At 43.8% G+C, this 57,671-nt stretch carries 48 protein-coding genes and 1 pseudogene (1 of these 49 running past the window's edge); 16 read left to right on the forward strand and 33 right to left on the reverse strand.

The genetic code is table 11. The features are described from left to right. Nucleotides 1–854 (reverse strand): sodium:solute symporter family transporter (locus I6E86_RS09055; protein WP_197177186.1); only part of this gene is annotated, 854 nt, incomplete at its 3' end. Between the two features lie 465 nt (nt 855–1,319). Here I6E86_RS09055 and I6E86_RS09060 point away from each other — a divergent pair. Continuing rightward, nucleotides 1,320–1,550: a hypothetical protein gene (locus I6E86_RS09060; RefSeq protein ID WP_197177187.1), complete on the forward strand. Its 231-nt coding sequence runs from the start codon at nt 1,320–1,322 to the stop codon at nt 1,548–1,550. 179 nt (nt 1,551–1,729) lie between these two features. Beyond that, complete coding sequence (locus tag I6E86_RS09065; protein ID WP_197177188.1) at nt 1,730–2,041, forward strand: DUF1244 domain-containing protein; 312 nt, start codon at nt 1,730–1,732, stop codon at nt 2,039–2,041. Between the two features lie 87 nt (nt 2,042–2,128). On the opposite strand, the gene I6E86_RS09070 is transcribed toward I6E86_RS09065, so the two are convergent. From I6E86_RS09070 to I6E86_RS09095, 6 genes are all read right to left on the reverse strand, one after another. Next, nucleotides 2,129–2,572 carry an SRPBCC family protein gene (locus I6E86_RS09070; protein ID WP_194364082.1) on the reverse strand — a complete coding sequence of 148 codons (444 nt, stop codon included), beginning with the start codon at nt 2,570–2,572 and terminating at the stop codon, nt 2,129–2,131. Nucleotides 2,573–2,675: 103 nt separating this feature from the next. After that, a complete protein-coding gene (locus tag I6E86_RS09075) occupies nt 2,676–3,377 on the reverse strand; it encodes a hypothetical protein (RefSeq protein ID WP_197177189.1) in 702 nt (233 codons plus the stop codon). Between the two features lie 280 nt (nt 3,378–3,657). Next, a complete protein-coding gene (locus tag I6E86_RS09080) occupies nt 3,658–4,803 on the reverse strand; it encodes a CaiB/BaiF CoA transferase family protein (protein WP_197177190.1) in 1,146 nt (381 codons plus the stop codon). Beyond that, a complete protein-coding gene (locus tag I6E86_RS09085) occupies nt 4,796–6,982 on the reverse strand; it encodes a 3-hydroxyacyl-CoA dehydrogenase NAD-binding domain-containing protein (protein ID WP_197177191.1) in 2,187 nt (728 codons plus the stop codon). Before I6E86_RS09085 ends, I6E86_RS09080 begins: the two co-directional genes overlap by 8 nt. A gap of 72 nt (nt 6,983–7,054) precedes the next feature. Continuing rightward, nucleotides 7,055–8,263: an acetyl-CoA C-acetyltransferase gene (locus tag I6E86_RS09090; protein ID WP_197177192.1), complete on the reverse strand. Its 1,209-nt coding sequence runs from the start codon at nt 8,261–8,263 to the stop codon at nt 7,055–7,057. A gap of 105 nt (nt 8,264–8,368) precedes the next feature. Further along, on the reverse strand, nt 8,369–9,520 hold the full coding sequence (locus tag I6E86_RS09095; protein WP_197177193.1) for an acyl-CoA dehydrogenase family protein: 1,152 nt from the start codon (nt 9,518–9,520) through the stop codon (nt 8,369–8,371). A 379-nt stretch (nt 9,521–9,899) separates the two neighbouring features. On the opposite strand from I6E86_RS09095, the gene I6E86_RS09100 reads away from it, so the two are divergent. Then, entirely contained in the window at nt 9,900–10,538 is a 639-nt protein-coding gene (locus I6E86_RS09100) for a TetR/AcrR family transcriptional regulator (RefSeq protein WP_197177194.1), read from the forward strand. 237 nt (nt 10,539–10,775) lie between these two features. On the opposite strand, the gene I6E86_RS09105 is transcribed toward I6E86_RS09100, so the two are convergent. From I6E86_RS09105 to I6E86_RS09130, 6 genes are all read right to left on the reverse strand, one after another. After that, on the reverse strand, nt 10,776–11,411 hold the full coding sequence (locus tag I6E86_RS09105; protein ID WP_197177195.1) for a hypothetical protein: 636 nt from the start codon (nt 11,409–11,411) through the stop codon (nt 10,776–10,778). 394 nt (nt 11,412–11,805) lie between these two features. Continuing rightward, nucleotides 11,806–12,789 (reverse strand): MDR family oxidoreductase, encoded by a 984-nt coding sequence (locus I6E86_RS09110; RefSeq protein WP_197177196.1) that lies wholly within the window; start codon nt 12,787–12,789, stop codon nt 11,806–11,808. 77 nt (nt 12,790–12,866) lie between these two features. Beyond that, a complete protein-coding gene (locus tag I6E86_RS09115) occupies nt 12,867–13,493 on the reverse strand; it encodes a TetR/AcrR family transcriptional regulator (protein WP_265090684.1) in 627 nt (208 codons plus the stop codon). Nucleotides 13,494–13,596: 103 nt separating this feature from the next. Next, nucleotides 13,597–14,181 carry a YqiA/YcfP family alpha/beta fold hydrolase gene (locus I6E86_RS09120; RefSeq protein ID WP_197177198.1) on the reverse strand — a complete coding sequence of 195 codons (585 nt, stop codon included), beginning with the start codon at nt 14,179–14,181 and terminating at the stop codon, nt 13,597–13,599. A 57-nt stretch (nt 14,182–14,238) separates the two neighbouring features. Next, complete coding sequence (locus I6E86_RS09125) at nt 14,239–15,153, reverse strand: hypothetical protein (protein ID WP_197177199.1); 915 nt, start codon at nt 15,151–15,153, stop codon at nt 14,239–14,241. Nucleotides 15,154–15,684: 531 nt separating this feature from the next. Beyond that, nucleotides 15,685–16,131 (reverse strand): hypothetical protein, encoded by a 447-nt coding sequence (locus I6E86_RS09130; protein WP_197177200.1) that lies wholly within the window; start codon nt 16,129–16,131, stop codon nt 15,685–15,687. Between the two features lie 599 nt (nt 16,132–16,730). Between I6E86_RS09130 and I6E86_RS09135 the strand changes: the two genes are divergently transcribed. The 3 genes from I6E86_RS09135 (at nt 16,731) to I6E86_RS09145 (ending at nt 21,768) form a co-directional block, all read left to right on the forward strand. Then, the gene (locus I6E86_RS09135; protein WP_227680611.1) at nt 16,731–17,930 is read left to right on the forward strand and encodes a sugar transporter; all 1,200 of its coding nucleotides are present in this window, start codon (nt 16,731–16,733) and stop codon (nt 17,928–17,930) included. 356 nt (nt 17,931–18,286) lie between these two features. Continuing rightward, nucleotides 18,287–19,564, forward strand: coding sequence for an MFS transporter (locus I6E86_RS09140; protein ID WP_197177201.1), 1,278 nt, complete (start codon nt 18,287–18,289; stop codon nt 19,562–19,564). 338 nt (nt 19,565–19,902) lie between these two features. Continuing rightward, entirely contained in the window at nt 19,903–21,768 is a 1,866-nt protein-coding gene (locus I6E86_RS09145) for an autotransporter domain-containing protein (protein WP_197177202.1), read from the forward strand. A 251-nt stretch (nt 21,769–22,019) separates the two neighbouring features. On the opposite strand, the gene arfB is transcribed toward I6E86_RS09145, so the two are convergent. From arfB to I6E86_RS09190, 9 genes are all read right to left on the reverse strand, one after another. After that, nucleotides 22,020–22,433, reverse strand: coding sequence for an alternative ribosome rescue aminoacyl-tRNA hydrolase ArfB (arfB, locus tag I6E86_RS09150; protein WP_197177203.1), 414 nt, complete (start codon nt 22,431–22,433; stop codon nt 22,020–22,022). Nucleotides 22,434–22,712: 279 nt separating this feature from the next. Next, entirely contained in the window at nt 22,713–23,438 is a 726-nt protein-coding gene (locus I6E86_RS09155; protein ID WP_197177204.1) for an ABC transporter ATP-binding protein, read from the reverse strand. Next, the gene (locus I6E86_RS09160; RefSeq protein ID WP_197177205.1) at nt 23,431–24,654 is read right to left on the reverse strand and encodes an ABC transporter permease; all 1,224 of its coding nucleotides are present in this window, start codon (nt 24,652–24,654) and stop codon (nt 23,431–23,433) included. The genes I6E86_RS09155 and I6E86_RS09160 overlap by 8 nt, the downstream gene beginning before the upstream one ends. Beyond that, nucleotides 24,651–25,847: an efflux RND transporter periplasmic adaptor subunit gene (locus I6E86_RS09165; protein WP_197177206.1), complete on the reverse strand. Its 1,197-nt coding sequence runs from the start codon at nt 25,845–25,847 to the stop codon at nt 24,651–24,653. The genes I6E86_RS09160 and I6E86_RS09165 overlap by 4 nt, the downstream gene beginning before the upstream one ends. 243 nt (nt 25,848–26,090) lie before the next feature. Beyond that, complete coding sequence (locus tag I6E86_RS09170) at nt 26,091–26,936, reverse strand: HpcH/HpaI aldolase/citrate lyase family protein (protein WP_197177207.1); 846 nt, start codon at nt 26,934–26,936, stop codon at nt 26,091–26,093. A gap of 218 nt (nt 26,937–27,154) precedes the next feature. Next, the gene (locus I6E86_RS09175; RefSeq protein ID WP_265090116.1) at nt 27,155–27,919 is read right to left on the reverse strand and encodes an SDR family oxidoreductase; all 765 of its coding nucleotides are present in this window, start codon (nt 27,917–27,919) and stop codon (nt 27,155–27,157) included. Nucleotides 27,920–28,081: 162 nt separating this feature from the next. Next, a complete protein-coding gene (locus tag I6E86_RS09180; protein WP_197177208.1) occupies nt 28,082–28,864 on the reverse strand; it encodes an SDR family NAD(P)-dependent oxidoreductase in 783 nt (260 codons plus the stop codon). A gap of 3 nt (nt 28,865–28,867) precedes the next feature. Continuing rightward, on the reverse strand, nt 28,868–29,875 hold the full coding sequence (locus I6E86_RS09185) for an NADP-dependent oxidoreductase (protein ID WP_197177209.1): 1,008 nt from the start codon (nt 29,873–29,875) through the stop codon (nt 28,868–28,870). 22 nt (nt 29,876–29,897) lie between these two features. After that, nucleotides 29,898–31,703: an acyl-CoA dehydrogenase gene (locus tag I6E86_RS09190; protein WP_197177210.1), complete on the reverse strand. Its 1,806-nt coding sequence runs from the start codon at nt 31,701–31,703 to the stop codon at nt 29,898–29,900. Nucleotides 31,704–31,885: 182 nt separating this feature from the next. Between I6E86_RS09190 and I6E86_RS13850 the strand changes: the two genes are divergently transcribed. After that, nucleotides 31,886–32,920: a GlxA family transcriptional regulator gene (locus I6E86_RS13850; RefSeq protein WP_197177211.1), complete on the forward strand. Its 1,035-nt coding sequence runs from the start codon at nt 31,886–31,888 to the stop codon at nt 32,918–32,920. Between the two features lie 14 nt (nt 32,921–32,934). Here the strand turns inward: I6E86_RS13850 and I6E86_RS09200 are convergent, their stop codons facing one another. Continuing rightward, nucleotides 32,935–34,212, reverse strand: a complete 1,278-nt coding sequence (locus I6E86_RS09200; protein ID WP_197177212.1) for an LD-carboxypeptidase — start codon at nt 34,210–34,212, stop codon at nt 32,935–32,937. 358 nt (nt 34,213–34,570) lie between these two features. On the opposite strand from I6E86_RS09200, the gene I6E86_RS09205 reads away from it, so the two are divergent. Next, complete coding sequence (locus I6E86_RS09205; protein ID WP_197177213.1) at nt 34,571–34,981, forward strand: YkvA family protein; 411 nt, start codon at nt 34,571–34,573, stop codon at nt 34,979–34,981. 95 nt (nt 34,982–35,076) lie between these two features. Here the strand turns inward: I6E86_RS09205 and I6E86_RS09210 are convergent, their stop codons facing one another. Further along, nucleotides 35,077–35,382: a hypothetical protein gene (locus I6E86_RS09210; RefSeq protein ID WP_110922770.1), complete on the reverse strand. Its 306-nt coding sequence runs from the start codon at nt 35,380–35,382 to the stop codon at nt 35,077–35,079. A 108-nt stretch (nt 35,383–35,490) separates the two neighbouring features. Continuing rightward, entirely contained in the window at nt 35,491–36,036 is a 546-nt protein-coding gene (locus I6E86_RS09215) for a hypothetical protein (protein ID WP_227680612.1), read from the reverse strand. Nucleotides 36,037–36,318: 282 nt separating this feature from the next. Between I6E86_RS09215 and dnaQ the strand changes: the two genes are divergently transcribed. From dnaQ to I6E86_RS09255, 8 genes are all read left to right on the forward strand, one after another. Continuing rightward, nucleotides 36,319–37,965: a DNA polymerase III subunit epsilon gene (gene dnaQ, locus I6E86_RS09220; RefSeq protein ID WP_197177214.1), complete on the forward strand. Its 1,647-nt coding sequence runs from the start codon at nt 36,319–36,321 to the stop codon at nt 37,963–37,965. A 149-nt stretch (nt 37,966–38,114) separates the two neighbouring features. Continuing rightward, a complete protein-coding gene (locus tag I6E86_RS09225) occupies nt 38,115–39,797 on the forward strand; it encodes a hypothetical protein (protein WP_197177215.1) in 1,683 nt (560 codons plus the stop codon). Nucleotides 39,798–39,879: 82 nt separating this feature from the next. Next, complete coding sequence (gene nudC / locus I6E86_RS09230; RefSeq protein ID WP_197177216.1) at nt 39,880–40,851, forward strand: NAD(+) diphosphatase; 972 nt, start codon at nt 39,880–39,882, stop codon at nt 40,849–40,851. 361 nt (nt 40,852–41,212) lie between these two features. After that, a complete protein-coding gene (locus tag I6E86_RS09235; protein WP_197177217.1) occupies nt 41,213–42,055 on the forward strand; it encodes an RnfABCDGE type electron transport complex subunit B in 843 nt (280 codons plus the stop codon). Nucleotides 42,056–42,164: 109 nt separating this feature from the next. Then, nucleotides 42,165–42,860, forward strand: a complete 696-nt coding sequence (nth, locus tag I6E86_RS09240; protein WP_194364050.1) for an endonuclease III — start codon at nt 42,165–42,167, stop codon at nt 42,858–42,860. 450 nt (nt 42,861–43,310) lie between these two features. Beyond that, nucleotides 43,311–44,477: a methionine adenosyltransferase gene (gene metK, locus I6E86_RS09245; RefSeq protein WP_197177218.1), complete on the forward strand. Its 1,167-nt coding sequence runs from the start codon at nt 43,311–43,313 to the stop codon at nt 44,475–44,477. A 77-nt stretch (nt 44,478–44,554) separates the two neighbouring features. Then, nucleotides 44,555–44,914: a DUF3144 domain-containing protein gene (locus I6E86_RS09250; protein WP_197177219.1), complete on the forward strand. Its 360-nt coding sequence runs from the start codon at nt 44,555–44,557 to the stop codon at nt 44,912–44,914. Between the two features lie 344 nt (nt 44,915–45,258). Then, a complete protein-coding gene (locus I6E86_RS09255; RefSeq protein WP_197177220.1) occupies nt 45,259–45,507 on the forward strand; it encodes a hypothetical protein in 249 nt (82 codons plus the stop codon). A gap of 103 nt (nt 45,508–45,610) precedes the next feature. On the opposite strand, the gene I6E86_RS09260 is transcribed toward I6E86_RS09255, so the two are convergent. From I6E86_RS09260 to I6E86_RS09295, 8 genes and pseudogenes are all read right to left on the reverse strand, one after another. Next, a complete protein-coding gene (locus I6E86_RS09260; protein ID WP_197177221.1) occupies nt 45,611–47,263 on the reverse strand; it encodes a BCCT family transporter in 1,653 nt (550 codons plus the stop codon). A gap of 243 nt (nt 47,264–47,506) precedes the next feature. After that, nucleotides 47,507–49,159 (reverse strand): BCCT family transporter, encoded by a 1,653-nt coding sequence (locus I6E86_RS09265; RefSeq protein WP_197177222.1) that lies wholly within the window; start codon nt 49,157–49,159, stop codon nt 47,507–47,509. A 244-nt stretch (nt 49,160–49,403) separates the two neighbouring features. Next, entirely contained in the window at nt 49,404–51,047 is a 1,644-nt protein-coding gene (locus I6E86_RS09270) for a BCCT family transporter (RefSeq protein ID WP_197177223.1), read from the reverse strand. 178 nt (nt 51,048–51,225) lie between these two features. Then, nucleotides 51,226–52,491, reverse strand: coding sequence for a PQQ-dependent sugar dehydrogenase (locus tag I6E86_RS09275; protein WP_227680613.1), 1,266 nt, complete (start codon nt 52,489–52,491; stop codon nt 51,226–51,228). A 51-nt stretch (nt 52,492–52,542) separates the two neighbouring features. After that, nucleotides 52,543–53,726: pseudogene (locus tag I6E86_RS09280) on the reverse strand (RNA-guided endonuclease InsQ/TnpB family protein). A gap of 203 nt (nt 53,727–53,929) precedes the next feature. After that, nucleotides 53,930–56,527 carry an ATP-dependent chaperone ClpB gene (gene clpB, locus I6E86_RS09285; RefSeq protein ID WP_197177225.1) on the reverse strand — a complete coding sequence of 866 codons (2,598 nt, stop codon included), beginning with the start codon at nt 56,525–56,527 and terminating at the stop codon, nt 53,930–53,932. A gap of 296 nt (nt 56,528–56,823) precedes the next feature. Then, entirely contained in the window at nt 56,824–57,405 is a 582-nt protein-coding gene (locus I6E86_RS09290) for a L,D-transpeptidase family protein (protein ID WP_197177226.1), read from the reverse strand. 111 nt (nt 57,406–57,516) lie between these two features. Beyond that, nucleotides 57,517–57,671 carry the 3' portion of an SDR family NAD(P)-dependent oxidoreductase gene (locus I6E86_RS09295; protein ID WP_197177227.1) on the reverse strand. It continues 625 nt past the right edge of the window, so the window shows 155 of its 780 coding nt (coding positions 626–780); its start codon lies beyond the right edge, outside the window; its stop codon occupies nt 57,517–57,519.

Raw genomic sequence — 57,671 nt, forward strand, 5'->3', positions numbered from 1 at the left:
AATAAAAAGTAGATAAAAAATGCAGCAAAGCCCATTAGTAGATATGATTTTTTGGCATCTCCCATACTCTTTGCACCTAGAGTACGTTGCACCATCATTTGGTTACCACCGTATACGGTGACATGAAACAATGTCATCGCAACCACCCCTGCCCAAACTGTTGGGGCCACTGAAAAGTCTAAGTTCCAGTTCAGCGGGTTTAGTTTATCGTTTTCTGCAAGCATGGTAAGCGCGCCTGACATCGGCGAGACTTCTCCAATCAATATATAAAAGATAATTCCAGCACCTAGAAACAAAATAAACCCTTGCAAAACATCCGTCCAAATGACGGCGTTCATACCACCCATTAACGTATAGCCCACTACGATAACAGACATAATGATGATGGCTGTTTTTGGATCTATGCCGGTTGCAAAAGTGATAACAAAAGCCGTAGCAGTTAGGATAGAGGCGGTAGTAATCGTTTGGGTAACCAAAAACAATCCACTCATGATGATTCTAGATTTTTTACCAAACCGACGTTCTAAATAATCATAAATAGAGGCGACGCCACTGCTATAAAAGAAAGGTAGGAAAAATACGACGACGATGAATATGACTATGGGATAGTTAATATGAATGGCAAGAGCTGCCATTCCATCTCCATAAGCCCAAGCAGGCCCACCTAAAAATGACAAGGCACTGACATAGGTGGCAATGACGGAAATACCAATGGCCCACCAAGGAGATGAGCGGTCACCGATATAGTAGTCTTCCGCCGTAGAGATTTTTCGGCTCATAAACCAGCCAAGTAAAAGATTGCCCAACAAATAAACAATCACAATACCCCAGTTAAGCGCGCCAAAACTTTCCATAATCAAAATCCTTTTGTTAATGGCCCTCCCAAGTGCGTAAAGTAAAACTTTATGATCTTGATTAGGATTGCTGATACATTAATATGACTCGAGTATATTTAATATTGAATTCGAATGCAATAAATTTGTACAGTGTGTTTTGATGTGCTCTAATTATTAGAATAGAATCAAAATATTTTTTTTAAAGTAAGAGAGATTGAAGTGGTAGTAAAATTAGAGTTTGAACTGCTCTAGGATTATCGCAGACTCAACATGATGTATCTGGTAAGACAGCCGATGTCATTATGGTACTCGTAAAGTATGGCAGCAGATGAAAGTAATTGGCGGTCCTTTGGTTAGCCGCACAGTAGAGCTATTCATAAAGAATGATAAGCTAAAAGTGATCTAGCGTGGCAAGAGTGAGATGACCACCAAAACCCGAGATGATCGAAAGTACGCTGGCGACTTGGGGCATTGCAACGCTATATGGCTGACTCTAGCGTGATTGCTTCTATTGATACGATTGTGGATTCATACGACAATGTATTATCTGAAACGGTCAATGGTTTTTATAAATCTGAGTTAATTCAGTATTTAAAGCAGAACTGGAATGGGATTGATGATGTTAAACTGGTAATGCTTGCACAGGCAGCACTTCGAACACAGCCCTCATCTTGCAAAGCTAAATCAGTTTTTAACATTTCTCATATTCAATAAAACCCTTTTACATAGCACAATTGATTACGTATCACCTTTTGAGTTTAAAAAACATTATTATGATAGTTTAACTCTGTGAGGCATTGCTGCCTGACTCAAGTAGATTCACCTTCGATAAAGTCAGGGCAGTTCAACAAACAAATACCAAAAAATATGTGTCAACCATTAGGAAAAATATTATGGCAAAATTAGAATCAAACATCGAATTAGAAGCCGCAGCATTTCGTCGCTTATTGGCTCATTTAGATGAGCGTAAAGATGTACAAAATATTGAGCTAATGAACCTTGCCGACTTTTGCCGTAACTGTTTATCCAAATGGTATAAAGCGGCTGGTGAAGAGCGTGGTATTGAAATCGAATACGAGGATGCGCGTGAGCTTATTTATGGTATGCCTTATGCTGAGTGGAAAGAGAAGCATCAACAAAAAGCCACACCAGAACAGTTAGCACGTTTTAACGAGATTGAAGCAGCTAAGAACAAAACAAATTAAAACTGACCGTGATGGCTCAAATAAAATAAGCCATCACTAGGGCATGTCCTAAATAATTATATCGAACAACCAAACATTGCCGCTAGATTAGCGGCTTTCTATGGATTTGAGTATGCTACTAAACCCTATGGTTCCTTGTTTCTGCATTTGACGATCAAATAGACGACCGATTAATGGCAATGGTATAGTTATTCGACCCTCAGATACCCAAGTCACATGTGTGGTGCCATCGCCCAAATCTTTTAAATCAATGACGCCTTTATCATGTTGCATTTTCACAGGTTTAGATTTTTCGATTTTGTATTGCATATGAGTGGGACGCTCAAACGCCGTAATTCGCTCCCAAAATTTAACAGGTCCCGTTTGAATGGTACGTAAAGCTCCAACGCCATTGCGCTCCTCGTCACCTTCATTCACCAACTTAGCAACCCCTACCGCCTTAAATGAGCCATAACTGGCATGGTCACTCAGTGCCTCAAACACCTCATCAATCGGTTTTTTGACAATTCGTTCTACTTTTATTTTAAACATGATATTGTCCTGTTAAGGTTATTTAGATTAGGATCTGTTGAATGTTTGTTCTCAGCATCTGAGCAAAATCTGCATTAATCAACTTACAAACTCATCTTTCACATTACTTAGCATCTAATAACTTGTTGAGCTCATCTATCATAGCATCGTCTATGATACTGTCCTCTACATAGCTTATTATCTCATCTACAGTCGTTAAATCCATTGTACGTATATCTAAACTGGCCAATTGCTCATTGATAGACTCCAACGTATCGTTATCTTCAGAAGCGTCCAATAAGTCCTCTTCGAACCTTCCTCTGACGAACCAATACATTTTTTCTAGCACGGTGTCTTTTTTGGTCAAAGTAGAGTAACCATCACCATAGATAAATAGATTGAAATGATAAGGTATCTCTACATCGTTAATGAAAAAAGTGCGTTGGCATTCTAGTGTATATGCTTTAATATCTTTATCTTCAACGCCTTCCTCACTGTTATTATCTTCATCATATTCAATCGACTCCTCTACCAACCCACCTAGCAGTTGATAGCCGCCTACTTTGACTTTGTGATTGTAAATAATAGCAGCATCTGCGATTGCATCAAAAATAATAGCACTGACATCTAAGGTATTGTTATCAATGTCGTAGAATGCTTTTAGCGCTGGCAGAAACTCGGTCAGCTTTTCTTCAGGTACTTGAATAAGAAACTGCTGCTCATATATTTTAATCATGTCTTCGGGATGATAGGTATTGGCAGTATCAGTCTCGTTTCTACCAGTGGGCTGCAAAGGTAAAAAATTATATGGGTTATTATCGGTCATTCGGAACGGCCTTGTTATCTGGTGAGCTTGATTAAACATCATATTGTCTCTTATTCAGACAATTTTAGATAGACGATTATAAACATACAAGTTCAATCAATCCAGTCGATAGACAGTCGATAGACAGTCGCTTTTAGCTAATCACCTATGCAATGACAATACTATTTAGACATAAAACCGTTTGACTCATTTCAGACCAAAGCGCTGATGCCAGATATAATAGTTTAATACTATCTTCAGACACTAATCATATTCTCGCCTATATCTGAGGCTATGTCAGTTATTCCTTCACCTGTTGCCATCCTGACGTCGCATGATGCTCATCTTGATGTATAAATAAAGGATGCGCTTGGGCTTCACTCAGGCTCAGCACAGGCGTCACGCAAACATCTGTTGCCGCAAACACATGCTGCCAATGCTCAAGTGTCTGAGTAGAAAATATCTCTGTAAGTGTCTCTATCGCTGATAGGCTATCAACCATATTAGGCAAGATACCTAGCTGCCAATGTATTTTTGTGAGTGCGGGTAACTCAAGTACCTCACACAGACCTTGCCAAAATTTCAACTCCAAAGCACCAACGGCCATATAACGATGGTCTGCGGTTTGATACAGTCGATAGCAAGGCAGTGCACCGCCTAAAAAATCATGCTGCGGCAGTAGCGTGTCGTTTAGGCCATGTCCTGAGAGGCGATTAATCAGTTTGCCTGTGACCTTTGGCATGACCATGTGATTATATAGGCTATGCGTCATACTAATAACAACATGGCGGCCTCGACCTGTGCGCTGCGCGGCAAATACAGCAGCCAGTAGCGCAATCACTGCGGTGTCGCTCCCACCTGCCAAATCCGCAAACTGAATATTGGGCATGGCCTGCTCGCCCTGCGCTGTTTTTAGCTGGTCGAGTACACCACTCATCGCCATAAAATTGATATCATGACCGGCCTTATTGGCCCAATGATGACTGACTTCAGCACCACCTTCTAAGCAAGTACCGTCTTCTGAGTAAGTAGCCTTTTCTGAATAGCTAACTGCTACGCCATAGCCAGTAATAGATACCATTACTAGCTTTGGGTTAATATCATGGAGTGTCTTAGCATCTAGCCCCATATCGGCTAAGACACCCGGTCGAAAGCTATCTAGCATCACATCTGCATGGGTAAGATGTGCCTTAATAGCCTCAATCGCTTTGGGATCATTGAAATCATGTTTTTCGGTCGTCTTGCCGTGATTGAGAGCCGCGAATAATTCACCAAACACTCTGGCAGGGTCGCCCTGTTTGGGTTCAATTTTAAGGATATCGGCACCCAAGTCTGCAAGCAAGCGCGTGGCAAAAGGCCCGGGTAGATTACGAGTCAGATCGACCACTCGTAATCCTTGTAGACAGTCCTCCATTTGATCATGATTTGATACATGCCTATCAATCATCAGAGAACGCCTCGCCTTTGGCTGCCATGTCTAACAATATCTGAGCAGGCTCAAAACGCTCACCATAACTTGCAGCCAGCTCACGACTACGTTCAACAAACGCACTCACGCCCATCGAATTAATGAACTGTAGGGTACCGCCTTGATTCGGTGCAAAACCCCAGCCAAAGATAGACCCTATGTTGGTATCGGCAACCGAGCGCACCACGTTTTCCTCATAACACTTGGCAGATTCATTGGCTTGAATAAACATCAGGCGATCAACTAAGTCTTGCTGCGAGGGTTGCTCTGATTTTGGTGGGTATAAAGTCATTAGCTCAGGCCATAAGTACTTATCACTTCCTGCAGGATACTCATAAAAGCCTTTGCCATTTTTTTTGCCTTCACGCCCATGCTCATTGACTAGCGCTTTTAGTATCTCGTATGAAGGACGCACCGCCATCGGCTTGCCTTCGGCTGCCATATCAAGCTGTTGCTGTTCGCTGACATGCAGTGCCAAACTCAACGAAACTTCATCTTGTAATGCTAATGGCGGCATCGGCATGCCTGTTTTTAGTCCAGCGACTTCAATGCTGCGAGGATGCACGCCCTCTCCTAGCATCGCAATACCCTCTGATACATAGGTGCCAAACACACGCGACGTATAAAAACCGCGACTGTCATTGACGACGATAGGCGTTTTGCCGATTTGTAGTACATAATCAAACGCTTTTGCCAATGTCGCATCATCGGTTTGCTCACCCATGATAATCTCAACCAGCGGCATCTTGTCTACTGGTGAGAAAAAGTGCAGACCGATGAATTGATTTGGGCGTGTACTGGCTTTTGCCAGTCCTGTGATCGGCAGTGTTGAAGTATTAGATGCATAAACGGCAGTATCTGAAATCACCGCTTCACTTTGCTGGGTACACTTGGCTTTAACCTCTCGGTTTTCAAACACCGCTTCGATGATAAGATCACAATCAGCCAAATCCTCATAAGAAACCGTTGGCTTGATACGTTGTAGGAGGGCTTGTTTTTTCTCTTCTGTTGAGCGTTTACGGCTGATCGCTTTGTCCAATATATTGGCAGAGTATGCTTTGCCTTTTTCGGCGCCTGCCATGTCAGTGTCTAGTAGAACGACATCGATACCAGCTTTGGCAGTGACATACGCGATGCCAGCACCCATCATGCCAGCACCCAAGATACCGACTTTTTTGGTGGTTGTGCGTTCAAACCCTTGGGGGCGAGACTGACCTTTTTTGATGCTATTGAGCTGAGTCCACAAGGTATTGATCATGTTTCTAGATTCAGCAGACAGCACACAAGCTGCGAAATAACGTGACTCAATCTCAAGCCCTGTATCGATGTCTACTAAACAACCTTCAAACACACAAGACATAATATGGGTAATCGCAGGATAATTGCCATGTGATTTTTGATTGGCCATAGCGGGTGCGATAGAGAACATCGGTACGACGCTGGGATGCTTACTATCACCGCCAGGGATTTTAAAGCCTTTTTTATCCCATGGCTGCTGTGCGCTTGGATTATCCTGAATCCAGTTTTTAGCCTGCAACATCATGTCTGTTCGGTCAGTGGCAGTGGCATCGATGAGACCGATACCTTTTGCCGCTATTGGGCTCAGATCACGACCTTGGGTCATCAGCTCCAGTGCTGCTTGAATCCCCACCAATCGAGGCAAGCGCTGCGTACCACCGCCACCGGGCAACAAGCCCAACTTAACCTCAGGCAGACCCAGCTTAGTCTTAGGCGAATCAATAGCAATACGATAATGACACGCCAGCGCAAGCTCTAAACCACCACCCAGTGCGGTGCCTGTCATGGCAGCGACCACAGGTTTCCCTGAAGTTTCAAGCTGACGCATACTGCCTTTGAGACCTTCAGTCAGTGTAAATGCTTGCTCGGCTGTCTTAATGGCAGACAACTGATTAAGGTCTGCCCCGACCACGAAGGTGTCTTTGGACGATGTGAGAATTAAGCCTGTGGCGGTCTCATCATTGATGAAAGCATTGGCCATCGCGGCAAACGCCTCTGCAAAACCATCACCGATGACATTCATTTTGCGGTTACTTTGATCTATCATCACAGTGACGATGCCTGCATCGTCACGCTGGGCTGAAAAACCTTCTTGTTCGTTAATTGTTTTTGCGCTATCTGCTGTCTGATTGTTTGTCATCATTCTTATCCCTTAAATGATTCTGTATATATTATTTTTTAGTCTATTTTTTTGGTCTAGTTGAGACAGAGGTTAAACGCGCTCGATAATGGTCGCAATACCCATACCACCGCCCACGCATAGCGTAATCATGGCCGTTTTTAAGTCGCGGCGCTCTAGCTCATCGAGGACGGTCGTCATCAGCATCGCGCCCGTTGCACCCAGCGGATGACCCATGGAGATTGCACCGCCATTGACATTGACGATATCGAGCGAGAGTCCAAAATCATCAGCAGTATTGAGTGGTACGGCAGCGAATGCTTCATTAATCTCCCACAGATCTATGTCAGAGGCATGCATGCCCGCTTTGGCGAGGGCTTTTTGGCAGGCAGGCGTTGGGCCGGTCAGCATGATGGCAGGCTCTGAACCAACAACTGAGGCCATCGTGATTTTGGCGCGTGGTTTGAGACCTGCTTTTTTGCCAGCGGCCGCGCTACCAATCAAGCAAATTGCTGCCCCATCGACGATGCCAGAGGAGTTACCCGCATGGTGGACATGATTGACCGTTTCAATTGTGGTATATCTGTCCAAGATAACGCTATCAAAGCCCATCTTGCCCGGCATGGTAAAGGAAGGCTTTAGGCCAGCTAAGGTCTCGACATTGGTATTGGGCCGGATGGTTTCATCTTTGTCCAATAGCATCATGCCATTGATATCGGTGACAGGGACGACAGACTTATCATAATATCCGTTCTCCCAAGCCTGTGCTGCGCGGCGATGCGACTCAGTGGCAAAGGCATCGACATCCGTACGACTAAAGCCTTTGAGCGTCGCGATGGTATCCGCGCCTACCCCTTGTGGCACAAAGTGCGTGGCTTCATTGACACGAGGATCCATGTACCAAGCACCGCCATCAGAGCCCATCGGCACACGGCTCATTGATTCCACGCCGCCTGCCACTACCATGTCTTCCATACCTGACATGATCTTGGCCGCTGCTAGGTTGATAGACTCCAGACCAGAGGCACAAAAGCGCGACAAGGTAAGCCCTGCCACACTTTGCGCCCAGCCAGCATCAATAGCGGCAATGCGGGCAATATCAGAGCCTTGCTCGCCCACTGGCGTCACGCAGCCAAGCACCACATCATCGACCAAACTGGTGTCCAAATGGTGGCGCTGCTGCATCTCTTTTAACAAAGTTCGCGTCAGCCAAATCGGTGATGCCTGATACAACGAGCCATCCTTTTTACCTTTGCCACGTGGCGTGCGGATGGCGTCATAAACATAAGCAGTCTCAGTCATAAAAAATCCTTTTTTTATTTTGCAAATTTTGTAAATAATGCGCTGACGTCCTATTTAGCTTGCTAGATAGGACATGGGCTTGTAACCAATCAATAAGCTACGCGGCTACATAAAGCGTGATGCCAACTCTTTCATAATCTCATTGGTACCGCCATAGATTTTTTGCACGCGCGCATCGGCATACAAACGCGCAATAGGATACTCTGTCATGTAACCATAGCCACCAAACAGCTGCACACATTCGTCAATCACTTCACACTGCTTTTCGGTGACCCAGTATTTGATCAATGACGCATGCGGTACAGACAGTTTTCCATCTAACATCGCATCGACTGCCGCATCACACATGGTGCTGGCAGCCAGATAATCGGCATAGCATTCTGCCATCTTAAAGCGCGTGTTTTGAAACTTCCAAATAGGTTTGCCAAAGGCTTCACGGCCTTTTACATAATCTAAGGTTAGATTGATCGCCAGCTTCATCGAGCCAACCCCAGATAACGCAATGATTAAGCGCTCACGTGGTAGCTCCTGCATCATCTGGATAAAACCCATGCCTTCTACCGTACCCAATAGGTTGGTTTGTGGCACACGGACATTGCTAAAGAACAGCTCTGAGGTATCCTGAGAGGTCAGACCAATCTTGTCAAGATTGCGTCCACGTTCGAACCCTTCTACTTTGTCCGTTTCTACGATGATAAGCGAGACGCCTTGCGCGCCTTGTTCACGGTCTGTTTTGCAAGCGAGTAAGATAAGATTGGCGTGCTGACCATTGGTGATAAAAGTCTTTGAACCATTGATAATATAATCGTCACCATCTTTTATGGCATAAGTTTTGATGTTTTGTAGGTCAGAGCCAGTGCCAGGCTCAGTCATGGCGATAGCGCCGATATATTCGCCTGTTGCCATTTTTGGTAGCCACGCTTGTTTTTGTTCCTCAGTACCATGGTCTAAAATATACGGCGCGACAATGCCTGAATGCACCATACCGCCAAATCCTGATTGATTGGCCTCAGTCTGTGCGTAAATAAGCGCCGCTTCATGACCAAAATCACCGCCGCCGCCGCCATACTCGCTTGGTATCGCCGCACACAAGAACCCCATCTCGCCTGCCTCCTCCCATGCATCGCGATCAATCATACCGTTTTTGCGCCACTGCTCGTCTTTGGGATCCCAAGATTGAAACATTTTCAGGGCGCTATCATGCACCATTTGATGTTCTTCGGTCATCCAATTGGGTGTGAACTTTTCAATACTCATGGTGTCTATCCTTGACAAGGTGAAGTGAATAACAACTATATAATCAAGTCTATATAAATCCGCTGCATCGTCATCCTCGCTAAGCATACTAATGTATAACTTGCACTCGGTTTCTTTGTATCGAAATTATATTGAACTGACTATAGCTAAGTCGTTTTAAAAATTTATGGTAATTTATATTACCGTTATGGATATACTAGAAAATCTTTGTATTCTTTAATATAGAAGTCTTATACTAGGACAGGAAAAACCACTTCGCAATCAATTAAATAAAAATGGTAATTCATATTACTTATTGATTTAATGATGATGGATTAACAAATAAGCCATTAAACTGGTAAGCCGCATCGAATAACCAATACTCTAAGAATGAATAGATATGAAAAACTTCAGTCAGTCAGATAGCATCACGCAAACTCGATCTTTAGCCCCTCTATCCGATATGCGGCCTGCAACTTTAGAAAAAATAGAAAAGGCCGTTCGTAAGGTATTTGCCGGTTTTGACTCTAATGAGGTCACCATGGCGCAGATTGCAAAATCTGCAAACGTCTCCCTGCAAACGCTCTACAAGTATTTTGGAGACAAGCAAACCCTGTTTTATACCATTATGGATATCGTGCTGGGCAGATTGGCCGCTCGTATCATGGATCATCTGCAGGGGATTGATAGCGTACAAGATCGTCTACGTAAGACACTGTGGGTCTGTTTCGACTTTGTCGATGCGCATCCAGATGCGGTGATGGTGCTCTCTTCTGTGTCGGCATCACGGATACGTAATATCGCAATCTATGAAAACAAAGAGTTAATTGGCGCGTTTTTGGCGGTATTAGAAGATGGACAAAATCGTGGGGTGCTAAATGATACTGTACCGCTACATATACTGTTTGATGTGTTTATGGGCTTTATCAGCCGACTCGGTTTAATGCATACCATTCGCCAAACAGAGACGCCATTAAACGCAGAGTTTGATGCGCTATTTGTGATTTTATGGCGCGCTATTTCAAAGCCTGATGTCTGATCTTTAACAAACTATATTCAGAGAACTACTAAACGGCTACGGCGTTATTCTCCTTAGAGGTACTATTTGTACAATCTGCAGTCGGCTGCCTTGTATCCGTTTTTGACTTCTTTGACTATAGCGTAAACACTAAAAAGCCCCACAATAAAGTGAGGCTTTTTATACTTATTTTTCAGTCAATGTGATTACTCAGTCAATGTAATGAACAGGTCACGCTGCTTATACGCTCAACATGTTTTAGATACTGCTAGATTTTGGCAGTCCATACTCTGCACGGTCGATCACATGGTTATCTTGTTCAATAGTCAATCGATAGCCTTTGATAGTACCGTTATATGGCAGATTACCTTCGTACTGTTGATAATGCTCGCAGATACTTTCTTGAATCACTGATTCACGCGCAACCTTGCCCAGTTTGGCAAAGTCATTAGGCAGAGTGACTTGCGCAAAACGCGAAGCAGCACCGCGAGACATCCAGTGTGCGCCACTCGCGAATTCAAAATCCACTTCGGCTCGTAAACGATAGCTAGGCGTAGCGTCAGTATCATTCGTTAAGCCATATTTGATCTGAGCAATATCTTCTGCGAATGGCTGATACGGTATTTCCAGCACTTCAAATAGCTTGGCTAAAAACTCATCAGCCGTAAGGTATTTATCCATGTAACTACCATCAAGTCCAAGATATCTATTGCACAGTACATGGCGCAGACGGTCACAGGCAGGTATGGTGTGTTTGAGCGGATAGCCCATTTCTTTAACGATGTTCTGCGGGCGCAGCTCAGACAACTCTATTTGATCGATGATATATTTCGCTAGAGAATGGCGCGGTTGGTAACGGCGGGTATATTTGGATTGATTGATAATGTGGCTCATGATATTGAACACCTTAAACTCCTGTTACTCCGACGAAAAGGTTGAAATACGCCCAAATAGGCAAAAATCAGGCACAAATGAGGTTGTCGGAGTACAGGCTCATGCGCTTTACCAGAGTTGTTTTATATCGTGCTGGAAGTTGCAAGGTTTGTCACGCTACCATTAGACTGTTGTCATGATTGGCGATAACAAAACTGTTAAACCCACGATAAATCGTTCAACGATGATAGCACATCATGTGCCAAAAAATAAATACCGATATTTGTGACTGTTTGTGAATGGCTATCTTTCACTTTACGCACTCAATCTCGGGCATTTCTATACATTGCTTGTTCATATGCTATTACGAAGCTAAGTATTGAAATATCAGTGTTGAAGCATTAAAAATTATTGCTTAACGATTGACGTCAACGACTATTCGACCACGAACTTTACCGTCCAATAATTCGCTTGCCGCCGTAATGACTTCACTCAGACCAATCTCTCTCGTGATTGCATCCAACTGCGTCATATCCAAACTCGTACTCAAGCGCTTCCAAGCTTCTATACGCTCATCATAAGGTCGCGTCACACTATTGATACCAAGCAAACTGACACCGCGCAAAATAAAGGGCGCGACAGTAGCAGGGAAATCCATGCCTTGAGCCAATCCACAGGTAGCGACGACACCATCTTCACAGGTAGTGGCACAGACATTGGCCAGCGTATGACTACCAACAGAATCGATTGCAGCGGCCCATTTCTCTTTTCCAAGTGCGCGTCCCGGACTACTTAATTCAGCTCGGTCAATGATCGTCGTTGCACCAAGGCTTTTTAAGTATTCAGCCTCTTCCAGACGTCCCGTAGAGGCTGTGACAGAGTAACCTTGGTTTGCTAAAAGTGCGATGGCAAAGCTACCAACACCGCCATTAGCACCCGTCACCAATACTTCGCCACTATCTGGTGTTAGTCCATGACGCTCTAATGCGATTAGGCAAAGCATCGCAGTATATCCTGCTGTACCTATCGCCATCGCCTGACGTTCAGTCATCGATTCAGGGAGCGGGATCAGCCAGTCACCGTTTAATCGCGCTTTCTGTGACAGACCGCCCCAATACTTCTCGCCCACGCTCCAACCATTTAACAACACTTTATCACCAGCTTTGTAGCGAGGATGGCTGCTCGTTTCGACAGTGCCCGCTAAATCAATTCCTGGAACCATTGGAAATTGACGTACCACAGGACTACGACCCGTGATAGCCAGTCCGTCCTTGTAATTGAGCGTACTAAATGCCACACGAACCGTGACATCACCCTCTGGCAATTGCGTGTCCTGTATCTCAGTCAGACTAGACTGATAAATATCGTCATTTTTTTCAATTAATATTGCTTTAAACATAACAGCTCCTATTTAGACCAATCGTCTATAAATGGGTAAAAAATTTAGACCGGTCGTCTAAAAATATAGATAAAAAATTACTTTTGTATCCCTGCTACAAATCCTCGGAAAAAAGTATCTAACGGACTGACATCTTGTGTCAACTTGGCACGCAAAACCGCACCTTCCCAACCGATCCAAAAGAAAGCAGCAAGCTCATCACAATCACTATTAGAAGATATTTGCCCCTGTTGTACTGCAAGACGCAAGCAAGCCGATAAGCGCTCTTGCCAATCAAGCAGTATGTTTTCTAACTCACAACGAAAACTCTCAGGCAACACGACAATCTCTTGACCTAAGTTGCCTACTAAGCAGCCGCGTCGAAATTCATGCTTAATCATGCCCGACTTAGCATCCTCAACAAAGTCACTAATACGCTGCATAGGAGATACTTGATTATTCAAAAGACAATAATCTAGTTTACGAGCGAAATATAACGCGTACTGCCGTAATACTTCCTGTCCAAATGCTTCTTTGTTTTTGAAGTAATTGTAGAAAGAGCCTTTAGGCACATTGATGCGTTTGAGTATGACATCGATACCAGTGGTCGCAAAGCCTTGCTCTGTCAGCATCTCCATCCCAGATCTCAAAAGAGCTTCACGGGTATCCGTAAACTCTCGTTCAACATTGGGTGGACGCCCTCGACGGGCTTTTGGCTTAGTCATTGTCATGCATAGATATTATGACCGATCGTCTTTAATGTCAATTAATTATTTTAAGCGGTTTATTTATCCATTGGCTGCTCTAGTTTTTTGACTATCCTTGCTATCAGTCTTCACCATGATATGTCGCCTCATCCATCCAAACGATAGGATCTTCACACAAATGAGTTAAGTGATACCAGATATCCTTACTACGGGCGATACGGTGGTTACCGCCTTCAAAGTAGTCGACTTCCCACCTGTCAGGTAGATCCACTAAGGTTCGTCTAGCGACTGCCACATCGAGACTTTCATCATCGACTTCTACCATAACCCGCACCATCTCGGTATTGGTAGTGGGAAAAGATAGCTTCATATCAGCCACTACTGGGATACGGTCAGCCAATACCTCACTTGGATAGATACAAGGCGCAATCAATAGTGCCCGCAAGTTGTATTTATGGGCAAAATGATTGGCAAACCAACCACCAAGCGAATGCCCTGCCAACACTACTCGTGGATACTGTGTCATTTTCTCGCGAATCAATGCATCATAAATCTCAAATATTTCTGCGAAATTCTCGCGGTAATTGACCGTTTGACAGTATTTGGGCTCACGCGTGATACACGTATATTTACTGGTCTCATTGCTTGAATCAAGACCATGAAAAAACAATAAAAACGTGTCGTTATTTTCGATAGGAAACATCATAACCCTCTCCTTTTTTAATTATTATTTAGGTTTATTCTTGATAATTTGGCTTATAAATTAAACCGATTTTTGGCTAGCAATCTGCGCTTGATACAAGCTCAAAATCTCATCACAAGCTTGCATTGAGATATTTTTTGCAAAACCTTCGTTAAACCAAAAATCATAAACGGCTTGGACAATGACTTTCACCGCTCCCATATTTTCTGGCTTTTGTTCTGTTAGTTTCATCGCAATGTCTTGTGCCTGTATATCCGACTCACTATAGGGCGCGCTCCAGCCCACGCCATAACGATAAAGCACATCATTGATCGCCAATATGAATATGGCTTTTGAGACACCAAATGAACCGATAAGCTTCTCAAGCACCTCACAGCGCTCTTCATAAATACTGACCTCTATCGGCATATCAGCCTGCTCAGACAGACAGTCACAACTCACCATGTGCGAGGGCTTACTAAAATCATCCCACAGCAATGGATAAGTTCCTCGAATCCCGCCTTTTTCTACTATATTAAAACGCCAAATCGCATAATGAGTATCTGGCCCCTTATAAGGCACATGTATAAACCACTGCACCATCGCATCACTGTCATATATAATATGAGTACTACCAATCCGCACGCCCTGCTTAGGCAGTACATCCTGATATACGCTATCCATGCCATCACTATAGAGCGTCACTTTACGTAAGTTTTCATCACTGACATCGCCTAGCTTTGCTCTTGCTTCTTCTATGTTTCGATAGAGTTTAAAGGGTGCTACCCATCTGAGCGTCTCATCAGTATTATTCACGAAGTAAATGTCATCTTCATAACTGTCTATAGAAACCGTCTCAAGATAAAACAATGGCTGTTTTCGCACTCGGCCCTGTTCATCACTCGCCTGTGCCGTTATGCCAGATAGCTTTGAGCCATCCGACCACTGCACATTGTCTAACCGTTTTTGCTCAAATTGATACGTTAATGTCGTCATCGTTATATCCTTATTGTTTTGATTTTGGTTTTTTAGCTGCAGTTTTTCGTTGTTGTTTTATTCTGAGTACTGATTTCAAGCCAGCAGAGTTTGTTCGCCATTTTGTTTAAATGACGTCATTATCTATAAAATTAAGTGAGTGAATAGGCTTGGTAAAGTAGCAGTTTTTATGTATTTATATTTTTTAGTCACAGCTTTTCATTGTCGCATTGCCAATACTTTTGCACTGCCAACGAGCATTTTTTCTGTTTAGTCTTTTTTGTTTATTAATAATGATGGTTTGTAGAATTTGTACAGACAAAGAAGTTTAGAATTAAACGAAAATAACATTGCTAAAATAGCGTGCTAAAGACAACTCAGTTAAGAAATGAAGCGTTGCGCCCCGAGGGTTAACTGTTTGCCGCGTTATTTTTGCCTGACTCAATAACTATAATATAAACCCATATAAAAATAAAGTCGTTTGGAAGCCTGTACGACAACTGGTGTCGCCTATCCTAATTTAATAGGTCACTTAACATAGACTTATTATGGCTAGGCAAAGTCAGCAGTGATATAGAAGTATTGCTTTTGTCCATCCTCATTTTGGAATGACACTCGATAGCCATTGATTACCCCATTAAATGGGATATTTCCTGTCATAGTCATGTAATGTGCTCTAATTAATCCATCAATCACTTGTCGCTGTCGGTATCTATCCAGTAGGCGTATCTCATCGTGCAATCCTATTCTCGTAAACTTAGAAACCGCCATCATACTCATAAATGAAGGTTTGAAATCGTCGCTAAAAGTGACATCTGCATAGACAATGGACTTAGTAGCATTTAATACCTTGTGAGCGTACTGCTCCAGCTGTTGTAAAAGTGGTAAATACTCACTTCTGTCAATCTCCAACACTTCGCACAGAGCATGAATAAACTCAGCAGATGAGTATTTGAAACCATAACTGGTTTTGGTCAGGCCTAATTCTGAAGATGACAAGACATGCTCTAGACGTTTTAAGGCGCTAGTTTGAGTTTTGACATTAGTTTGATAGCCATAGATTGGACAATTTGGGCGTATGATAGATTTTGTTGTTCAATGCGCTGTAGGATTAAAGACTGTAACGTCATTGCATGGTGACCGCTAATCGTCATGGGATGCTTCCTTATACTCTGGCCTATTTAACTGTGCCTATAAAGGTAAAAGCACATTTACTTTGCTGAAAGTTGCAGAGTAATAAGGTGTTGTGCGTTTTACCAGTTGTTGTTTTTCATCGTGCTGGAAGTAGCCTTAAACCCACGATGTGCTTATATAGTAGCAAGGGTCATTAACATATATCTAGATGGGCTTCGATATGAGACGACAACAACTGTCGCTTATATTTACGTAAATAAAATTTGAATAATTAAGGAGGGGCTTAGCATAATAGTTAAGCGGTAATAAATTTTTCTAATAAATGCCTAATTAACAATCCTTATCAAAAAACAACTTCCACGATCGACGTGGACTTGCTATCTTGCCTCGCAACCCTTGTATTCTAACAAAGCCTGCCCCACTTTGACCTATCACACGTAGTATCTGCATCTGTATTGGATTTTATGACACATAACATTGAGGCCAGCTCAAACGCTCGCCGAACTCAGTATTTTCAAGTATTTTTGATGGGCGTTAGTGCCTTTATTATGAATACCACAGAATTTGTCCCTGTGGCGCTGTTGAGCGACATTGCTCAAGACTTCTCTATCACTACAGCAGAGACTGGCTGGATGCTAACGCTCTATGCTTGGATTGTCGCGGCGATGTCATTGCCACTAATGCTACTGACCAGTCGATTTGAGCGCAAACGTTTGCTCTTAGGACTGTTTGTGGTATTTATCGCCAGTCATGTGCTGTCTGTATTTGCATGGAGCTTTGACGTGCTCCTCATTAGTCGGGTTGGGATTGCGTTATCGCATGCTATTTTTTGGTCTATCACAGCCGCAATTGCGATACGCGTCGCACCTGAAGGCAAAAAAGCCATGGCGCTTAGTGTTCTTGCAACTGGTACGTCATTAGCGATGGTATTGGGTGTGCCATTGGGTCGCTTGGTTGGCCAATGGTTTGGCTGGCGGGCGACATTTGGCGGTATCGGTGTGATTGCTTTGATTGTATTCATCCTACAAGCAAGGCTATTGCCGACGCTGCCTAGTATGTTTGAAGGGTCTTTTAGAAAGATTCCAGAGCTACTCAAAAACCCATTATTGGTCTGTTTATACCTGCTTATTTTACTGGTCTTTACAGCGCACTATACAGCTTACTCTTATATAGAACCATTCATGCGTCAGGTCGGTGATATCAGTGAAAACGCTGCGACTTTTGTACTGTTATTATTCGGTGCGGCAGGCATTGCAGGTAGTGTGATATTCAGTCGTTGGGGTGATAGATTCAATACCAGATTGATGCTCATCTCTACGATTTTGATACTCGTATCTATGCTTACCCTACTCTTGGCAGTGTCTTCTATATGGGCACTGAGCCTGATTGCACTGCTCTGGGGTGCAGCGCTCATGCTACTAATTATCTCGATGCAAGCCAAAGTCATCATGGTCGATGTCAATGCGCAAGACATGCTGATGTCGATGTTTTCAGGTATTATCAATCTAGGGATTGGTACGGGTGCGTTATTTGGTGGTTATGCTGTGACGCATATTTCGCTCTCTAGCGTAGGATACACAGGCGCAGCGTTTGCTAGTATCGCGCTACTCCTCATGCTATTTATGATAAAGCGTTTTCCTGAGTTGAGTAAACGACTTGGCTAACCAATAAGCCAATATTGAAGAAAAGCCAAAAAATAACAGCCAGGAAATGACAAGAACAATGCCAGCCATGTAAGTGGGCTGGCATTCTGCTTATGCGTCAATACAACGATGTAGCCTATGAATCATATTAAGGATTGCTTAGATACTCATTGAACGAACGTTCAGGTGCAGTTATACTAATTTTATTAGACATAAGTATACTTAGGCTATCAGTATATATATTAAAGGCCTGATAGAGATTAAGCACAAAAGGATGAGTGTGAAATGGATACTATTCAAAACAAGGAAATCATTACCTCCGGTCTAAATTTAGTGACGATGGATATCACCAACCTTCAACTGGTCGGAGATTCGTGATGTCTGGTGAAACGATTCAACAAGATAGTCAAGATCAAGGAAATCAGGATAGCTCTGCTCCTCTTAAGCTAGGTAGGTTACATTATGCTTGGATAGTCGCTGCGACAGGCTCTGTGGCAATGTTCTGCGGACTTGGGCTAGGACGATTTGCATTTGGCATGCTACTACCATCCATGTCGGCTTCTTTGGGATTAAATTACACCCAAAGTGGTATATTGGGATTCACCAACCTGACAGGATATCTCGTGGCGGTGCTTCTAAGTCCTCTCGTTCTACCTCGGTTTGGTACTCGAGCAACTGCGACAGCTAGCCTACTCCTCATTGCCGTCTCTATGCTCGGTATGGCTTTTACCACCAGTTTTCCGATACTCTGCGCACTCTATGTGCTGACAGGTATCGGTAGCGGCGGCGTGGTCTTACCGATGATGAGCGTCATGTCTCATTGGTTTTTTCCTTCACACCGCGGGCTTGCTCTAGGACTGGTCATGGCGGGTCCTGGGTTTGGTATCATTTTATCGGGCTTTGTTGTACCCAAACTCTTACCCATCTCTACCCTACTGTCTTGGCAGACAGGCTGGCTAATTTTTGCCGTTATTAACATTGCGGTGGCTTGGCTTACTTTCACTTTGATTCGCAATCATCCAGACGATGTCAGTCAAAATCCCTTTGGGCGCGCACCTACTCTGCCTGTTAAAAACAAGAAAAAACTAGAACGCAGCAATATTAAGCTGCTCGTACATTTGGGTATTATATTTGCCATTTATGGTGCCACTTACATGGTTTATGTCACCTTTATCGTCACTAGCATGGTGGGATCGTATCAACTGAGTGAAGCGACTGCTGGTGGTATATGGGCATGGATTGGATTGCTTAGCGTCTTCTCAGGTATATTGTTTGGCTGGATTTCTGACCACATTGGCAGACGCCTTGGTCTTGCATTGGCCTTTTTCTTCCTTGCTATCGCCTACCTCTTAGTCGGACTCACTGATTGGCATTTAGGACTGTATTTGTCAATTATCTTGTTTGGGACAGTGGTGTGGAGTGTGCCTGTCATTATGTCGGCCTCGGCAGGTGATTACTTCGGGCCTGCAGCAGCGGCAAGTGCACTAGCGGCACTGACTTTTGCCTTTTCAGGTGGACAAGCTCTTGGGCCAGTGGCCGCAGGTTATCTTGCAGGAATCACTGGGGATTTTAGTATCAGCTATATGGTAGCTGGCATCGCAGCCTTTGTGGCACTTGGACTTGCCTTGTTATTACGTCCACAAAAATCAGCGTAAGGCTAAGCTCTAAGATATTGATTATGGTATCTATACTCACTCTACTCTTAGCATTGATATCTATACTATAGTCAGAGAACGACTAAACTGCTACGGTGTTAGTCTTCCTAGATATACTACTTGTACAATCTGCAGTCGACTGCATTGTAGCAATTTTAAATTTCTTCGACTATACATAGGCAAGCATTTCGCCTAGTTGTACTGCTTCGGATACTGTATTGATGCCATTTATGATCAGGCGGTTTTATTGCGATTTTACAATCAAAACGATTGCTAGGTTTTCAAAAAGTGGTTACACTTGATTGACAAACTATTACATTTACGACAAGGAAGTCGCTATGCCTCGTAACACCACTCGCCCTATTATCAATCCTACTACTCTCAAAACTTTTAGCAAAAGCATGCTCGCTATCAGTCTATCTGTAGCTGCTATGGCTCACGCAAATGCCTATGACAGTGTGACCTTTTTTGGTGACAGCTTGACCGACGGTGGATATTTCAGTCCTTTGACTCAAGATGGTTTTGGGATTGCTGAATCAGGTCAGTTCACTACCAATCCTGACAACACATGGGCAACCTCATTCGCTGAACAACTAGGTACGACTGCTGTTGCCAATACTTTTGATGGCAGTCAAACTGGTAATAACTACGCTATCGGTGGTGCAAGAGCAGGCGTAGATGTTACTGCTTTTGATATTCCAGTGGCTTCTGCTAATAGCCAAGTCGACAGCTATATCGCCAATAACAAAGTAGATCCTAATGGGCTATATGTCGTCTGGGCAGGGGCAAATGACCTGCTTGCTGCAGCGGCCGATCCTGCTAATGCCCAAGCGACCATACTAGGTGCCGTAGCCAGTCAAACTGAAACTATCAATACCTTAAAAGACAATGGTGCAAAATATATTTTAGTACCCAATATTCCTGATGTTGGTCTAACCCCTAGAGCTATTGAACAAGGGGCTGTAGCACAGGCACAAAGTACTGGTGCTACTCGTCTATACAATCAATTCATGCTTAGTGCAGCAGCAAATACTGGTGCTAATATCATACCGCTAGATATGTTTAGCTTGACCCAAGAGATTATTGCGTCGCCTGCTCAGTATGGTTTCACTAACGTCACTGATGAAGCCTGCGGAGATAGCAGCTCTCTCACTTGTGGTCGTGATACGCTTGTAGAAACAGATGCCAATGAAAACTACTTCTTCGCTGATGGCATACATCCAACAGGTGCTACTCATCAACTGATCGCCGACTATGCAAATGCCGTTGTCACAGCACCTAGCCTAATCGGTGTATTGCCTCATATTGCGAACACAACCGGACTTGCAACCAATGAGCGTTTACAGTCACACGTCAACCAAATCCAAAGCAGTGAGCAAAAGCCTGCCCGTACACTATGGGCCGTCGGTGAAGTAGCCAATCAAGAGATTGCAGGGTTTGATGGGGATAGTAATACACAGGTATTACTGGGCGTAGATTTTGCTCATCCGAACTCAGCCAACGCTGTGACAGGCTTGTATGGCAATATCACCCAAAAAGACTTTGAAAACTCAGATGTTGGCACAGGTTTAAGTGATATTGATCTAGGAGAGATCGGCTTTGGTGTCTATCATAGTAACAAGTTTGGCGGCTTACAGATCAATGGTGCTGCAGGGTTTGGCAACATGGATGTCGATGTCACGCGTGCCGTCACGCTTGGCAGCAACCAACAACAGTTTAAGTCAAATGCTGATGGTAAGCGTTACTATGCCAATGTGCAGGCAGGCTACCCGATGCAGGTAAGCAGTCTTGCTATCACACCTTATATCGGTGCAACAGCGAGCCGTGTAAAAATATCTGGACTTAATGAAGAAGAGATGTCTGGCATCGCCATGCAGTTCGATGAGCAAAAATACTCTACGACATATGGCAAGCTTGGACTAAAAGCCAACCATACCTTGATGGAGGACCTTAATGTATTTGGTGATGTTCATTACCAAAAGCAGTTGAGTGACAATCGTGAAGCGGTAACCGCACGCTTGAACACGCTACCGAACATCAGCTTTGAGACGCCTACGATCGAAACTGATGATGATAACTTTGCAATGACGCTTGGTCTGTCTAAAAGCTTCAGTTTGTTGAACGCCAATGTGGGTGTCACACATTCACAAGGTGATGATGACGACTCAACCAGCCTATTCGTTGGTCTTAGCGGCGCATTCTAAATAAGTAGCGAATCTATCATTACGGTATAGGCGATTCACTATCGCCTATACCGATTTACATTTAGCAATAGCTGTCATAGCGTTTACCCGTCCACATACTCTACTGCAAATAGTCCTTAACGATCATATCTGCTCTAGTCAATTCAATATAATTTCGATACAAGGAAACCGAGTGCAAGTGATACATTAGTATGCTTAACGAGGATGACGATGTAGCGGATTTATATAGACTTGACTATATAACCCTCTTTCTAAAAGTCCACTTTACCGCGCAATACTTTCGTTTTGCCGCGCTGGGTTTTCTGATCCACCCGTTTACGTTTGGCATTTCTGCTGGGTTTGGTGGATTTTCTGGTTTTATTCACGTGAGTGGCTTTGGTTATAAAGCTTTGTAGCCGCTCAAGCGCATCGATTTTATTGCGTTCTTGCGTACGAAACTGCTGCGCTTTGATGACCAGTACGCCGTCTTTGGTTATACGACTGTCTTTGCTGTCTAGCAGACGCTGTTTGTACTCATTACTTAAGCTTGATTCGTGAATAGCAAAGCGCAGGTGAATGGCAGAAGACACTTTATTGACATTCTGTCCACCAGCACCTTGTGCACGTATGGCACTAATCTCTACCTCATTATCATTGAGGCTAATCGTGTTATTAATAAAAATCATAAGCTGCTTTTATAGAGTATGAGCCAGTATGATAAAGCATTATGGATTTGTCTGCTACTTTGCCAATTGTTGACGGCTACGCTCAATCACTGACACGTCGACAGCTTTTAGACGCTTACTATTAGAGATAGCGATGATATAGTCGCAAAGTTTTTGTAGCGCTATAGTCAATCCTTTATAAAAGAGCTACAGCGTTAACCTCGCTTGAAGTATCACATATACATCTGCACTTGGTTGCCTTGCATCTCTTTTAAACTGAATCCACTATACTTTGTGATATTAGGATATAGACTCTTTAACATTTGGCGAATCGCTTTCGATAAGACCGTCTACCAGATTGATAGTCCGATCACAGGATGCGGATAAACGTGGATCATGGGTAACCAATAACACACCGCAATCACGCTCACGGTTGACTTTACGAAACAGCTCGAACACTTCGGCAGCCGTTACCGTATCTAGATTACCTGTGGGTTCATCCGCTAATAACAATGCAGGCTCTGTGATGAGCGCGCGCGCGATAGCCACTCGTTGTTGCTGACCACCTGAAAGCTCATTCGGCTTGCTATCAGCAAACTTCTCCAAACCCACTGAAGCCAGCAGGTCACGCGCTTTTTGTATGGCAGAGTGATTTGGGCGACCCTTGGTCAGCATCAATGGCATTAATACGTTATCTAACGCAGTAAATGCCTGAATCAGATGATGAAACTGAAAGACAAAGCCTATACTGCCACCTCGCAGTGCCGTGCGACCAGCATCGTCCATATTACTCGTCGGCTGCCCGAGCAGATACAACTCACCACTGGTAGGCTTATCTAGCAAGCCAAGCACATTCAACAAGGTGCTCTTACCAGAGCCCGAAGGCCCGATGAGCGCAGCAAAATCATTATTATCGATGCACAAATCGATACCATGCAGCACCTCAATCTCATTGGGCTGGCCAATATTATAAGATTTTTTTAGTGCCTCTAAACGCAGCACTTCATGAGAGTTATTATTAGACATAACGAATAGCCACCACGGGATCCAATGCGGCAGCTCGGCGCGCTGGTATAGCAGCAGCCAATACACCGGTTAGCGTCGCTAGCAACATTGCCAGCAGAATAAGCTCTATAGACACTGGAATATAAAATAAACTTGGGCCAAAAGTGTTAAATGCCCACACCAGCACATAACTCACCGCACTACCCAAAACCGAACCTAATAAACCAAACACAGCGCCCTGAATTAAAAATATCCATAAGATCTGCTGACGAGTCGCACCAGTGGCACGTAAAATTCCAATTTCTCGAGTACGCTGTACGACACTGACCGATAGTACGCTCGCAATACCAAAGGCGACCGAGATACCTACAAACACGATAATCATGTTGGTAGACAAGCTCTGCGCTGATAGCCCGCTCATCAATTGTGCATTGGTCTCGATCCAACTCTCTGCCTGCAAAGAGGTCAGACGCCCTACCTGCTCAGCAATATTGTCCGCCTCAAAGATATCAGCAACCGTGAGGTCAATCACGGTGACGCCTCCTGGCAAACTGAGCAATGACTGTGCTTGTTTTAGGTCTAGATAGACGTAACGTGCATCCAGCTCACGGACACCCAACTCAAATATACCAGCGACATTTACCACAGTATTGTCCTGCTCACCAGTGTCGAGTCGCAGCTTGCTACCCACTTGAACACCGAGATTGTTGGCAAGCTCACTACCGATGAGCACATTATCAGCGCCTACTCGCAGATCGCCACTGATTAGATACTCATCAAGCGGTATGATTTTCTGGTATCGTTCGAGTTCTGTTCCGATCAATACCACCGACTCTAGCGCTTCTCCGCGCCGAACAAACGCAGGTCCTGATACCACCGGTGATACTGCTGTCAGTAATGGTAGTTTATCTAAGGTAGCGGTAATCTGTTGCCAGTTATTGATAGATCGTAGCCGCTGAGGACGCTTGTCTTCTTGTATCAGCTGTGCGGTTCCTGCTGCTACTGGTGCCACTAGATTAACTTCATCTGGTGATACCAATTGAATATGAGATTGGCTACCAAGCGTTTTATCAATTAAATTGGTTTGTAAACCCTGAATCAGGGCTGTGATAAAGACGATAACAGCAACACCAATAGCCACACCTAATGTAATCATCAGCGACTGTACCCGTCCCTCGCGTAAAAAACTGATCGCAATGACTGCATCGATCCATAAGTGCCCGAACAAATTTTTCACTTGGATATTACCGCTGGTTCATTACGGGTTGCTGAATTATCAGTGCGCACTCGCTCACCATCGACCAAAGATGCAGTTGCATCGGCCAGCACTTGATCTCCGTTATCCAACCCTGCAATGACTTCCGACATCGCCAGACCACGAAGCCCTAGCGTTATTTTTTGACGTTGTACTTTACCCTCACGTAGTAACCATACTTGAGCCGTATCCTCTTGGATATTCGCTAAAGCATCATTGGGAAGCACCAATGCCTGCTCACGGCGACCTGTTTCAATATTTACTGAAACGGTCATGTCTTGTCGTAGAAACTCAGGCACAGGATCAACCGATAGTCGAACCTCTACCGTACCTCGCTGCGAATCGATACTCGGTGCGATGAAGTCAATACGAGTAGGAAAAGGTTGGTCTGGATACGCATCGGCGATGGCAAATGCTTCTTGTTGCAAGGCCAATCGTGATAAATTGCGCTCATCAAGCGGTACATGTACCTCTGTATTGCCAGCAAGTGCGATAGTAAATAATGTTTTGCCTGGCTGTACCAGATTGCCCGGCTCCACGTCACGAGTGAGTACCGTGCCAGCAACCTTGCTGCGCACTTCTGTCTTAGCCAATTGAGCCTGCAATGCCGCAATGCGCTCACGTAGTAGAGCCTCTTCAACACCGCCAGAAGCCAATGCCTTTGCTCTTAGACGCGCAGCTTCCAAATCATTGCGCGCTTGGCTTTGGGACTGCTCCGCCTGCTCCATCTCTTCATCCGATATCGCTGAAATCGCTGCCAATTCACGTCGACGTGCTACATTACGAGTCGCCTGTGCAAGCTGCACCTCTGCTTTTGAGAGGTCAACCTGTGCTTGTGGGCGCCTACTGGTCACAAGCTCAGCCAATTCAGCCTCTGCTTGACGTACTTGTGCAGACACATCATCTGAGCTCAGTACCAATAATAAATCACCTTTTGCCACTTCGTCGCCTTCTTGTACCAAGCGCTCAAGCACGACTCCTGTCACTTCACTACCAATTTGAGTACGTGATGTCGTCACGACACGTCCAGTCGCCACCACCGTTTGTACCAATGGCATAGATGAGACTGTATAGCTAGGCAACAGTGGTCCTCGCCACCAACGAAAGATAGCAAAGCCCACTGCAAGCACTAGCAGAACAATCACAATCAAATACTTATAGTTGACAGCTCGCAATGAGTTTCTCCGATTTTGAGTAAGAGCGTCTGATACTGACGGGCAATATGGTCTATGTATAGTCAATCCTCTATAAATTGGATACGGTGTCAGGCTTGCTTAGTCTACGAGTTGTAGTACTTTCACTCGCCTTCCTTGTATCCAAATTATATTGAACCGACTATAGAAATATTTTATGCACAATAATATCGAGTGAGAAAGTCATTATATCAATAATAATAGTGTTGATTTAACAAACTTTGCCTACTTCTTATCTAATAGTTGACGGCTGCGCTCAATCACTGGCGCGTCTACCATTTGACCATCTATCTCAAACACTGCCTGCCCACTGCGCTCATACTCATCAACCACGCGCTGAGCAAATGACAATGCTTCGTCTGTTGGTTGTAATGTCTGTTGAACGACAGCCACTTGTTTGGGATGAATACACAGCATTCCTGACATGCCCATCTGCGACCATAATTGTACTCGGTTGCTCAGTCCAACTTCATTATTGAAATCAGGATAAACCGTATCAATCGGTGGCGACAACTGGTGCACTTTTGACGTCAGGATTAATTGGTAGCGAATTTGGTTGGCGATGATATCCGCAGCAGGCATACCTACTTGTACCCACAAATCATTGCACAGATCTAAAAAACCATAACTAAACGCAGCTAACCCGACTGCTTTTGCCATACTATCGATTTGATACAATCCAACAGCACTCTCAATCAATGCAACCACAGGCAAATTGGTGAGCTGATATACGCTCTCAATGTCGGCGACTTGCTCAGCTTTAGCCAGTAGCACGCCAGCCAAATTTGGCACTTTCTGACAGAGTACTATGTCTTTGAAAAACTCCTCGCTGCCTGCTTTATTAATACGTACCCAAATCGATTGATAGTCTGTGCTGTCATGATATTGCTGCAATAATTTGCGGGCGTCTGCTTTATCTTCTAGAGCCACTGCATCCTCTAAATCGACAATAACTGCATCTGCGCCACTAGCAAAGGCTTTGGCTACTCTATCGATGCGAGTCGCTGGCACAAACAGCCATGTTTTATTTTGAGAAATCGCATTTATTTTATTTTTGATAACTGAATCCATGCTTAACTCCATTATATTCTCCAAATAGCTATTGGCAGCTTTATTATGCCACTATATCGCTGACCCCCATTCAAAATTAGCGATTCATTCTATAGCACAAAACTAAGGCTACTTAGATATTCAATCGAAAATCAAATCAAAAGAACCGCATGAAAATTAATCTCATGCGGTTCTTCATAGTAAATTGTTCTTGAACTTATATTCTATAGATTAGCTAATTAAGCCAGCATACCACCATCAACAACGATCGTTGCGCCTGTGGTATAACTTGAGGCATCAGACACCAGATACAATACCGTACCAGCCATCTCGTCAGGATTCGCAACACGTCCTAGTGGAATAGCATGTAGCGCCATTTTTAGGACTTTATCATTGGTCGTCAAGGCAGAGGCAAACTTGGTATCGGTTAAACCTGGTAATAACGCATTGACGCGGATATTTAATGGACCACATTCTTTAGCAAAGGCTTTGGTCATGCTAATGACTGCCGCTTTAGTAATTGAGTAGATGCCTTGTTTGTCGCCCGCTACTAAACCGTTGACCGATGCAGTATTCAAGATGACGCCGCCACCTTGCTCTTTCATCATTTTGCCAGCGGCCGTCGACATAAAGAAGTAACCGCGGATATTAACTTCAACGGTCTTATCAAAAGCTGCTAAATCTGTATCTAAGATATGACCGTAATAAGGATTTGCAGCGGCATTATTAACTAAGATATCAATTTGGCCAAATTCACTTTTGATATGCTCAAAAATTGCATCTATCTGCGCCATCTCACCCACGTGACAAGCAAAAGCACTGGCTTTGTGACCATCAGCGACGATGCTATCAGCGACTGCTTGGCAGGCATCAATCTTACGGCTAGAGACGATCACATGCGCGCCCCGTGATGCCAATAAACGAGCAATAGATTCGCCAATACCGCGGCTAGCGCCAGTAACCAAAGCAACTTTACCGGTTAAATCAAATAAGTCTTTCATCATTATTCCTTATGTTTTTATAAACTAACTATTTTCAAACAATTATTCTTGAGCGCTGAATTCATGTATCTAAAATTGGATAACTAAACGCAGATAATCGCTGTCACAACTAACAGCGATTATCGAGCACTAATAAATTGAATAATGAGCGCTCAATTGCCACAGTTACGCTAGCATACCACCATCGAGTGTAAAGGCATGACCGTTCATAAAGGTACTCTCATCGCTGGCTAGCCATGCAATCGCACTAGAGATTTCATTCACATTTCCTAGACGGCGCAGTGGACTGGCCTTAATCGTTGCTTGCTGCGTACGCTCATCCATGGTTGCCATGGTGTTGCGGACCATTGGCGTATCAATGAAACTTGGGCATACCGCATTAAAACGAATATTGGCGCGCGCGTACTCATGAGCAGCAGACTTGGTCAGACCCATAACGCCATGTTTAGCAGCGCTATAAGCTGAGATCATAGGCGCTGAACGTAGACCAGCAATAGATGCCACGTTAATCACATGACCACCGCCATTAGGTATCATACAATTGACCGCAGCACGCATACAGTGCCAAACACCTTTTAAATTCACTGCGATATTACGATCAAAGTCGTCATCGCTTAGCTCATGCATTGGCGAAGGCTTATGGTCGATACCAGCGTTGTTGACCACCACATCTAAGCCGCCAAGCGTTTCTACTGCAAAGTCGAACAACGCGCGTACTTCATCACCACTGGTCACGTCTACTTTTTTGAAAACGATACTGTTGCCAGCGTCTTGGCCTTGCTGGGCAACCGCAGCGCCCATGTCTTCTGCCATATCACCGATCACGACTTTTGCGCCGCGACTGGCTAGCAATAACGCGCTTGCTGCCCCGATGCCTGATGCACCGCCCGTGATTAAAATTCGTTTACCCGTTACATCTGATGCAATTCCGTTTGTATTCAGTGTCATGATCTATCCCTCTACCTTAAGTACTAGTTTGCCGAAGTTTTCACCTTTAAAGAGCATCATTAAAGTATCTGGGAACGTCTCGATACCTTCAACGATATGGTCTTTCACTTTCATATCACCTGACTGAATCCAGCCAGCGATATCTTTCATGGCGACTGGATATTCTTTGATATTATCAAATACCACGATGCCTTCCATACGGGCACGATTGACCAATAATGATAGATAATTCGATGGGCCTTTGACTTCTGTGGTGTTGTTATACTGACTAATGGCACCGCAAATAACGATACGCGCATGCAGATTTATTTGTGTGAGCACGTCATTTAAGATATCACCGCCTACGTTGTCGAAATAGACATCGACGCCGTCTGGACAGGTTTTCTTTAGTGCTTTTTTCACATCTTCATTTTTGTAATCGATCGTCGCATCAAACCCAAGCTCATCGACTAAGAATTTACATTTCTCTGCGCCGCCCGCGATACCAACGACGCGGCAGCCTTTAATCTTGGCAATCTGACCGACCAAGCTACCAACGGCACCAGCTGCGCCAGAGACGACAACAGTCTCACCTGCTTTTGGCTGACCTGTTTTTAGCAAACCAAAATATCCTGTCATACCTGGCATACCAAGTACGCCCAAGTAATAAGACAATGGCGCCAGTTTTGGATCAACTTTGTACAGATTAGCACCATCACTGACGGCATAAGACTGCACGCCATCGTGACCTGCGACATAGTCACCAACCGCAAACTTCTCATGCTTGCTTTCAATCACTTCGCCTACCGTACCAGCGCGCATGACGTCACCAATCTGTACCGGTGCAATATAAGATTTGGCATCGTTCAGCCAACCACGCATCGCCGGATCGATAGAGATATATTCAACTTTAATCAGTAGCTGACCATCAGTGATAGTCGGTATTTCTGTCTCAGTATAATCCCAAGTCTCAGCACTAGGCTCGCCTACCGGTCTGGCCTTTAATCGCCACTGTTTATTAATTTTTGTCATGTCTCTTTCCTTAGAGTTGTCCTTAGAACCATTCTGTTTGCATATCAGTGCAAACCGAGTTGGTGTTGGTTAATAATTCGATGTCGCGTTTAACTAATGGTAATTCCCAATCAATGAAGTATTTGGCCGCTTGTATCTTGCCTTTGTAGAAGTTCTGCTGCTCAGCATCTTGCGTCGTACTTAGTAGCTGCTCAGCTTTACTGGCTTGACGAATCCAAATCCAGCTCAGCACAATTGAGGCAAAGATGTTCATCAATGCTTGTGCGTTGCCCGTCAATGTCACGGCTTCTTCGGTTTGTAGCACTTTGCTGAGATGCACCAATACTTCATGTAAGTGACCCATGTAAGGCATCAATTTACCTGCCAATTGAGCGCTCTCAGGTGTAGTGATATTTTCTAAATCTTGTGTAATCTCACGTTTTAGGATTTGAATGCCTAACCCACCTTTTTGCCACAACTTACGAAATGACAAATCCAATGCCTGCACGCCATTTGTGCCTTCATGAATAGGGTTAAGACGATTGTCACGCCAAAACTGCTCAGCTTGATATTCACGCGTATAGCCTGCACCGCCCAAGACTTGAATACCCAAATCATTGGCTTTTGGCCCATATTCAGATGGCCATGCTTTTAATACTGGTGTGAGAAGGTCTAACAGCTCTGTTAGCTCGTTTTTTAATGTTTCGTCTTCGCAAGTGTTGATACGATCAATCAGGTTTGAGCCATATAGACATAATGAGATACCGCCTTCAGAGTAGGCTTTTTGCGCGAGTAACATACGCTTTACGTCACCATGATTGATGATAGCAGTTGCTGCATCTTCAGGTTTATTGTTCGGGGCGATACGACCTTGCGTTCTGTCTTTGGCGTAATCAAGTGAGTATTGATAACCGCGATAACCCACCATCGATGCGCCAAAACCGACAGCGATGCGCGCTTCATTCATCATTTTGAACATATAGCGCAGGCCGAAATGCTCTTCACCGATTAGATAACCATAACACTCACCTTCGTCACCAAAGCTCAGTGCCGTCGACGTCGTGCCTCTATAGCCTAGCTTATGAATGAGTCCTGTCAAATGCACATCGTTGCGCTCACCGACCGATGCATCATCGTTTAAGCGATACTTGGGCACAGCAAATAAAGAAATACCTTTAACGCCACCTGGACCACCTGGCACTTTGGCCAATACGAGATGGACGATATTGTCAGACAGTTCGTGATCACCGCCTGAGATATAAATCTTGCTGCCTTTTACACGGTAAGAACCATCGTCTTGTTTTACCGCAGTGGTTTTGATATCAGCAAGTGACGAACCTGCATGTGGCTCTGTTAATGCCATCGTTCCAGTGAATTCACCTGTCAGCATGCGCGGCATAAAGGCAGCTTTAATCTCATCGCTAGCAAAATGTGAAATCACATTAATCGCAGCAGTGGTCAAAAATGGATAGGCCGTCGTTGATGGATTGGCAGCCATAAAATAGCCTGCCACGGCTGTCATCACCGTTTCAGGTAACTGCATGCCGCCGTCTTCAAAACTATAACGACCAGCGATAAATCCTGACTCACGGAATGCATCAAAAGCGACTTTTACATCGCTTATCATGCTGACCTTTTTGCCATCGAACTGTGGCTCATTCTTATCCGCTACATGGTTATGCGGCAAAAACAATTGGGTCGCAATTTTATTGGCCGTCTCTAACACAGCATCAAATGTCTCGCGGCTATGCTCTGCAAACTTAGCATGCTCAGTTAAATTTTCAGTGCCCAATACATCATATAATTGGAACGGTAACTCAAAGTCATTGATAAGCGTATCTGCTGCCATAGTATTCTCGTTAGCTGATTAAATGTGGTTATCAATCGATATTAAGCTAATTTAACGCCTTACCGTATTGTCATTTATGACATAATTATGGTTAAATACGACATAAATAGTACTTATATTTAGAAAATTCAGATAAAAAATTGATATTTTCAGTCTTATAATTAAAAGAAGGATAGACACCTGTGCCCTATTTCAAACCGTTTAAAGTCATTATTATTGGATTCGATGGTGTGCTCGGCAGCGCATTAACAGGCGCATTAGATTTATTCTCATTCACTGGTGTCAGTTGGCAACGATTTTTAGATGAACCCGTAGAACCACGATTTAATGTGCAGATAGCAAGCGTTGGTGGCGTGGATATCAGGTGTAGCAATCGCTTAATCATGCAAGCGCATTGCGATATTCAGGAAGTAGCGGAATGCGACTTGCTATTAATTCCGACTATTGGTGATTCAATCGATAAAGTATTGAGCCGAAATGCGGAATTAATACCACATTTAAAGCGATTGGCAGACACCAAGTCAGATATTGCCAGCAACTGTAGCGGGGCTTTCTTTTTGGCAAAAGCAGGACTGCTAGATCATAAAATCGCCACCACGCACTGGGGTTACGCCAGTAAGTTTAAGGCAGACTTTCCACTCGTTGACTTACAAGAAAACCAGTTTGTTACTCATTCAAAAAGCAACTCAACAAACCAATCAGGCAATATATTTTGTGCGGCAGGTGGCAGCGCCTTTTATGATTTGGGGTTATTATTAATAGAGCGCTACTGCGGACGTGAGATTTCCACACAAGTGGCAAAAACCCAAATCATCGATAGCAAAAGAGGCAGTCAGAATAGCTATACCAACGTGACCCTGCACAAACCACATTCGGATCATTTGATCAAACAAGTTCAAGACTATATCGAAGAAAATTTCCACCAGCCACTACAGGTCAGCGCTCTGGCTGCTATGATAAATATCACCCCGCGTACTTTAAATAGACGCTTTCAGTCCTCTGTAGCGATGCGGCCGATTGAGTATATTCAAGCCGTTAGAATTGAGCAAGCAAAGCGCCTGCTAGAATTGGGAGATGTAACGATTAAATCGCTTGCCGAGCAAGTTGGCTATGATGATATTTCTTCATTCACGCGTTTGTTCAAACGTGCGACTGAACTAACACCGAAAGAGTATCAGGATAAATTTTCACGGTTCTTTAATGGCTATTTTTTATAAGGTTTTACGAATGGCTAAACCGCTTGCCACAACCCTTCGACATGGATAGCATCAGCCTTGATAGTTGGATAATTGGTAAATGCCAACTGATAACCGCCATCAGTATTAGGTGTTAGCTGACAAGTCGCCCCGAGTGGAAAGCTGCTCTTTTGTCCAATGTGACCAAAGCTCATACCACTATAGATGGGTAATCCAGTCAATTCATGCAGCTGACGAATCACAGTGGCGACATCATAGCGCTTGTCATAGCTGTCCTCACCTGCACCAGATAATGCCCCAAATACGATCGCTTGTTGATTTTTAAACACACCCGCTAAGTACAAATCATACAGCATGCGCTCAATACGATAGGCTTGCTCGCCGACGTCTTCTAAGAATACAATGCCGCCATCAATACGCGGTAAATACTCACTACCTGCCAGCGCTGACATTACGCTCAGATTGCCACCCCACATAGTGCCAGTTATAGTTTTGGGCTCAGCACTGGTCAAAATACTAGGCAAACTAGGACTGGTTAAGGTAGCGTCTGATATATCAATAACCAGATTGGGATTGGTGAGTGCTTCAGCAAATTGTCGACAGCTGATCTCATCAGGTTTGGTCTTGCCAAATTCACTATAAAGCATCGGCGCCGCAAGCGAACTCATATCTCCCTTTGCCAGCAATGCGCACTGAATAGCGGTCACATCACTGAAACCTGCGAGTATCGTGCCACGCTCCTTCATAATCCGTCCCAGCGTCGACCAGTCAACCATCGGTAACAAACGCATGGCGCCATAGCCACCACGCACACCAAGCAGCAATTTGGGCGCTGCAATAGCACCCGTAGCGATGTTTTGCAGGTCACTCGCTCGTTGTGAGTCCGTTCCAGCAAACCGCAAATACTGCCGAGTGGTAATCGTAGGATTATTGACTTTAAAACCTGCACACGCCACACGGTTTAAAGCCAGTTGGGTGCGGTCGTCACTACCTCCAACGTTGGAGCTGGCAAAAAGTCGTGTTTCAATCGTGGGCGTGATACAAGTGGTCTGCGTTAATGACGCCTGTGACGTTTGTGGTAATGAGCCTTCATCCATCAGCGCAGACGGCAGATCATCTTTAGTCAGTTGCGTGCTACTTGAATACATAGCATTAGAGGCCAGTGCTTGAGTGATACTGTGAGTCGCTAACAACCCTGCGCCTGCACTCATGCCAACTTGACGCAAAAACTGCCGGCGATTTAGCCCAGAGGCTGTTTCAATCGTTGCGTGGTTATGGTTATTATTTTTTAATGACTGACTCTTGGCACCCATATCTCGCTACTACCTTATCGTTTTTATTTTAATATACTTTTGCATCATCTTTATTTTGCAGTCTACTTGCTCAAACCGCACAGCAGCATATTGTAGACGTTTTTTTGGCGATGATAGTTGCCCAACCCTTGCCCATATTTACTTTTTCGCTACCGTATTAGCTGAATATTAAACTCGCCACTACTACTCAATATTGGCACACACACCTTACTTTGTTATATAGTTAATCACTCTATAAAAGAGTGACAGCGTTAACCTCGCTCGAAGTATCACAGTTACATCTTCACTTGGTTGACTCTCTTTTAAACTGAATCAACTACAGTATGAAAATACTGACTATGCTCAAATAAGGATAATAATGGCTAACAAAGCAACCAATAAACAGAAAAAAGAAGACATCTTAGATGCCGATCTTAAGTATCTCATCCATGAAGAAGACAAACTCCAAGAGAAGATAAAAGACAGCAGTCACCTTGAGCGCTTTGCTAAAGACTTAATGCTATTCATGAGTCTGCTTAAAGACTACTACAAAGGCAACTATCGCAAGGTTCCGTACAAAACCATTTCAGCAGGCGTGGTCGGTCTACTTTACACTCTCAACCCCATTGATATCATTCCAGACTTCATACCTTTCATCGGTCATATCGATGATGCGTTAGTGCTGGGCTTTTGCTTAAAGCTGATCGAAAAAGACCTCAAAAAATATCAGATTTGGAAAAACAGCCAGTCAGCCACCACTAAAAAAACGAATGTAAAGAAACAAGCTTAACGCCATACATCAAACATCGTAAACAGTAAAAAGCCACGACTGACATATTGATTATCAGTCGTGGCTTTTTACTGTCAGTCATTTATGCTATCTCATTAGTCTGGCACTTCATAATTGGCTTTTTCAGGATTGAGACCGAACGAACAAACAAAGGTGGCAACCAAACTATTGATAATAATAAAAGGAAAATCTATGGCAGCATGTCCCAATGCATAACGACCAATCAGCCATGAGACAATCAGCATGATAATAAAAAATCCGCCCAGATACGCCAAGATGGCTGGATGCTTGAGATTATAAGGCTGCTCAGGTTCAGGCTTTTTATCGAGTATATATGCTCTTATTGCCCAACCAGCTGCATAAGAAAACCCGCCCAACACCACATAACTAAAAAAATTCATATTGCTTAACTCTACTGACAAAACCGTTTATAACGACAGACGAACGATCATAGATACATCTATCATAAAATGCATTGATCATAAATAATAAGGATAGAAAGCGCTTATCTAACTGCTCTCATTGACATTATCGATGATAATATTGGCATGTGGATTGGCCAAAATATCGGTATTGATGTCATCACACTCTACACGGTAGATAGTATTGGCACCTCGGTAAATATAAGACAGATACTCACTGTCTAGTAGCGGATCGATATTTGCGTAGGCAGGCTTGACATGAGCCAACACCAGCACACGATCAGGACGACCAATCACTGCATCGACATTGTCAGGATCAATAGAGAAAAACTGGGGTATCTCGCTATTTTCAATCACCTCGAGCGCTTCAGGATTGTCCCAAACACGCTTGGCAGTGGCAGGCTCTTTCATTTGCATGACCCATGCACCATCTTGTTCACTGACTCGAATCTGTGCAGGTTCATCTGGACTCACGGTATAACAACCCGCAAACACAGATAAATCTGCCACCTCAGTATTTACTTGAGTGCTGCTGGTATCGTTGCAAGCGCTCAAAAATATCGCGCTACTGGCCGTCACACCAAGCATCAGATACGTCATTTTTTTATGGAGGACATTTGAGCGTAAGGACATAATAGGGTTATCCTGCAGTCATGCGTTAGAGATTTTATGGTAGGTATTGTTATAGATATTAACGTCCGAAGACTTGTTATGAGGGCTATTTTAACAGAAAACCAGTCCGTTACTATGACGTTATAAACTGCCCTAAATGGTTTTGCGACTTTGTGCGTCACGACTGCCCATATCTGCGATAGATTTGTTATACTCACAGCGGCATTCTCTACGTTCAAACCGTATATGCAAGATGCTCGATCGTCACTCTATATCCTTCATTTATCAGGTCCATACATTTTTATGTCAGAAAATCGTCATCCAGCATCACATACCCATAAAGGTTACGCACAAGATAATGGTGTTGATCCGTTAGCCGCAAAAACCAATACTACAGTGGCCTATACTGACGGTGCTTGCAAAGGCAATCCTGGCGCGGGTGGCTGGGGCGCGCACCTGATATTTAGTGATGGCAGCACACAAGATTTGTATGGCGGTGATAAAGAAACCACCAACAATCGTATGGAGCTCATGGGCGCAATACAAGCGCTGACTCATAGCCCGCATGAGCACAATCTTGAGATTTGGACCGATTCCAGTTATGTCAAAAAAGGCATCACTGAGTGGATCGAGGGCTGGAAAAAAAGAGGCTGGAAAACGGCCAGCAAAAAACCCGTCGCCAATCAAGACTTGTGGCAACGCTTAGATGCGCTCTGTCAACAGCGCGATGTTGATTGGCATTGGGTCAAAGGCCACGCAGGGCATGCAGGCAACGAAAAAGCAGATGAGCTAGCAAACTTAGGCGTTACATCGAACAGTGGCCATTCGGCAGTAAATGAATCAGACATCGCTAAAAAAAAAGTCACCCTAATGACTGTTAAAGCACCAGGTACGTCTAATGATGATTGGTTAAAGTTCGATCCGCTAGGGCTCGATATAATCGATGACGAAAGTGACAATGAAGATGACTATGAGCACGATGACGAGTCACTAGAAGCGTACTCAGTGATGGATGAGACTAATAACGAAATCGACAATACTATTAATGTCCATGCTGATGCAACCGTACCAAGCAATTCTAATGACAGTAGCACACCAATGAATCATACAGAACTATCAGAGGTTCAAACCTTTATGACCGATACCAACATACATAGCACTACTGCAAACGTAGAATCGGATACCCCCAAGTTTGATGGTGATACCAGCCGTGCCAACCCTTACTTTACGCCCCTATTACCAAAACCTATCCATCGTCACGAGACAAATCGTCAGCTCATTATGGATACCGAGACCACAGGACTTGATGCTCTAAAAGGCGATCGTATCGTCGAAGTCGGTATCGTCGAGATGGTTGGGCGTAAATTTACAGGTGAAAAACTGCACGTCTATATCAACCCGCAGCGCGGTATGGATGAGGAAGTTATTCGTATTCATGGTATCTCAGAAGCGTTTTTGGCTGATAAACCGACCTTTGATCAGGTCGCTCAGTCCTTGTACGACTTTATGGATGGTGCTGAGGTTATCGCTCACAATGCCACGTTTGATATGAACTTTTTGAACATGGAGTTTGCCAAAGTCGGTCTGAATGATTTTGCCCAGCGTGTAAAAGTTACTGACTCCCTAGTCATGGCAAAGCAGCAATATCCTGGACAGAAAAACACCCTTGATGCGTTAGTGCGGCGATTAAATGTTGGTAAGCAAGATCGTACCTTTCATGGGGCCTTACTCGATTCAGAGATTTTAGCAGAAGTCTATCTGGCGATGACGGGTGGACAAGTCACGCTCGCTATCGAAGAGGACACGCAGGCCGATGGCGGACAGACGGCTCATGCCAGTTTTGCTAGTTTGGCGAATCTGTTGCTAGCATCGACATCGGATGAGACTGCCAATCAAAGCTGGTATGCTGCGCTAGTAGACAATTATCCTGAGCTTAAAACCCATATGTAATCCCTTTATAATTTGGACACTATACTAACCCTTATATAATATAGTCTTGATTATTGTTTTATAAAGCGTTAAAACATCACTAATAAACGCTCTTTGAGTCATCATTTAAACCACTGCTATTGTCATTAGTACATTATGGAAGAATACTTATGGATCAGTCTGCGCAAATGAAATTAACTGCACCAACGCTTAGTGTTACTGATTTTAACTTACCCTCACTACATTTATTGCATGATGAGGTTAAGGCAACACTCAAAGACACTGAAATTCATTTGAGCGAGTTCAATGATGATAGCCATCAAGCGCCTTTATTATTAGATTCTATTGAAGTATTAAGACAGCTATCTTGTATTTTTGAATTGATTGCATTGGTTGGCGCAGAATCGTTAAATACGGCTATTGCCAATGGCCTGCAACGTCTCTATGAAAACGGCGATAATAATGACACCGACTTAATCATGGATTTATCAGAAGCCATCATGACCTTGGATCGCTATGTCGAGTTTGTACTGCTGACGGAGTCAGTAGAACCAAGCCTATTAATACCTGTGATTAATAAGCTAAATGCTCACAGTCAAACTGCCCCTATCACCACAGACTACTTTTCAGCATTTGGTAGTAGTAGTGTCATCATTGCCAATCCTGAACAAAACTTTGAGCCATTGAGTGGGCTTAATCTAGACACTGAGCTGCTGACCTTTGCCTATCGTAGCGGTTTGGGCGTTGCCCTGCTCAATAGCGATGGTCAGGTTGATTCAGGTGATCAGAAAAAACTCGATGCCATGAGCGCGGCTTGTGCCCTAATTGCCTCGAATACCAGCAGCCTATTTTGGCAGGCAGCCACGGCAGCCGTCACTGATATCGCAGCCGTTTTTCCGCTAAACTTACGCCAAAAGCATACCCTTATATATTTAGAGCAGCAGTTCCAAAGCTACTTGCCAGTGATGGATACTCGCTTTGCCGATTTGGTGAGTTTTGCTTGTCAGCGTGATACCGCAGAGGCAGAGCAGCTACGTGAGCAGTATGCAAACAATCACTTAGAAGGCCCGCAGCTCGAACAAATGAAGCGATTTCTGTTTGGCCCAAATCGCGAATTGACTGATACTTTAAACGTTATTATTCAAGACCAAATCAATATCATTAAGGAAAACGTAGACAGCTATGCACGCGGCGATTCTATCCATCCTATTGAACTGCAGACCACACAAATCATCACAGATCTGACTGAGCTTGGTTCAGCGCTGCGTCTATTGGGGCTCACAAATGCAGCCGATAGTCTGGATACTGGGGCCGAGGCTGTCAAACATTGGAAAGCACCCTCACCTGACGATTTCGATCATTTGTTATTGGCCTTAATGCATGCAGAAAACGCCACTATTGCCATGGCGGAGATGCACACGCCGGGTGCGATCTACTTGCCACTGAACAATCCGCATATCTCATTGCATCAGTTAAACACTGCCAATGACACTCTTATCCAAGAAAGCCGTAGCGCTATTGCCAGTGCAGAGCAAGCCATCAATGATTATCTGGCAGAACCTGAACGAGATATGCTCAATATCCAAAACATACCTAGCATGATGCGCCAAGTGGCGGGCGCGGTACGGTTTTTGCAGCTGCCGACCCCTGCCAGCATGCTCAGTCAACTGGCCACCTATATCGAGCAACGTATCGAAGGTGGACGACGTATTGAAGACAATACACTGGCCTGTATCGCTGATGTCATGATGGCGGTGGATCATCATTTAGATGGGTTTGAGCACAATCGCCCAGTCAGTAAACAAGCGCTTGATGTGGGTCAGCAGAGCTTAAGTCATTTGCTTACTGCATAGTTATTCATTAATTCAATTTACTGTAAATAGGTCTGTATCTAAATCGGTATAGACTTTACCTCGACTGTTTGGAATTTTACGTATGGCCCATACTTTTGTATTTGATGGTGACACAATCTTATGTCATCAAACCTCAGATGGCTGGTTGCCATTACGCATCCAATGTCCACAAGACAATAGCAACGTAGATGAGCCGTCCTATCAACTTGGTTATGTGGCGCTACATGAGAGCCTACCGCCGAGTCATTGGCTAGCCAATGAGCTTAGCGAGACGGGTGATACTAGTGATATAGCGAAAAATGAGATAGCGCAAGATGACATGGCAAACGCTGGCACTGCACAAGCGACCAATGCCATGACTTATGACTATGCGCGCGCTCACCATGTACCGTTACCTACTATTGATGAAAGCAGTGATGACGCAATCCATGGCAATGCATTTCTCCATTATCGTCAGCTGATGATCCAGATGCCTGTGGCATTGTCAGATCAAATCAGTCAAGCCATCCAGTTATTACGCTGGCAAGCAGACACACAATTTTGTAGTCGCTGTGGCAGTCCTGCCGTTCATGCCGCTCGCTCAGAGCGTGCTATGGTCTGTCCAGTATGTCAGCTACATCAGTATCCGCGTGTGCAGCCTTGTGTCATTACTGCCATTACTAGGCCGAATCCAGCAACGGGTGATATGCAAATTTTGCTAGCACATCATCACCGTCATGGGCAGCAGAAAATGCCGCCAATGTACGGTCTGATTGCAGGCTTTGTGGAAGTTGGTGAGAGTCTAGAGCATGCCGTTGTTCGTGAAGTTGCCGAAGAGGTCAATATCAGTGTGTCGGATATCCGCTACGTGAGTAGTCAGCCGTGGCCTTTCCCCTCCAACTTAATGCTAGGGTTTCGCGCTGCTTATGCAGGTGGTGATATTGTCATTGAAGAAGAAGAGCTGTCGCATGCCGCATTTTTTGATCTCTCTAATTTGCCCCAAATACCACCGAAAGGTAGCATCGCTCATGAGCTGATTGCGCAGGTAGCGAGGGAACATGGTATTGAGGTGTAGTGACGTATGAAGATATGGCAAGATGTGGAGATACCGCAAACTATAAAGTATCTTGCCAACCCTTAACATTTCAATATCATTGAACCATACATCACATCGACGTTGTGATTTTGCGCTTATCCCTTTAAAATTAGCGTCTCAATTAGCCGTACTGATATATTAGCGCCTGATGTCTTAGCATCTTATGTCTACATTTACTATATAGCTGACTTTTCATAAAAAGCGTCAAAGCAATTTTGTATTAGCAACTTTATATTGATATCCATCTGATACTTCCATCAAGAGTAACGCTATCACTCTTTTATAAAAAACTGCTCACACTCATACCAACTTTACCATTGGTACCAAGGTCTTTAATTACATGCAAAGTAGTACCAATATACGCCTAGTCAACCTGCCTATCTTGTTTGATGCCCTGCACATCGACACGCTACCTATCGATGTACAGACGAAAATCTCACAAATTGATGCGTGTCTGCCGCAGACGCAGTGCGGTTTGTGTGAGCATCCAGATGGCTGCCTGCCCTATGCAGCGGCTATCGTACTGGATGACGAGCCTTATAATAAATGCGTACCTGGTGGTCAACCAGTGACGGATGCTATTGCTCAGATTGTGGGTATAGATGCTGATATGATACTCCCTGCAGCACCCTCTCAATGGCCAATAGATGTCACATCTGAGCGACCTACCGAGGTTCGTGCCGTTATCCGTGAGGACGACTGTATCGGCTGTACCAAATGCATTCCTGCTTGTCCAGTCGATGCTATCATTGGTACTGGAAAGCATATGCATACTATTTTTACGGACTTGTGCACTGGCTGCGAGTTATGTATCGCGCCCTGTCCTGTTGACTGTATTGATTTAGTCACTGTTGAGCGAACACTCTCCATGCCTGAGCGGATAGCAGAGCAAGAGGATTTAAAACAGCGCTATCATACGCATCTCAGACGTGTCACAGAGCAGTTAGCGGACACCAGTAACAGCAGACCTGTGGTCAGTATGGTGGAAGCCAAACTAAACAATGCGGCTAGCCAATCTCTAAACATCAGTGAAGCACAAGCAAAAAACACCATTGCTACCGCCAAGCTGCGTACCAAAATCAAAAAACTAGAAAAGCAGCTCAGTGTCCGTGCCAATGATCAAAAACAGATAGAGCTGGAAACGTTAAAAGCAGAGCTTGAGTCCTTGCAGATAACTCTTTGATAGTAATGACTACTTACATGATTGATTTTTTGATAACTGAGTAGCTAAAAGAGTAATTGCCAGCACATAATTTTGTATAACCAATCACTAAAATAATAGTCAAAATCCCATGAGTAAAACGGTCAAACACAAAACAGCAGACACGCCGCCTTCTAGACGCATGCCCAATCGTGATGTGCGGCCTTTTTTTGAGAAGCTGGCAGCAACGATTGACGAGCCAGTCACTGAATTAAACTATAAAAGCAATTTTGAGCTGCTAATCGCGGTGATTTTATCTGCTCAGGCGACCGATGTGAGCGTCAATATTGCCACCCAGCAATTGTATCCAGTGGCCAACACACCAGAGGCGATACTGGCATTAGGCGAAGACGGTCTAAAGTCTTATATTAAGAACATTGGCTTATACAATGCTAAAGCCAAAAACGTCATCAAGACCTGTCATGATTTGATTGAAAAATTTAACAGCACCGTCCCCGATAATCGCAAAGATCTAGAGTCACTGGCAGGCGTCGGACGCAAGACTGCCAATGTGGTGTTGAACACGGCTTTTGGTCAGCCAACCATGGCAGTCGACACCCATATCTTTCGCGTGGGGAATCGTACAGGACTTGCTACGGGTAAAAACGTATTGATCGTTGAAAACAAACTGGTCGAACGCATACCAGATGACTTCATCGTAGATGCCCATCACTATCTCATTTTGCACGGTCGTTATACCTGCCAAGCACGCACGCCTAAATGCGGCGCTTGCCCTGTCTATGAAGAATGCATGTTCAAAGACAAGGCAACATTTTTAGAGTTATAGCCTATTGCTGATTTTAATAAATGGCACAGCCAATTGAAACAAGGCATGTTGCACATTTCTTATACCCAAGCAAGTGCAGCTCACTAGAGTTTTATGGTATTTCAAGGTAGAATAACCCTATTTTTGTGTTAAGAGATTGTGGCTATTACCATGCTTCTAATAAGGTCATCTGCACATTCGCCGTAACTTATTAGAGAAAACCTTGATTTGGCTGCCCATAAACACAGCCATCAGCGCTTGTCAGTGGCGTCCTATATTGGACGATTTGATGGTAGCTAACCATGCTCATGTTTCACTAAAGTGATGACCAAAAATCCTGCTCAAAACCGATTTTTAGTATTAAGAAGTATCGATTATCTGCCGTGTGAATGCGCGGCTGACATTAATTAAAGTAGCATCCAAGACGTGATGCTTTTCCTACCCTGATTGATTCAATTAAGCGATCCCATTATGCGTGAATACAACTTATTTACCTCAGAATCTGTAAGCGAAGGCCATCCTGATAAAATGGCTGACCAAATCTCAGATGCTATCCTTGATGCTATCTTACATGAAGACTTGAATGCACGTGTCGCCTGCGAAACGTTGGTCAAGACTGGTGCGGTCATACTCGCAGGTGAGATTACCACAACCGCGAATATCGATTTGGAGCGTCTGGTTCGCGATACTGTAAACGGTATTGGTTATCACCATTCAGACTTAGGGTTTGATGGCGAAACCTGTGCCGTCATCAACATGCTAGGTAAGCAATCACCTGAAATCGCCCAAGGTGTCGATCGTAGCGATCCTGAAGAGCAAGGTGCAGGCGATCAAGGTCTTATGTTTGGTTATGCCAGTAACGAAACCGAAGTATTAATGCCTGCGCCTATCGAATATGCGCATCGTTTGATGGAGCGTCAGTCTGAGCTGCGCCGTGCGGGAGATCTACCATGGTTACGCCCAGATGCCAAAGCTCAGGTGACCCTAAAATATGATGGTAATAAACCAGTAGCGATTGATGCAGTGGTATTATCAACGCAGCATGATCCAAGTATCTCGCAGTCAGATTTGCAAGAAGCGGTGATGGAATCTATCATCAAGCAAGTACTACCAGCTGAGCTATTGCATGCAGGTACTCGCTACCACATCAACCCAACAGGTAAGTTTGTGATTGGTGGTCCGGTTGGTGATGCAGGCCTGACGGGTCGCAAAATCATCGTTGACACTTATGGCGGTATGGCGCGTCATGGCGGCGGTGCATTCAGTGGTAAAGATCCATCAAAAGTAGATCGCAGTGCTGCTTATGCCGTACGTTATGTTGCCAAAAACATTGTAGCCGCAGGACTTGCTGATCGCTGTGAAGTACAAGTAAGCTACGCCATCGGTGTCGCTGAACCCACCTCTATCTCAGTCAACACGTTTGGCACCAGCAAAATTAGCAACGATGAGATCATTCGCCTGATTCGTACGCATTTTGATTTGCGTCCTTATGGCATCACCCGTATGCTTAACTTATTGCAGCCTATGTATCAGCAGACCGCTACCTTTGGACATTTTGGTCGTCCAGGCTCAGAGACTGCCTTTACTTGGGAAAAAACAGACAAAGCCGATATTTTAAAAGCGGATGCTGGTTTATAAGCAGTATTACTCTATAAAACGCGTGCAAACCCTATTTATATATTAAAATTACTGACACTTATTATTAGGAATAGCTTATGTCTCAAGACATCAACACTCAAGACGAAAATGTCGATACTAACATCGAAATCACTCCTGAAATGCAAGCATTTTACCAACGTGCTGATGCCATTATTGGCATGGCAAACAGCCAATTGAGCCCTGAAGCACATTCAGGACAAGTAGGCGCTTCATTATTGTATGCAGCAGCACGCTACAGCGCATCAGTGGCTTCTATTGGTTTTGTGCAAGGCGATGACTTTGCCAAAGAAAAAGACGACATCGTCGAGTTTTATGTCAAACAATACCGCCAAATGCTTAGCGACAATTTGACTGACTATGCACAGAACTTCGATAAGTATGTACAGCTAAACCAAGACGACAAATCAGCTAAATAAGCGACCCTCGTCAATGTAGATACACTCTGTTAGATACCTTATCTGCAAAACAGCTTCTAATAGAAGCAAAAAAAACCCAAGCTTAATTGAGCTTGGGTTTTTTGTGGAAGAGGATTGGGTAAATGGCTTTAGATTAGTTATTATGAGTAGATAAATATCTCATCAATTTAATAGCAAGATTCATCAGCGATAGTAGAGTGCTATCGTATACTCCCAATTAATAAGGGTATTTTATTATGAAACGAACTCTAGTCAATCGACACCTTTCCGTGCTTAATCAATCTTCGTTCAGACCACTATCACTTATACTCACTTTAGTTCTAGCATTGACTGGCTGTAGCTCTATGTCTGATATGGGCACGTCTGGTCAATCACTTACCCCGTCAAACCCTAATAGCAGTCAGAAATTTGAAGATACTCTCACTCAATGTCCACCTGCTAACCCTACCAACAATATCTGTACAGCACAGTATGATCCGGTCTGTGTGAAGACAAAGGTCGGATCAATTATTAGCTATCAAACTGCTAGTAATGCTTGCTCAGCCTGTAATACCCCTGAAGCCATTGGTTATGCAAAAGGTGAATGCCGTTAAGCTATTAAGCTGTGTTACTACCAAATATATTTTGAGCATCCATAAAAATACCCAGCTTATGACAAGCTGGGTATTTTTGTAGTTAGAAAATAAACTCTAGAGCTTAAGCATCTTTCTCAAGTGCTGGTGGACCTTTTAGCAAATCTTCATCACGGAACTCATTGGCAGAATTGTGCTCTGCTGACTCCTCAGTGGTAAACCATTGCTGATTGCGATACAGAATCAAACGATCTCGACTCAATCCGCGCAATAGCGAATACATCATCACGACGATTACAATGGCAAAAGGAAAACCTGACACGATAGAGGCGGCTTGTAATGCACTCAAACCACCTGCTGCCAATAGTACCGCAGCGATAACACCTTCAGCACCTGCCCAAAACAAACGCTGAATCTTCGGTGGATTGGTATCACCACCTGAGGTCAGCATGTCAATGACAAAACTGGCTGAATCTGATGACGTGACAAACCACAGTACAATCATGACGACAATAAGCAGATTGACCGCATCTGTCAGTGGATAAGACTCCATAAGCTTAAAGATAGCACTGCCTGTATCTGCTTTGACGGCTTCGATCAGACCTGGGCTAACGATATTAGGATCTGCCGCTGCCATCAGTTCCATATTTACCGCAGAACCACCAAAGGCGGTAAACCATAAAAACAAGATCGTGATAGGAATTAATAACACACCTAGTATGAACTCACGAATGGTACGGCCACGAGAAATACGTGCAACAAACACCCCTACGAATGGTGACCAGCTGATCCACCATGCCCAATAAAAAATCGTCCAAGAAGCTTGCCAGTTTTCTTCGCCTCTATAAGACTCAGTCCAAAGACCCAAGGGTACAATTTCATGTAAATAGTTGCCGATGTTTTCTACAAAGCTATTAAAAATAAATTGCGTCGGCCCAAAGATAATCACAAAACTGAGCAATATCACAGTGAACAATATATTGGTATCACTCAGACGCTTAATGCCTTTATCCAGACCCATAAACAGAGACAACCCTGCTAGCATGGTGATAAAGCCAATCAAAATAATCTGCACCGTAATATTATTGGGTATACCAAATAACGTCTCGAGGCCTGAGTTAATCTGTAAGACACCAAGACCTAACGTGGTCACTACCCCAAACATTGTACCAAATACGGCGAGCGTATCCACCGTATGACCCCAACCGCCATAGATCTTTTTACCCAGTATAGGATACAGCGTTGAGCGTATGGCCAGTGGCAAACCTACTCGGTAATGAAAGTACGCGAGCGATAGCGCAACCATGCCATATAGCGCCCATACATGTAGACCATAATGTAGGAACGAGATATTCATCGCTTGTTTAGCAGCGGCGACTGTCTCCGCCTCGCCTAATGGTGGTGCCATGAAATGATACAACGGCTCAGCGGTGCCCCAATAAAGCAGCCCAATACCAATGCCTGCTGAGAACAACATCCCAATCCAAGAGACCAAGTTATACTCTGGCCGCTCGTTTTGATGGCCGAGCCTGATATCGCCATAACGGCTAAATATCATATAAATACTCATGACCAATGTTAAATTGACCACGACAATAAAGAACCAACCAAAACGTAAAGACACAAATGCTTTTGCTTGGTTAAATACTACTTCCGCTTGTTCATTGAATAATGCACCAAAAATAATAAATGCAAGAATCAAAATCGCTGACGTTAAAAATACAGGTTTACTTACCCGCGGAAAAGGGCCTAATCGGCCAACTTTTACATGATCCATAGGTATATCCCCAAAAAAGTGCGTAACCATACCAAGGTATGAACGAATTATCAAATATAACACCTTGTAAACACTGCTAAATGTATAGAAATGGTAGTAACACTTCGGTAATAATTTTCAACAATCCGAATTTGTCCTGAATAAATTTAAATATCTTCACCCAATAAAGAAGCCCCAATTTAAAAATAAATTGGGGCTTCTTCTATTAAAAGCTTAAGTAGTTGTCTTGATTTTATCTACTTCTTAGTCACCTTTAACAATCTTAGGGGGTCCTTTGAGTAGATGCTCATCAGCAAATTCATCTGCCGAGTTGTGATCTGCTGACTCTTCAGTAATATAATGCTGCTGCGCTCTATATAGTATCAGTCGATCGCGACTCAAACCACGCAGTAGCGCATACATCATGGCAAATATAACCAAGGCAAATGGCAATCCTGCTACGATAGCTGCTGCTTGTAACGCGCTCAATCCACCAGCAGCTAGCAAAACAGCAGCAATGACGCCTTCAGTGCTTGCCCAAAATAAACGTTGAATCTTTGGCGGATTGGTATCACCACCTGCGGTCAACATATCGATGACAAAACTTGCTGAATCTGATGAGGTCACGAACCACAATACAATCATAATCACAATCATGAATGTTATGGGTTGTGCCAATGGATAATACTCAACCAATTTAAAAATGGCACTACCAAAATCTGTTTGTACCGCCTCGACCAATCCAGGACTAACCAACGCTGGATCAATAGCAGCGAGAAGCTCCATATGAATAGCAACGCCGCCGAAAGTTGAAAACCAAAAGAACAATATGGTCATAGGGATAAGTAATACCCCAAGTACGAACTCTCTAATTGTACGACCACGGCTGATACGAGCAATAAACACGCCGACAAATGGTGCCCAACTTACCCACCATGCCCAATAAAATATCGTCCATGCTGACTGCCAGTTTGCCTCACCTTCATAAGACTCACCCCACAGACCTAATGGTACAACCACTGAAAGATAGTTGCCGATATTTTCTAGGAAGCTATCAAAAATGAAAAGCGTCGGCCCTAAGACGACCATAAAACTAAGCAGAATAGCCGTTAAACCGATGTTCACATCGCTTAGACGCTTGATACCCTTATCCAAGCCCATCATGACAGAACATGCGGCTAAAACAGTCACAAAAGCAATCAGAGCGATTTGTATTGTGAGATTATTAGGAATACCAAATAATTTCTCAAGCCCTGAGTTGATTTGCATAACTCCAAGACCGAGTGACGTCACCACACCAAACATCGTACCGAATACAGCTAAGATATCAACGGCATGACCCCACGAGCCATATATTTTTTTACCTAATATAGGATAAAGAGTTGAGCGAATCGATAGTGGTAAGCCACGGCGAAAGTGGAAGTAGGCTAAAGATAATCCTACAATCGCGTACAATGCCCAAGCATGTAAGCCCCAATGTAAAAAGGTAATATTCATCGCCTGCTTGGCGGCTTCTATCGTTTCCTTTTCACCAAGTGGTGGTGCCATAAAGTGATATAAGGGCTCTGCTGTGCCCCAGTAGACAAGTCCAATACCGATACCAGCAGAGAACAGCATGCCAATCCACGAGAATAGACTGTACTGTGGTGTTTCAGTTTGAGCACCAAGGCGAATATCGCCATAACGGCTCATAGACAAATAAACACAAAGTCCTAAGGCCACATTAACGAGAATAATGAAAAACCAACCAAATTTATCGGTAATAAAGCCTTGTAAAAAACTGAACAACGTACCGGCAGATTCAGTAAAAAAAACGCCAAGAATAATAAATGTAATAATAAGTAATGCTGAAGTCAAAAAAACAGGTTTACTTACCCGTGGGAAAGGGCCTAACCTGCCAACTTTTACATGATCCATAGGTATATCCCCAAAAAAGTGCGTAACCATACCAAGGTATGAACGAATCACTAAATATAACACCATGTAAATACTGTCGAATGTATAGAAATCGTAGTAACATTGCAGTAATAATCTTTTAACAATCCGAATTTGTTCTGAATAAATTTAAATATCTTTACCCAATAAAGAAGCCCCAATTTAAAAATAAATTGGGGCTTCTTCTATTAAAAGCTTAAGTAGCTGTCTTGATTCTATCTACTTCTTAGTCACCTTTAACAATCTTAGGCGGCCCTTTTAGCAGATGCTCGTCAACGAATTCATTCGCTGAGTTATGGTCTGCTGATTCATCCGTAATAAAGCCTTGCTGCGCTCTGTATAGAATTAGACGATCGCGACTTAAACCGCGTAACAACGCATACATCATGACAAAGACCACTAAGGCAAACGGTAGTCCCGCTACGATCGCTGCCGCCTGTAGAGCAGACAAACCACCAGCCGCTAGCAAGATAGCAGCGATAACACCTTCTGTCGTCGCCCAAAATAAGCGCTGGATCTTCGGTGGGTTGGTATCGCCACCAGCAGTCAACATATCGATGACAAAGCTAGCAGAATCTGATGAGGTCACAAACCATAGCATAATCATGACGACAATCAGTAGCGTAATCGGTTTTGCCAATGGATAGTACTCAACCAACTTAAAGATGGCACTACCAGAATCCGCTTGTACTGCTTCAACCAATCCTGGGCTAACACCTGACACAGCAGAGGCAAGCTCCATATGAACAGCAACGCCGCCAAAGGTGGTAAACCAGAAGAACAAAATCAGCATTGGAATCAGTAGTACACCAAGCGTAAATTCACGGATAGTACGACCACGAGAGATACGGGCAATAAAGATACCAACGAATGGTGCCCAACTAACCCACCATGCCCAATAAAATATCGTCCAACTACTCTGCCAGTCTGTTCCGCTATAAGACTCACCCCATGTACCTAGAGGTACAATCACAGTCAGATAGTTGCCGATGTTTTCGATAAAGCTATCAAAGATAAACAGCGTTGGTCCTAAAATGACCATAAACGCCAATAAGATGATAGTGAAACCAATATTGATATCACTTAAACGCTTAATACCTTTATCCAAACCCATCAAGACTGAAGCTGCTGCTAGCGCTGTGATGAAAGCGATCAAGCCAAACTGTACGGTAAGACTGTTAGGCGTACCAAACAGCTTTTCGAGTCCAGAGTTGATCTGCATAACCCCAAGCCCGAGCGAGGTAACCACACCAAACATCGTACCAAACACAGCTAAGATATCGACCGTGTGTCCCCAACGACCATAGATTTTTTTACCAAGTAAAGGATACAAAGTAGAGCGAATCGATAATGGTAGGCCGCGACGGAAATGGAAATACGCTAAAGATAGCGCTACAATCGTATAAATCGCCCAAGCGTGTAGACCCCAATGCATAAACGAGATATTCATTGCTTGCTTGGCGGCTTCTACTGTCTCTGCATCGCCCATTGGTGGTGCCATAAAGTGATACAGCGGCTCTGCTGTACCCCAATAAACCAAACCAATACCAATACCTGCAGAGAATAACATGCCAATCCAAGAGAACAGATTGTACTGTGGTCGCTCTGTTTGGTTACCCAGTCGAATGTCACCATAGCGACTCATTGCCAAGTAAATACAAAGCGCAAGCGCTGTATTGACTAGAATAATGAATAGCCAACCAAACTTATCGGTAATAAAATTCTGTAAAAAACTAAAAACAGCCCCTGCTGTTTCGGTGAAAAACGCACCGAAAATAATAAAGCCAATAATCAGCAGTGACGATGTAATAAACACAGGTTTACTTACCCGTGGAAAAGGTCCTAATCTGCCTACTTTTACTTCTTCCATGTGCAAGTCTCAAATTTCAAGGAACATCACCTTAACAAAATAGGTCTTAACTATCAATCTATTACAAAATAAAACTTGATAAAACTATTAATTTACTCTAAAAGAATTTGATAGTTTTATTAAAATAATTAAATGTACAGGTAGGTAAATAAGCCGTTAATTCGATGTTATTTCGATGTTATTTGGGCAATAATCTGAGTAATTGTGCATCATTGCCGTCTTCAAGTGTCCACACTTGCCCGTCTACTGCTAGCACACTGCGTACACGCTCGCCCATGTCATAGCGGTAACGCTCAGCAGCGGTATTGTCGTCGCTTATGCTCACTATGATAAGCGCTTTAGACGATAAGCCACTGATAAGCGCATTGCCTTGCCAGCTAGGAAAATCATTATGAGTACCAGCCGCATAGATGCTCATAGCAGATGGTGATATGACAGGTGTCCAAGTGATTTTGGGTGCCGCAAACTCTGGATTTGTATCATGGTCAGGAATATCTAGACCTGAATAATTACGGCCATTGGATACAACTGGCCAGCCATAGTTATTACCCTTCTCAATAATATTAAATTCATCACCTCCTTTTGGTCCCATCTCGTGCGCCCAAAGCTGTCCACTATCATCAAATACCATACCAAGCACATTGCGATGTCCGATGGTCCAAAACTGTTTGGCCAACTCATTATCAGTAAACGGATTGTCTGGCGGGATGTTACCATCAGGACTTAACCGTATTATCTTGCCCAAATTACCATTCATGTCTTGTGCTGGGTCTTTGTCTTGACGCTCGCCTGAGCTGATATATAGATAGCGTCCATCGGGCGAAAACAGCAAACGATGACTATAATGTCCCTGCCCCGTGACTTTCGGAGACTGTTGCCAGATAGGTGTGATATCTTGCAAGGTGGGTGTGGCTGTCTCTAATCCTGAGAGTGTCGCCTTGATAACCTTAGCGCCAAATTTATTATTATCATTTCCTACCCCTGCTTCCGCGTAGCTGAGATAAACTGTATTGGACGTAACAAAATCTGGAGCTATGATAATGTCTCCTAAACCGCCTTGACCACCGTAAGCCACTGTAGGAACGCCTTCGATCTTAGTCTTATTCCCTGTTGCTGTATCCACAATGAAAAGCTCACCCGTTTTTTGTGTTATTAGCAATTTTGGCGCTGCGCTATCTGTATTGGGTAACGCTGTCATGGCCCAAGGCTCATCAAAAGTAGCGATTGCCTTGGTCGTAAAGTCAGGTTTGCTAGTCTCTGTGTGTGTGGCTGTTTGGGCCTCGCTATCTGAAGTGGAAACTTCTTTATATTCTGTTGCAGTACTTTTGTTGTTGCTAGAACTTACTCCTGAAGGATTGGAGCAAGCGGCGGTGCTAAATAACAACGCTGCAATGATTAGCGGCGAGGTTAAAGGTATATTTATACGTTCAATATGGGTTGTCATCGTTCTGTTTCTCCATTCATTTGATACTTATACTATTAGTCTTTGATTTAGTTATAGCATAGTCCTGAGACTTAAGAGATATTGAAATGGTAAAAAAACAGTAACGTAAAACGCGCCTTTTGACTTCCTCCCCTCCCTAAAAGTGAAGGGGATTCCTACTAAAGACGGTCAAGCCCGACCGCGAGTATATTTTTGGCTCCATTAACGTCACGTTGATGGGCAGTTTGACAAGAACTGCAAAACCATACTCTGACACCAAGCCCTGCTCTACCTTTCGGACTGTCTTGGCGAGAGCCGCAACACGAGCAGGTTTGGGTTGTGTACGCTTCATTTACTTCAATATAGTGGCAACCTGCGTTCGCGCATTTGTAATCCAGTTGCCGCTTAATTTCAAACCAACCAGCGTCATAGACGGATTTGGCTAGATTTGTTGAAGTGAATGATTTTGATTTTATCTTTCCAACAACGATTAAGTTATTGGCTTTAACTAATTTATTGGTAAATTTATGAATCAGGTCTTGGCGGGTGTTTTTAATTTTGGCGTGGATCGCCTTTACTCGCTTTTTATGCTTAGCGCGTTGGGCGATTGCTAGTTTTTCAGCGTACTTATGAGTCAGTTTAGTGGTCAAAACATCACCATCACTGGTGACTGCTGAATCTTTACAGCCTAAATCAATACCAACTTGACCAGTACCACAAGCGGTTTTTGGAAACTCTTTAACAGTGATACAGGCGTACCAGTTGCCGCGAGAATCTTGCACCAGCTCACACGTATTGATGCTGTAGAGCGAGAGGTTGTAGCTGTCCCACAAATCAATGATCAGCTTTTGACCTTTAGCTAAGCTAAATTGCAGGGTGGTTTTCAAGCTTTTCTTACCTGATTGACGGGTTGCCAAGTGTTTGATAGCCGTCTTTTTGAAAGGAATCCAACCAAGTGACTTGCGTTTGGCTTTTGGGTTATTGGTGCGCCAATTGAGTTTGGCTTTTTTAAACTGTTTACGAGACTTAGCGTGGGTTTCAGTTATAGCTTGCAAGGTTTGGCTGTGCAGGCTTAGGTATTCACCTGCACCTTTGGTATAAGCAGCTAGATCATAAGCTGAAAAGAAATGAGATGTGCGCTTAAGGTGTTTGAAACTCAACTCATTGACGTAATTCCAGACAAAATTAACCGCACCAGCCAATATATTTAGCTGATTGGCGTGTTTGTCTTTGATGCGTAGTTTGAGTGTTTTCATGAGTTAAGTATGGTTGTGTGTTATATCAAAATCAATAGCCATTAACCGCTATGTGACAACTGCTGACGCCTGATATCCACGCCCTAGAAGTGACGTGGTTTTACGGCGCTATTTGATAAATAAAAACCCCTTATCTACGCTTGCAGATAAGGGGTTGATTTTAAGAGTATCGTTAGGTCACACAGACGTCAAAGCTTGATTGATTAGCTCATTCTAAGCTTATTAAAAGACAATCTATCGTCTGCGCCAACATCGACTTTGATGATATCGCCTGCCACAAAATCACCCGCCAATAGCTTCAATGACAATGGGTTTTCAATCTCTTGTTGAATAGCACGTTTGAGTGGACGCGCGCCATAAACAGGATCATAACCTACGGCAACCAATTTATTCATCGCATCTACTGATAGCTCTATATCCATTTCACGCTCTTGGATACGTTGACGTAATCGATCCAGTTGAATATCCGCAATACCTGCCATCTGCGACATACCAAGCGGATGGAAAACTACGATTTCGTCAATACGGTTTACGAACTCTGGACGGAAATGCTGCCCAACAGAATCCATTACTTCCGCTTTGATATCCTCGTAACTTTCGCCGACCATTTCTTGAATTTTATGCGATCCCAAGTTACTGGTCATAATGATCACAGTATTCTTGAAATCAACGACACGACCTTGTGAATCGGTCAAGCGGCCATCGTCCAATACTTGCAATAAGATATTGAACACATCAGGATGCGCTTTTTCGACCTCATCGAACAGTATGACACTATATGGCTTACGGCGTACTGCTTCCGTCAATGTACCGCCTTCTTCATAACCGACATAGCCTGGAGGTGCCCCTACGAGACGGCTGACACTGTGTTTTTCCATATATTCACTCATATCGATACGCACGATCGCATCTTCAGAGTCAAATAAGAAGTTTGCTAGTGACTTAGTCAGCTCAGTTTTACCGACCCCTGTAGGCCCCAAGAACAAGAACGAACCAGAAGGACGATTGGGGTCAGACAAGCCTGCACGGCTACGACGTACTGCATTGGCCACTGCTTCAACCGCTTCATTTTGACCGATGACACGCTCATGGAGCTTTTCTTCCATTGCCAGCATTTTTTCACGCTCGCCTTGCATCATTTTGTTGACTGGAATACCCGTCGCGGCCGCAACCACTTCTGCGATTTCGTTGTCTGTCACCTTGTTACGTAGCAACTTGACACCACTACCTTCACCTGTCTGCTCTTTTTGTTCTGCCAAGTCAGACTCAGTGATACGGCGCTCTAGCTGCGGGATGGTTTCATATTGCAGCTTGCTCATAGTCTCATAATCGCCTTCACGACTCGCCTTATCATAGGCAATACGAGCTTTATCTAGCTCGTCTTTTAGCTGCTGACTGCCTTTGACCAGTGCTTTCTCTGCTTGCCAAATTTCATTGAGATCAGCATATTCTTTTTCTAGCTCTTCAATTTGTGCATTTAGTACTTTACGCTCTGCTTGCGCGCCAGCATCTTCTTCGTTCTTGAGTACTTCACGCTGCATTTTTAACTGAATCAAACGACTGTCAAGCTTACCCAGTGCTTCAGGCTTACTGTCCATCTCCATACGCAAACGACTGGCTGCTTCATCAATTAAGTCAATCGCTTTATCCGGCAACTTGCGATCGGTAATGTAGCGATGGCTCATGCGTGCAGCAGCGATGATGGCACTGTCTTGAATATCGACGCCGTGATGCAGCTCGTAACGCTCTTTGAGACCTCGCAAAATTGCAATAGTGTCTTCAACCGTTGGCTCATCGACCAACACTTTTTGGAAACGACGCTCAAGTGCCGCATCTTTTTCGATGTACTTACGGTATTCATCTAGCGTCGTTGCCCCGACACAATGCAGCTCACCACGTGCTAATGCAGGTTTTAGCATATTGCCCGCATCCATTGCACCTTCAGATTTGCCTGCACCAACCATCGTATGCAGCTCATCGATAAACAAAATGACATTGCCTTCTTGCTTGGCCAAGTCACTCAATACGCTTTTGAGGCGCTCTTCGAACTCACCGCGGAATTTTGCCCCTGCAATGAGCGCACCTAAATCTAACGACAACACTTCTTTGCGGCGCAGACCCTCTGGCACGTCACCATTGATAATTTTTTGCGCCAAGCCTTCAACGATAGCCGTCTTACCAACGCCCGGCTCGCCGATGAGTACAGGGTTGTTTTTGGTACGGCGTGATAGCACCTGAATGGTACGGCGAATCTCTTCATCACGGCCAATGACTGGATCTAGCTTGCCAAGCTCCGCTTGTTCAGTCAGGTTGATCGTATATTTGTTGAGTGCATCACGCTGATCTTCTGCATTTTGGTTATTCACCGTATCATCGCCGCGCAACTGCTCAATCACAACTTTTAGCTTGCTAGCCGTTACGCCTGCACTTTCAAATATCTTTTTGGTTTCGCCTTGCTCAGAGAGTGCCAACATGACCCATTCCGTCGCGATAAAATCATCGCCTTCTTTTTGCGCCTGACGATCTGCCAAGTTCAAGATTTTTACCGAGTTTGGGTTTAGGTTGACGTCACCTGTCGGCTCCGAAATGGTCGCTTGATTGTCCAATGCTTTTGCAACGCCATTTTTTAGCGCTGGAATAGAAGCACCTGCTTGTTGGCAGATAGATAAATTAGACTCATCTTGTAGTAAGACCGCGAGCAAATGCACGGGATCAATACCCGTATGATCGCGACCTAATGCTAGGCTCTGTGCTTCTTGGATGGCGGATTGTAATTTTTGAGTAAACTTCTCAAATCTCATGTCTATATCCTTTTATAATTAGTATTTTCAGTCGCCCCTCTAAGACCTCTCTTAGTCTAGTGCCACTGTTATCTGTCATCTATATAAGGTATATATACACCTATTTCAAGAAGATTACCAAATAAAACCTTACTTAAAGCAATGATATTTATTATTAATAATATTTAAATAGGTTATTAATCTTAGATAAAATAAATCGGGAGGGTAATAAAGCTACTTATTGGTACAAATAAATAATAAATTTCCGTCGAAAACGGTAATGAGCAATGCACCTATTTATCACAAACCTAACTGTGCTACTCCACGATTTTGATAGGAGTGCCAAGTGTCACTGCTGCCATAATCTCATCCATCTCGTCATTAGTGACAGCGATACAACCATCTGTCCAATCACGTCGTTGATTAAACAAAGCCAAGTACCCAAAGCCATTCATCTGCCCGTGAATCATGATATTGCCGCCTGCACTGACTCCTAGTTTTTTAGCATATGCTTTATCAGCAGTATTGGGATAGCTGATATGAATAGAACGATGCGCAATAGAGTTCTCATTTTTATAATCTAATGTATAAACCCCAACTGGCGTACGCTGGTCACCTTCTTGTTGCTTGTGACCCGCTGGACTGTCCCCTAGCGCAATACGATACGACCTAATAACTTTACCATGGCTCATCAGTTTTAAGACACGATCTGATTTGTCGACGAAGACTCGGTCAATGATTATGGAAGGAGGAATGGGATTCTTGGACTTTGAGATGCTTTTGGCATAAGCAATAGCGCTGGTGCTGACAATAGCAGCAAGACTAAGACCAATGACAATGGGCAACCAAGGTCTACGCTGCTCATCTGATGGGTAAGATTTTTTATAAAAAAATGGCATAGACTTTGGTTCCTATAATTAATTTTTCGTCATTAATCATATGTATCAAAGTACTATGCCAGATTCTGTAGATAAGTTTTGTGCAAAAGTGATGGATCACTCACTAGACTGTTACACCATGCGAATCGCACCATCTAAGCGAATAACTTCACCATTTAGATAAGCATTATCGATAATATGAGTCACCAATTTGGCAAACTCATTGGGAGCGCCTAAACGTTTAGGATATGGCACACCTGCCTCTAGCTGCTCGCGTGCCTTTTCAG

It is taken from the genome of Psychrobacter sp. SWN149, assembly GCF_015864565.1.
GTDB lineage: Bacteria > Pseudomonadota > Gammaproteobacteria > Pseudomonadales > Moraxellaceae > Psychrobacter.

What these genes read in the sequence shown, in the direction of transcription:
- I6E86_RS09210 (WP_110922770.1), bottom strand. Translation starts at nt 35,382, where the DNA reads ATGAATTTTTTTAGTTATGTGGTGTTGGGCGGGTTTTCTTATGCAGCT.
- I6E86_RS09170 (WP_197177207.1), bottom strand. Translation starts at nt 26,936, where the DNA reads ATGGATTCAGTTATCAAAAATAAAATAAATGCGATTTCTCAAAATAAA.
- I6E86_RS09255 (WP_197177220.1), top strand. Translation starts at nt 45,259, where the DNA reads ATGTCTGATATGGGCACGTCTGGTCAATCACTTACCCCGTCAAACCCT.
- arfB (WP_197177203.1), bottom strand. Translation starts at nt 22,433, where the DNA reads ATGATTTTTATTAATAACACGATTAGCCTCAATGATAATGAGGTAGAG.
- I6E86_RS09120 (WP_197177198.1), bottom strand. Translation starts at nt 14,181, where the DNA reads ATGATGTTTCCTATCGAAAATAACGACACGTTTTTATTGTTTTTTCAT.
- I6E86_RS09105 (WP_197177195.1), bottom strand. Translation starts at nt 11,411, where the DNA reads ATGAGCCACATTATCAATCAATCCAAATATACCCGCCGTTACCAACCG.
- I6E86_RS09290 (WP_197177226.1), bottom strand. Translation starts at nt 57,405, where the DNA reads ATGCCATTTTTTTATAAAAAATCTTACCCATCAGATGAGCAGCGTAGA.
- I6E86_RS09125 (WP_197177199.1), bottom strand. Translation starts at nt 15,153, where the DNA reads ATGACGACATTAACGTATCAATTTGAGCAAAAACGGTTAGACAATGTG.
- I6E86_RS09205 (WP_197177213.1), top strand. Translation starts at nt 34,571, where the DNA reads ATGGCTAACAAAGCAACCAATAAACAGAAAAAAGAAGACATCTTAGAT.
- I6E86_RS09235 (WP_197177217.1), top strand. Translation starts at nt 41,213, where the DNA reads ATGCAAAGTAGTACCAATATACGCCTAGTCAACCTGCCTATCTTGTTT.
- I6E86_RS09185 (WP_197177209.1), bottom strand. Translation starts at nt 29,875, where the DNA reads ATGACAAAAATTAATAAACAGTGGCGATTAAAGGCCAGACCGGTAGGC.
- metK (WP_197177218.1), top strand. Translation starts at nt 43,311, where the DNA reads ATGCGTGAATACAACTTATTTACCTCAGAATCTGTAAGCGAAGGCCAT.
- I6E86_RS09065 (WP_197177188.1), top strand. Translation starts at nt 1,730, where the DNA reads ATGGCAAAATTAGAATCAAACATCGAATTAGAAGCCGCAGCATTTCGT.
- I6E86_RS09095 (WP_197177193.1), bottom strand. Translation starts at nt 9,520, where the DNA reads ATGAGTATTGAAAAGTTCACACCCAATTGGATGACCGAAGAACATCAA.
- nudC (WP_197177216.1), top strand. Translation starts at nt 39,880, where the DNA reads ATGGCCCATACTTTTGTATTTGATGGTGACACAATCTTATGTCATCAA.
- I6E86_RS09110 (WP_197177196.1), bottom strand. Translation starts at nt 12,789, where the DNA reads ATGTTTAAAGCAATATTAATTGAAAAAAATGACGATATTTATCAGTCT.
- I6E86_RS09080 (WP_197177190.1), bottom strand. Translation starts at nt 4,803, where the DNA reads ATGATTGATAGGCATGTATCAAATCATGATCAAATGGAGGACTGTCTA.
- I6E86_RS09070 (WP_194364082.1), bottom strand. Translation starts at nt 2,572, where the DNA reads ATGTTTAAAATAAAAGTAGAACGAATTGTCAAAAAACCGATTGATGAG.
- I6E86_RS09060 (WP_197177187.1), top strand. Translation starts at nt 1,320, where the DNA reads ATGGCTGACTCTAGCGTGATTGCTTCTATTGATACGATTGTGGATTCA.
- I6E86_RS09075 (WP_197177189.1), bottom strand. Translation starts at nt 3,377, where the DNA reads ATGACCGATAATAACCCATATAATTTTTTACCTTTGCAGCCCACTGGT.
- I6E86_RS09140 (WP_197177201.1), top strand. Translation starts at nt 18,287, where the DNA reads ATGTCTGGTGAAACGATTCAACAAGATAGTCAAGATCAAGGAAATCAG.
- I6E86_RS09225 (WP_197177215.1), top strand. Translation starts at nt 38,115, where the DNA reads ATGGATCAGTCTGCGCAAATGAAATTAACTGCACCAACGCTTAGTGTT.
- I6E86_RS09085 (WP_197177191.1), bottom strand. Translation starts at nt 6,982, where the DNA reads ATGACAAACAATCAGACAGCAGATAGCGCAAAAACAATTAACGAACAA.
- I6E86_RS09275 (WP_227680613.1), bottom strand. Translation starts at nt 52,491, where the DNA reads ATGACAACCCATATTGAACGTATAAATATACCTTTAACCTCGCCGCTA.
- I6E86_RS09250 (WP_197177219.1), top strand. Translation starts at nt 44,555, where the DNA reads ATGTCTCAAGACATCAACACTCAAGACGAAAATGTCGATACTAACATC.
- I6E86_RS09090 (WP_197177192.1), bottom strand. Translation starts at nt 8,263, where the DNA reads ATGACTGAGACTGCTTATGTTTATGACGCCATCCGCACGCCACGTGGC.
- I6E86_RS09100 (WP_197177194.1), top strand. Translation starts at nt 9,900, where the DNA reads ATGAAAAACTTCAGTCAGTCAGATAGCATCACGCAAACTCGATCTTTA.
- I6E86_RS09155 (WP_197177204.1), bottom strand. Translation starts at nt 23,438, where the DNA reads ATGTCTAATAATAACTCTCATGAAGTGCTGCGTTTAGAGGCACTAAAA.
- I6E86_RS09180 (WP_197177208.1), bottom strand. Translation starts at nt 28,864, where the DNA reads ATGACACTGAATACAAACGGAATTGCATCAGATGTAACGGGTAAACGA.
- I6E86_RS09135 (WP_227680611.1), top strand. Translation starts at nt 16,731, where the DNA reads ATGACACATAACATTGAGGCCAGCTCAAACGCTCGCCGAACTCAGTAT.
- I6E86_RS09215 (WP_227680612.1), bottom strand. Translation starts at nt 36,036, where the DNA reads ATGTCCTTACGCTCAAATGTCCTCCATAAAAAAATGACGTATCTGATG.
- I6E86_RS09270 (WP_197177223.1), bottom strand. Translation starts at nt 51,047, where the DNA reads ATGGAAGAAGTAAAAGTAGGCAGATTAGGACCTTTTCCACGGGTAAGT.
- I6E86_RS09265 (WP_197177222.1), bottom strand. Translation starts at nt 49,159, where the DNA reads ATGGATCATGTAAAAGTTGGCAGGTTAGGCCCTTTCCCACGGGTAAGT.
- dnaQ (WP_197177214.1), top strand. Translation starts at nt 36,319, where the DNA reads ATGTCAGAAAATCGTCATCCAGCATCACATACCCATAAAGGTTACGCA.
- I6E86_RS09175 (WP_265090116.1), bottom strand. Translation starts at nt 27,919, where the DNA reads ATGATGAAAGACTTATTTGATTTAACCGGTAAAGTTGCTTTGGTTACT.
- I6E86_RS09200 (WP_197177212.1), bottom strand. Translation starts at nt 34,212, where the DNA reads ATGGGTGCCAAGAGTCAGTCATTAAAAAATAATAACCATAACCACGCA.
- clpB (WP_197177225.1), bottom strand. Translation starts at nt 56,527, where the DNA reads ATGAGATTTGAGAAGTTTACTCAAAAATTACAATCCGCCATCCAAGAA.
- I6E86_RS09145 (WP_197177202.1), top strand. Translation starts at nt 19,903, where the DNA reads ATGCCTCGTAACACCACTCGCCCTATTATCAATCCTACTACTCTCAAA.
- nth (WP_194364050.1), top strand. Translation starts at nt 42,165, where the DNA reads ATGAGTAAAACGGTCAAACACAAAACAGCAGACACGCCGCCTTCTAGA.
- I6E86_RS09260 (WP_197177221.1), bottom strand. Translation starts at nt 47,263, where the DNA reads ATGGATCATGTAAAAGTTGGCCGATTAGGCCCTTTTCCGCGGGTAAGT.
- I6E86_RS09190 (WP_197177210.1), bottom strand. Translation starts at nt 31,703, where the DNA reads ATGGCAGCAGATACGCTTATCAATGACTTTGAGTTACCGTTCCAATTA.
- I6E86_RS09115 (WP_265090684.1), bottom strand. Translation starts at nt 13,493, where the DNA reads ATGACTAAGCCAAAAGCCCGTCGAGGGCGTCCACCCAATGTTGAACGA.